This window comes from Streptacidiphilus sp. BW17 (genome assembly GCF_041262485.1).
GTDB lineage: Bacteria > Actinomycetota > Actinomycetes > Streptomycetales > Streptomycetaceae > Streptacidiphilus.
The window spans coordinates 1-56,744 of sequence record NZ_JBGCCR010000042.1; the positions used below are offsets into that span (position 1 = coordinate 1).

Annotated in this window: 52 protein-coding genes (1 of these 52 running past the window's edge); 29 read left to right on the forward strand and 23 right to left on the reverse strand. The window is 69.0% G+C overall.

From position 1 onward, the window contains the following. A partial coding sequence (locus ABH940_RS33095) for a polysaccharide lyase family 8 super-sandwich domain-containing protein (protein ID WP_370106960.1) occupies positions 1 to 1,505 on the reverse strand: 1,505 nt, incomplete at its 3' end. Positions 1,506 to 1,716: 211 nt separating this feature from the next. Between ABH940_RS33095 and ABH940_RS33100 the strand changes: the two genes are divergently transcribed. From ABH940_RS33100 to ABH940_RS33120, 5 genes are all read left to right on the forward strand, one after another. Further along, entirely contained in the window at positions 1,717 to 2,850 is a 1,134-nt protein-coding gene (locus tag ABH940_RS33100) for a substrate-binding domain-containing protein (protein ID WP_370072476.1), read from the forward strand. Between the two features lie 364 nt (positions 2,851 to 3,214). Further along, positions 3,215 to 4,069, forward strand: a complete 855-nt coding sequence (locus tag ABH940_RS33105) for an ABC transporter permease subunit (protein ID WP_370072482.1) — start codon at positions 3,215 to 3,217, stop codon at positions 4,067 to 4,069. A gap of 41 nt (positions 4,070 to 4,110) precedes the next feature. Next, a complete protein-coding gene (locus ABH940_RS33110) occupies positions 4,111 to 5,007 on the forward strand; it encodes a carbohydrate ABC transporter permease (RefSeq protein WP_370072481.1) in 897 nt (298 codons plus the stop codon). 37 nt (positions 5,008 to 5,044) lie between these two features. Continuing rightward, positions 5,045 to 6,706 carry a hypothetical protein gene (locus tag ABH940_RS33115; protein ID WP_370072475.1) on the forward strand — a complete coding sequence of 554 codons (1,662 nt, stop codon included), beginning with the start codon at positions 5,045 to 5,047 and terminating at the stop codon, positions 6,704 to 6,706. Positions 6,707 to 6,841: 135 nt separating this feature from the next. Further along, positions 6,842 to 7,984, forward strand: coding sequence for a hypothetical protein (locus tag ABH940_RS33120; RefSeq protein WP_370072473.1), 1,143 nt, complete (start codon positions 6,842 to 6,844; stop codon positions 7,982 to 7,984). A 104-nt stretch (positions 7,985 to 8,088) separates the two neighbouring features. On the opposite strand, the gene ABH940_RS33125 is transcribed toward ABH940_RS33120, so the two are convergent. Then, entirely contained in the window at positions 8,089 to 9,021 is a 933-nt protein-coding gene (locus ABH940_RS33125) for a LysR substrate-binding domain-containing protein (RefSeq protein ID WP_370072471.1), read from the reverse strand. A gap of 123 nt (positions 9,022 to 9,144) precedes the next feature. Next, a complete protein-coding gene (gene alc, locus ABH940_RS33130; RefSeq protein ID WP_370106961.1) occupies positions 9,145 to 10,269 on the reverse strand; it encodes an allantoicase in 1,125 nt (374 codons plus the stop codon). Positions 10,270 to 10,670: 401 nt separating this feature from the next. Between alc and ABH940_RS33135 the strand changes: the two genes are divergently transcribed. Then, positions 10,671 to 11,066: a nuclear transport factor 2 family protein gene (locus ABH940_RS33135; protein WP_370106962.1), complete on the forward strand. Its 396-nt coding sequence runs from the start codon at positions 10,671 to 10,673 to the stop codon at positions 11,064 to 11,066. Between the two features lie 196 nt (positions 11,067 to 11,262). On the opposite strand, the gene ABH940_RS33140 is transcribed toward ABH940_RS33135, so the two are convergent. From ABH940_RS33140 to ABH940_RS33150, 3 genes are all read right to left on the reverse strand, one after another. After that, positions 11,263 to 14,172 (reverse strand): SpoIIE family protein phosphatase, encoded by a 2,910-nt coding sequence (locus ABH940_RS33140; protein WP_370106963.1) that lies wholly within the window; start codon positions 14,170 to 14,172, stop codon positions 11,263 to 11,265. Positions 14,173 to 14,367: 195 nt separating this feature from the next. Further along, the gene (locus ABH940_RS33145) at positions 14,368 to 15,270 is read right to left on the reverse strand and encodes an NADP-dependent oxidoreductase (protein WP_370072467.1); all 903 of its coding nucleotides are present in this window, start codon (positions 15,268 to 15,270) and stop codon (positions 14,368 to 14,370) included. Positions 15,271 to 16,200: 930 nt separating this feature from the next. Beyond that, the gene (locus tag ABH940_RS33150; RefSeq protein WP_370072466.1) at positions 16,201 to 16,344 is read right to left on the reverse strand and encodes a hypothetical protein; all 144 of its coding nucleotides are present in this window, start codon (positions 16,342 to 16,344) and stop codon (positions 16,201 to 16,203) included. Positions 16,345 to 16,562: 218 nt separating this feature from the next. Here ABH940_RS33150 and ABH940_RS33155 point away from each other — a divergent pair, with 218 nt between their 5' ends. The 3 genes from ABH940_RS33155 to ABH940_RS33165 all read left to right on the forward strand — a co-directional run bounded on the left by ABH940_RS33155 (position 16,563) and on the right by ABH940_RS33165 (position 19,057). After that, on the forward strand, positions 16,563 to 16,853 hold the full coding sequence (locus ABH940_RS33155; protein WP_370106964.1) for a carbohydrate-binding protein: 291 nt from the start codon (positions 16,563 to 16,565) through the stop codon (positions 16,851 to 16,853). Positions 16,854 to 17,062: 209 nt separating this feature from the next. Next, positions 17,063 to 18,289 (forward strand): ROK family protein, encoded by a 1,227-nt coding sequence (locus tag ABH940_RS33160; RefSeq protein ID WP_370072464.1) that lies wholly within the window; start codon positions 17,063 to 17,065, stop codon positions 18,287 to 18,289. Positions 18,290 to 18,658: 369 nt separating this feature from the next. Then, positions 18,659 to 19,057 carry a hypothetical protein gene (locus tag ABH940_RS33165; protein ID WP_370106989.1) on the forward strand — a complete coding sequence of 133 codons (399 nt, stop codon included), beginning with the start codon at positions 18,659 to 18,661 and terminating at the stop codon, positions 19,055 to 19,057. Between the two features lie 100 nt (positions 19,058 to 19,157). On the opposite strand, the gene ABH940_RS33170 is transcribed toward ABH940_RS33165, so the two are convergent. Both ABH940_RS33170 and ABH940_RS33175 read right to left on the reverse strand, forming a co-directional pair. Further along, the gene (locus ABH940_RS33170) at positions 19,158 to 20,165 is read right to left on the reverse strand and encodes an amidohydrolase family protein (protein ID WP_370106965.1); all 1,008 of its coding nucleotides are present in this window, start codon (positions 20,163 to 20,165) and stop codon (positions 19,158 to 19,160) included. Positions 20,166 to 20,200: 35 nt separating this feature from the next. Beyond that, positions 20,201 to 21,400: an amidohydrolase family protein gene (locus ABH940_RS33175; protein WP_370106966.1), complete on the reverse strand. Its 1,200-nt coding sequence runs from the start codon at positions 21,398 to 21,400 to the stop codon at positions 20,201 to 20,203. An 80-nt stretch (positions 21,401 to 21,480) separates the two neighbouring features. On the opposite strand from ABH940_RS33175, the gene ABH940_RS33180 reads away from it, so the two are divergent. The 10 genes from ABH940_RS33180 (at position 21,481) to ABH940_RS33225 (ending at position 35,115) form a co-directional block, all read left to right on the forward strand. After that, positions 21,481 to 21,885, forward strand: coding sequence for a MarR family winged helix-turn-helix transcriptional regulator (locus tag ABH940_RS33180; protein ID WP_370072461.1), 405 nt, complete (start codon positions 21,481 to 21,483; stop codon positions 21,883 to 21,885). A 209-nt stretch (positions 21,886 to 22,094) separates the two neighbouring features. Beyond that, positions 22,095 to 22,217, forward strand: a complete 123-nt coding sequence (locus tag ABH940_RS33185) for a hypothetical protein (protein WP_370106967.1) — start codon at positions 22,095 to 22,097, stop codon at positions 22,215 to 22,217. Between the two features lie 130 nt (positions 22,218 to 22,347). Beyond that, positions 22,348 to 26,904, forward strand: coding sequence for an aminotransferase class I/II-fold pyridoxal phosphate-dependent enzyme (locus tag ABH940_RS33190; RefSeq protein ID WP_370106968.1), 4,557 nt, complete (start codon positions 22,348 to 22,350; stop codon positions 26,902 to 26,904). Beyond that, positions 26,905 to 29,010: an MFS transporter gene (locus tag ABH940_RS33195; RefSeq protein ID WP_370106969.1), complete on the forward strand. Its 2,106-nt coding sequence runs from the start codon at positions 26,905 to 26,907 to the stop codon at positions 29,008 to 29,010. A 378-nt stretch (positions 29,011 to 29,388) separates the two neighbouring features. Further along, positions 29,389 to 30,498, forward strand: coding sequence for an ice-binding family protein (locus ABH940_RS33200; RefSeq protein ID WP_370106990.1), 1,110 nt, complete (start codon positions 29,389 to 29,391; stop codon positions 30,496 to 30,498). Positions 30,499 to 30,641: 143 nt separating this feature from the next. Beyond that, positions 30,642 to 31,403 (forward strand): DUF5819 family protein, encoded by a 762-nt coding sequence (locus ABH940_RS33205; RefSeq protein WP_370106970.1) that lies wholly within the window; start codon positions 30,642 to 30,644, stop codon positions 31,401 to 31,403. Next, complete coding sequence (locus ABH940_RS33210) at positions 31,393 to 32,535, forward strand: HTTM domain-containing protein (protein WP_370072455.1); 1,143 nt, start codon at positions 31,393 to 31,395, stop codon at positions 32,533 to 32,535. The genes ABH940_RS33205 and ABH940_RS33210 overlap by 11 nt, the downstream gene beginning before the upstream one ends. A 231-nt stretch (positions 32,536 to 32,766) precedes the next feature. Continuing rightward, a complete protein-coding gene (locus ABH940_RS33215) occupies positions 32,767 to 33,585 on the forward strand; it encodes a phytanoyl-CoA dioxygenase family protein (protein ID WP_370106971.1) in 819 nt (272 codons plus the stop codon). Beyond that, positions 33,582 to 33,869: a hypothetical protein gene (locus tag ABH940_RS33220; protein WP_370072453.1), complete on the forward strand. Its 288-nt coding sequence runs from the start codon at positions 33,582 to 33,584 to the stop codon at positions 33,867 to 33,869. The genes ABH940_RS33215 and ABH940_RS33220 overlap by 4 nt, the downstream gene beginning before the upstream one ends. Positions 33,870 to 34,377: 508 nt before the next feature. Further along, entirely contained in the window at positions 34,378 to 35,115 is a 738-nt protein-coding gene (locus ABH940_RS33225) for a class I SAM-dependent methyltransferase (protein ID WP_370072452.1), read from the forward strand. A gap of 93 nt (positions 35,116 to 35,208) precedes the next feature. Here ABH940_RS33225 and ABH940_RS33230 read toward each other — a convergent pair whose 3' ends face one another. Then, positions 35,209 to 35,841 (reverse strand): TetR/AcrR family transcriptional regulator, encoded by a 633-nt coding sequence (locus ABH940_RS33230; RefSeq protein WP_370072451.1) that lies wholly within the window; start codon positions 35,839 to 35,841, stop codon positions 35,209 to 35,211. Between the two features lie 208 nt (positions 35,842 to 36,049). Between ABH940_RS33230 and ABH940_RS33235 the strand changes: the two genes are divergently transcribed. Next, positions 36,050 to 36,715, forward strand: coding sequence for a nuclear transport factor 2 family protein (locus ABH940_RS33235; RefSeq protein ID WP_370072450.1), 666 nt, complete (start codon positions 36,050 to 36,052; stop codon positions 36,713 to 36,715). 162 nt (positions 36,716 to 36,877) lie between these two features. On the opposite strand, the gene ABH940_RS33240 is transcribed toward ABH940_RS33235, so the two are convergent. Together ABH940_RS33240 and ABH940_RS33245 are read right to left on the reverse strand one after the other, a co-directional pair. Further along, on the reverse strand, positions 36,878 to 37,540 hold the full coding sequence (locus ABH940_RS33240; RefSeq protein WP_370106972.1) for an alpha/beta family hydrolase: 663 nt from the start codon (positions 37,538 to 37,540) through the stop codon (positions 36,878 to 36,880). Then, positions 37,537 to 38,121 carry a hypothetical protein gene (locus ABH940_RS33245; protein WP_370106973.1) on the reverse strand — a complete coding sequence of 195 codons (585 nt, stop codon included), beginning with the start codon at positions 38,119 to 38,121 and terminating at the stop codon, positions 37,537 to 37,539. Before ABH940_RS33245 ends, ABH940_RS33240 begins: the two co-directional genes overlap by 4 nt. 209 nt (positions 38,122 to 38,330) lie before the next feature. On the opposite strand from ABH940_RS33245, the gene ABH940_RS33250 reads away from it, so the two are divergent. Both ABH940_RS33250 and ABH940_RS33255 read left to right on the forward strand, forming a co-directional pair. Next, complete coding sequence (locus tag ABH940_RS33250; RefSeq protein WP_370072447.1) at positions 38,331 to 39,251, forward strand: LysR family transcriptional regulator; 921 nt, start codon at positions 38,331 to 38,333, stop codon at positions 39,249 to 39,251. 191 nt (positions 39,252 to 39,442) lie between these two features. Then, a complete protein-coding gene (locus tag ABH940_RS33255; protein WP_370106974.1) occupies positions 39,443 to 40,378 on the forward strand; it encodes a YbhB/YbcL family Raf kinase inhibitor-like protein in 936 nt (311 codons plus the stop codon). Here ABH940_RS33255 and ABH940_RS33260 read toward each other — a convergent pair. Next, a complete protein-coding gene (locus ABH940_RS33260) occupies positions 40,353 to 40,667 on the reverse strand; it encodes an antibiotic biosynthesis monooxygenase (RefSeq protein WP_370072444.1) in 315 nt (104 codons plus the stop codon). The two genes, ABH940_RS33255 and ABH940_RS33260, sit on opposite strands and share 26 nt — an antisense overlap. A gap of 151 nt (positions 40,668 to 40,818) precedes the next feature. Here ABH940_RS33260 and ABH940_RS33265 point away from each other — a divergent pair, with 151 nt between their 5' ends. Then, positions 40,819 to 40,962: a hypothetical protein gene (locus ABH940_RS33265; protein WP_370072443.1), complete on the forward strand. Its 144-nt coding sequence runs from the start codon at positions 40,819 to 40,821 to the stop codon at positions 40,960 to 40,962. Between the two features lie 57 nt (positions 40,963 to 41,019). Here ABH940_RS33265 and ABH940_RS33270 read toward each other — a convergent pair whose 3' ends face one another. Beyond that, the gene (locus ABH940_RS33270; protein WP_370072442.1) at positions 41,020 to 41,166 is read right to left on the reverse strand and encodes a hypothetical protein; all 147 of its coding nucleotides are present in this window, start codon (positions 41,164 to 41,166) and stop codon (positions 41,020 to 41,022) included. 154 nt (positions 41,167 to 41,320) lie between these two features. On the opposite strand from ABH940_RS33270, the gene ABH940_RS33275 reads away from it, so the two are divergent. Then, the gene (locus ABH940_RS33275; RefSeq protein ID WP_370072441.1) at positions 41,321 to 41,560 is read left to right on the forward strand and encodes a hypothetical protein; all 240 of its coding nucleotides are present in this window, start codon (positions 41,321 to 41,323) and stop codon (positions 41,558 to 41,560) included. A gap of 30 nt (positions 41,561 to 41,590) precedes the next feature. On the opposite strand, the gene ABH940_RS33280 is transcribed toward ABH940_RS33275, so the two are convergent. After that, positions 41,591 to 42,673, reverse strand: coding sequence for a phosphodiester glycosidase family protein (locus tag ABH940_RS33280; protein ID WP_370106975.1), 1,083 nt, complete (start codon positions 42,671 to 42,673; stop codon positions 41,591 to 41,593). Positions 42,674 to 43,462: 789 nt separating this feature from the next. Here ABH940_RS33280 and ABH940_RS33285 point away from each other — a divergent pair. After that, entirely contained in the window at positions 43,463 to 44,479 is a 1,017-nt protein-coding gene (locus ABH940_RS33285) for a rod shape-determining protein (protein ID WP_370072439.1), read from the forward strand. Between the two features lie 131 nt (positions 44,480 to 44,610). Here the strand turns inward: ABH940_RS33285 and ABH940_RS33290 are convergent, their stop codons facing one another. From ABH940_RS33290 to ABH940_RS33315, 6 genes are all read right to left on the reverse strand, one after another. Further along, a complete protein-coding gene (locus ABH940_RS33290) occupies positions 44,611 to 47,574 on the reverse strand; it encodes a PDZ domain-containing protein (protein ID WP_370106976.1) in 2,964 nt (987 codons plus the stop codon). Between the two features lie 297 nt (positions 47,575 to 47,871). Beyond that, positions 47,872 to 49,014, reverse strand: coding sequence for a hypothetical protein (locus ABH940_RS33295; RefSeq protein WP_370106977.1), 1,143 nt, complete (start codon positions 49,012 to 49,014; stop codon positions 47,872 to 47,874). 477 nt (positions 49,015 to 49,491) lie between these two features. After that, positions 49,492 to 49,659, reverse strand: a complete 168-nt coding sequence (locus ABH940_RS33300) for a hypothetical protein (protein ID WP_370106978.1) — start codon at positions 49,657 to 49,659, stop codon at positions 49,492 to 49,494. 80 nt (positions 49,660 to 49,739) lie between these two features. Beyond that, positions 49,740 to 50,285 carry a hypothetical protein gene (locus tag ABH940_RS33305; RefSeq protein WP_370106979.1) on the reverse strand — a complete coding sequence of 182 codons (546 nt, stop codon included), beginning with the start codon at positions 50,283 to 50,285 and terminating at the stop codon, positions 49,740 to 49,742. A gap of 84 nt (positions 50,286 to 50,369) precedes the next feature. Beyond that, positions 50,370 to 50,498 (reverse strand): hypothetical protein, encoded by a 129-nt coding sequence (locus ABH940_RS33310; RefSeq protein ID WP_370106980.1) that lies wholly within the window; start codon positions 50,496 to 50,498, stop codon positions 50,370 to 50,372. 66 nt (positions 50,499 to 50,564) lie between these two features. Beyond that, on the reverse strand, positions 50,565 to 51,152 hold the full coding sequence (locus ABH940_RS33315; protein WP_370106981.1) for a hypothetical protein: 588 nt from the start codon (positions 51,150 to 51,152) through the stop codon (positions 50,565 to 50,567). Positions 51,153 to 51,270: 118 nt separating this feature from the next. On the opposite strand from ABH940_RS33315, the gene ABH940_RS33320 reads away from it, so the two are divergent. Next, positions 51,271 to 51,969 (forward strand): DUF4236 domain-containing protein, encoded by a 699-nt coding sequence (locus tag ABH940_RS33320; protein WP_370106982.1) that lies wholly within the window; start codon positions 51,271 to 51,273, stop codon positions 51,967 to 51,969. A 154-nt stretch (positions 51,970 to 52,123) separates the two neighbouring features. Further along, a complete protein-coding gene (locus tag ABH940_RS33325) occupies positions 52,124 to 52,327 on the forward strand; it encodes a cold-shock protein (protein WP_370106983.1) in 204 nt (67 codons plus the stop codon). A 113-nt stretch (positions 52,328 to 52,440) separates the two neighbouring features. On the opposite strand, the gene ABH940_RS33330 is transcribed toward ABH940_RS33325, so the two are convergent. Then, complete coding sequence (locus ABH940_RS33330; RefSeq protein WP_370106984.1) at positions 52,441 to 52,887, reverse strand: hypothetical protein; 447 nt, start codon at positions 52,885 to 52,887, stop codon at positions 52,441 to 52,443. Between the two features lie 553 nt (positions 52,888 to 53,440). Between ABH940_RS33330 and cutA the strand changes: the two genes are divergently transcribed. Continuing rightward, positions 53,441 to 53,764 (forward strand): divalent-cation tolerance protein CutA, encoded by a 324-nt coding sequence (cutA, locus tag ABH940_RS33335; RefSeq protein WP_370072433.1) that lies wholly within the window; start codon positions 53,441 to 53,443, stop codon positions 53,762 to 53,764. Here the strand turns inward: cutA and ABH940_RS33340 are convergent. After that, positions 53,761 to 55,032 (reverse strand): helix-turn-helix domain-containing protein, encoded by a 1,272-nt coding sequence (locus tag ABH940_RS33340; protein WP_370072431.1) that lies wholly within the window; start codon positions 55,030 to 55,032, stop codon positions 53,761 to 53,763. The two genes, cutA and ABH940_RS33340, sit on opposite strands and share 4 nt — an antisense overlap. A 344-nt stretch (positions 55,033 to 55,376) precedes the next feature. On the opposite strand from ABH940_RS33340, the gene ABH940_RS33345 reads away from it, so the two are divergent. Further along, on the forward strand, positions 55,377 to 55,544 hold the full coding sequence (locus ABH940_RS33345; protein WP_370106985.1) for a hypothetical protein: 168 nt from the start codon (positions 55,377 to 55,379) through the stop codon (positions 55,542 to 55,544). A gap of 265 nt (positions 55,545 to 55,809) precedes the next feature. Here ABH940_RS33345 and ABH940_RS33350 read toward each other — a convergent pair whose 3' ends face one another. Then, positions 55,810 to 56,744: the 3' portion of an ATP-binding protein gene (locus ABH940_RS33350; RefSeq protein WP_370072428.1), read on the reverse strand. 508 nt of this gene lie beyond the right edge of the window; the window shows 935 of its 1,443 coding nt (coding positions 509-1,443); its start codon lies off the right edge, out of view; it ends in the stop codon at positions 55,810 to 55,812.

The following is a 56,744-nucleotide window of genomic DNA, read 5'->3' on the forward strand; positions in this document are numbered from 1 at the left end:
TGGCCGTCGGTGAGCGGGAGTAGGGAGGAGGTGGTGCCGGGCAGGCGGTAGGGGTCGACGGTGGGCCAGAAGTAGTCGTCGTACTGGGTGTTGTCGCCGTCGAGGTAGAGGTAGGTCATGCCGTCGCTGGTGTGCCAGCCGTGCAGGTTGGAGGCGCCGTCGGTCTCGTAGAAGGGGTTGCGGGCCGAGTTCATGGCGATGGCCGCGGCCCAGCCGGGTCGGCGGTGAACGGCACGGGCCATCACCGGAAACAGCGAGTGGCCGTTCGGCTCGGGCGCGGCCGGCACGGTGGCGTCGGTGAGCACCTGCTGCGCCAGGGCGATGGTGGCGATCGAGCTGCCGGTGATATCGGCGGGTGTGCGTTGCAGCCAGCCCTTGGCGATGCTCTTCAGGCGTGTCGCGGTGGCGGTGTCGGGGGCGCCGCCGGCCAGGGTAATCAGGTTCTGGGCCGCGCTGATCCCGTCCGCACTGTCCGGTTCGCCGGAGCGTGCGATGGCTCGCCCGCGGACCGAGTCGAGCATCAGGCCGTTGTAGACCACCGGGGCGAAGCAGTTGGTCGCGGCGAAGAACACGTTGCCGATATTGGGGTCGGTGACCGCCCAGGGCGTGCCGCTGAGTGCGGCCATCAGCTTGACCACGTCGCCGAGCCAGACACCGCCGTAGGTGCCGGTGTATCCAGTGCCACCGTGCTGCAGGAACGACCCGTCGGCGTACAGGCCGTCCGCGTAGGAGCCGGGAGGACCCGCGGTGAACGCGAGGGTGGGCGAGATCGCCGCGACGCCCTGGGCGATCTTCGACGCATCGTCACCGAGGGCGCCGCGGATGATCGCCACACGGCACAGGTCCAGGCGGTTCGCCCCTGTCGAGACAGTGGTGCCGCTCGCCTGGGGCAAGAGCGTCGGATCGGGGACGAAGTGGTCGGCGGCCGCGCAGTAGTTGGCGATCTGCGCCGGAGTCAGCGCGGAGTAGACGAGGTTCGCGGTGTCCAGCAGCGACTGCGGAGCGCCGATCTCCCAGTCCCACCAGTTCCCGTACCCGTAGGTGGGAAGGCCGCCGGAAGCCGAGTAGACGGAGGTGGTCATGTAGTCCAGGCCGCTGGTGACGGCGGCGAGCACCGAGGCGTTCCCGGTGTAGGCCGTTCCCGGGGTGACGTAGGCGCGGGCCAGGGTTCCCAGCCGGTAGAAGCTGTAGGCGACGTTGTCGGCGTTGGAGCCGAGGGGGAGGTCGGTGAACAGCTGCGTGGCGCCCGGCGAGGTCTCCATCAGGGGCAGGTAGTTCGCGGTACTCGTGTCGAGGGCGGCGATCGCGGGCGCGTACACCGGGTTGCCGGCGTCGATGGTTCCACCACTGGTCAGCGCGGCCCACCGGGACCGCACGATGGCGAACGCGTCTGCTGTCGTGTCAGCAGTGGCCGGTGTCCCGCCGATCGCGCCGGCGAGGGCGAAGCCGACAGTGCTGACGCCGGCAGCCTGGAGGAAGGTGCGTCGGGACCAGGTGAGCGACATGGCAGTGGGCCTCCTGAGACAGAACTGCCGCGCCCCGCTGGGGCACAGCAGTCGCGCGTAGCTGCCACTGGAGGCTAGAAAGCGCTTTCCTCGCCCGTCAAGAGCGATCCAACAAACCAACAAAAACCTGTCATGACTGGCGGGTTGAACCTATGCTGCGGGCAGAGCAGGCCGCATGCCGGAGACCGGCAAGAACCTTGAGGGTGGGCACGTGCGAACGAAGGTCGAGGAACGCCACGAACAGATCGTGCAGATCGTGCGTGATCGCGGAAGCATCCGATTGGCCGATCTGGGCGCGGAGTTGGGTGTGTCCACCGAGACGGCGCGCCGCGACGTCAGGGCGCTCGCTGCGATCGGCCGGGTCCGCTGGGTGCACGGGTCGGTGTCCTGGCCTTCGGGCCCGCTCAGCGCTCGCGACGCCCGGCTCAATCGCCCGGAATCGGTGCCGGCGGCGCCACCTGGCCTGTTGATCGGGATGATCGTGCCGATGGCGGACTACTTCTACCCGGAGATCATCCGGGGGGCTCGGGCCGCGGCAGCCGCCTCCGGCGCGCGACTGATGGTGGCGATGACGGACTACGACGCGGCGCAGAACGCGGAACACATCAAGGGCATGATCAACGCCGGCGCCGACGGCCTGCTGCTCACGCCCAGTTGGGGGATCGACGGGCCCAGCCCGAAGGACTGCGAGCAGATCGCCGACCTGGACATCCCCACGGTGCTGGTGGAGCGGCGGGTGCCTGCCGGCGTGCAGGCGGCGGCGCTGGACCGGGTCACCTCCGATCACGTCGGCGGAGCCGCTCTGGCCGTGCGCCATCTGGCCGGACTGGGCCACCGGCACATCGCCTTGGTCTCCAACACCACTCACACGGCAGGAGCGATCCGCGAAGGGTACCGATCCGCGATGGAAGTGCTCGGCCTCGACCTCGACGAGATGTCCATAGCGCAATCCGGTCCACCCAGCGACCTTCCCAGCTTCGAGGAGACCGTCACGGACCTGCTGCGGCGGGTGACCGCCAGGCAGGTGACCGCGGCACTGGTCCACCCGGACCACCTCGCGATCAACCTGATCCAACGACTGCTGGCCCAGGGCCTGCGCGTGCCCGAGGACCTCGCACTGGTCAGCTACGACGACGAGCTGGCAACCATTCCCTCGGTTCAGCTCAGCGCGATAGCACCACAGAAACGGGCCATCGGCGAAGCGGCCGCGGGCCTGCTGATCCGCAAGCTCACCGACCCGACGGTGCTCCCCACACGCATCGAGTTGCTGCCGCACCTGGTGGTTCGCGAGTCCTGCGGCGCAACTTCCGCTGCGGGAGCGGGGGATGTCGACCTGGAGGCCTGACCCCCTGCTATAGAGAAGACTGATACCCCATCCAGTTCTCAAAAGTGACGCCTTTTTGACAGTATGAACTTCCTGCCTTGACGCCCTCAAAACCGTATCCCACGATGATGCCGGTCAACGGGACGGATGCGGCAGGCGCCAATCACGCGCCACGAATTCCGCACGCCGCCAGGCCCACCGAAAGCACGGGCCGCGCCCTGCTGAGCGCACTGGAGAGGGGAGCGGGATGGGTGTTGCTGTGGAGGATCCCCCGGCGAGCGAGGACGTGGTCCCGCCCAGTCCGGCAGGATCCGGGAAAAGCCCGGTCCAGCGCAGAGTTGGCCTGTGGCGCCGCATCCGCCGAGACAGAGCACTGCTCGTGATGATGGTGCCGGGGGTCCTCTACTTCCTGGTCTTCCAGTACGGCGCGCTGTTCGGGAACATCGTCGCCTTCGAGAACTACGTCCCGTTCCTCGGCTTCGCACAGAGCCAGTGGGTGGGGTTGGCGAACTTCGCAACACTGTTCGGCGATCCCAGCTTCTGGCAGGCGCTGATCAACACGGTGGAGCTGGCAGGACTCCAGCTGGTCTTCTTCGTGCCGGTACCGCTGGCACTGGCCCTGCTGCTCCACAGCGTGCTGCGCGGATGGGTCCGCAAGGCTGTCACGAGTGTGGTGTTCCTGCCGCACTTTCTGTCGTGGGTCGTCGCGATCGCCCTGTTCCAACAGGTCCTCGGTCCCACCGGTCTGCTCGGAGGGGCCCTGTCCGGGGGCGGGTCGCACCTGGTCAACGTCTTCGCCGATCCCTCGTTGTTCAAGCCGCTGATGATCGGTGAGCTGATCTGGAAGGACTGCGGCTGGGCGACGGTCATCTTCACCGCCGCCCTGTTCCAGGTCAACGAGTCCCTCTACGAGTCCTCGGCGATCGACGGGGCGGGTCCCTGGCGCAGGTTCTGGCACATCACGCTGCCCGGCATCAGGCCGGTGTTGATCCTCGTGCTGGTGATGCGCGTCGGCGACATTCTCACCGTCGGTTTCGACCAGGTGATGATGCAGCGCGACGGATTCGGCTCCCAGGTGTCCGAGGTGCTCGACACCTACGTCTACTTCCACGCGACGGTGAACGGCGACTGGTCGGTCGCAGCCGCAGCCGGCCTGTTCAAAGGTGTGGTCGGTCTGGTGCTCGTGGTGTGCGCGAACAAGGTCGCACATCGGCTCGGCGAGGAAGGTGTGTACCGGTGAGTATCAGCAGTGCGATATCGGGCAGCAGGTGGCGCAGTTCACTGGCACCGGAGCCGCGCCCGGCCTGGCAGGAGAAGCCGAAGGCGGTCACCTCGCTGACCAAGGGGTCCGCGCTGATCCTGATCACGGCGATCGCCGTGGTGCCGTTCTGGGTGGAGCTGTCCACCAGCCTCTCCACCAACCACCAACTCCTGCACAACGGTGCGGGCTTCACCCTGTGGCCGCACCCGTTCTCCTTGCAGGCATACCGCGCCATCCTGCAAGGCGGCCTGATCACCAAGGCGGTCTGGGTCAGCCTCGGGCTGACGCTCATCGGGACCGCCGCATCCCTGGCCACCACGGTGCTGCTGGCCTACGCGCTGTCCCGGCCCGGCGTCGCCGGCGGCAAGCAGGTACTGATGATGTGCCTGTTCGCGTTCCTCTTCCCACCGGGGCTCATTCCCACCTACCTGGTGGTCGACAACCTGCACCTGCTGAACAACTACTCCTCGCTGGTCCTGCCGGTGCTGGTCAACGTGTTCAACCTGGTGGTGATGCGGGGCTTCTTCCAGGGGATCCCGTCCGAACTGTACGAGGCCGCACGCCTGGACGGCGCCGGCGAGTGGACCACGCTCCTACGCATCGTGCTGCCTCTGTCGAAACCCGTCATCGCGGTCGTCGGCTTCTTCTACGCCGTGACGTACTGGAACCAGTGGTTCCAGGGACTGTTCTACCTCAACGACGCGTCCCAGTGGCCCCTGGGGACCCTGCTGCGGCTGCTGGTGACGCAGGGCTCGAACGTGGACGCCAACGGCAGCACCGCCGCCGTCATCAACCAGAACCCCATCGCCGAACAGGCCGCGACCGTCGTGGTGGCAATCCTGCCCATCGTGCTGGTCTACCCGTTCGCGCAGCGCTTCTTCACCAAGGGTGTCCTCACCGGCGCCGTCAAGTCCTGAACCTCAGGCCCGCACCTACTCCCCCGAGGAATTCGCCATGTCCGGCACATTCTCGCGTCGTTCCTTCCTCAGAGCCACCGGTATCGGCGTGGCCGCCGCCGCGATCGCCCCCACTCTGGCCGCATGCGGCGCCGGGTCGACGGGCTCGACGTCCAACGTCGGAGTGAAACTGGCGCCGTGGCCCACCTACGTGCCCAACTCGACAGCCCACTACGACCTGCCCGCTCTGCCCAACAACGGGGCACCCGCGGCACTGAGATATCCCTCGCTGCCGCTGCCCTCGAGCATCACGACAAAGCCGGGCGACGGGTCCACCGTGACCGCCCTGGCCGTCAGCTACGGCAGCCCGGTCTCCACCGGTTCCTCCAACCAGCTGCTCGCAGCGGTCTCCCAGGCCCTGGGCGTGACCTTCCAGCCGCGGTTCGTGATCGACAGCGGGACCACGTTCAACCAGGCGTTCGCGCAGATGGAGGCGAGCGGGGACATCCCGGACCTGATCCAGGTCACGCCCGGTGTACCCGACGCCAGCCAGTTCGTCGAGGCCAAGTGCGCCGACCTGACCCCCTACCTCTCAGGTGACGCGATCAAGGAGTACCCCAACCTCGCCTCGATCCCGACCAGAGGCTGGGAGCTGATGGGCCGGATCGACGGGAAGATCTACGGAGTCCCCGTCTACCGGTACAACACGCCCAACATGGGACTCATCTCGAACAAGGAAAAGCTGGTCGCGGCCGGAATCTGGGGCAAGGGCATCTCGGTCGACCAGTTCGCCGCCGGAATGGCGAAGCTCAAATCCGCCGGCCACTACTCCATGGGCGAATCCCAGCCGAAGACGTTCGGAATGGGATTCCACGCGGGGGCCGCCGGCGCCCCCAACACCTGGCAGTTGCAGAACGGCAAGTTCACCCACGCCATGGAGTCACCCGCCTACGAGCAGGCCCTGGCGAACATGCGGAGCTTCTACGCGCAGGGGCTGTTCAATCCAGACGCGATGAGCCTTCCCTCCTCGGTCGCCACCCAGGCCAAGTTCGCCTCGGGCGAGTGGGTCACCACCGCCGACTCGCTCACCGGCGGCCTGCTGACCGTCTTCCAGCAGGTCGGGAACTCGTTCACCGTGGACGTGGCCTACCCCTACGGAACCGCCCCCAACGTCCCCGGCGGAGACTTCGCCTTCAGCTACACCGCCATCAAGGCCTCCTCCCCCGAACGCATCAAGATGCTGCTGCGGGTCCTGGACTACCTCGCCGCGCCATGGGGGACCAAGGAGTTCGAACTGGTCAACTACGGAGTCGAGGGCGTGCACTTCACCCGCGCCGCGGACGGGTCCCCGGCCAACCCGACCACGCTGGGCATGACGGAGAACTCGAGCAACCTGCCCATCAAGTACCTGGCACAGCAGCCGCAGCCGATGTTCTACCCCGGGGCCACCCAGGACACCCAGCGCCAGTACGACACCTGGAGCACTCTGCTTCCGATCACCGTGGGAGACCCCACCCGCCCCTACCTCTCGGGATCGGCAACCTACAACGCCAAGTACGCCACCCTGCCACCCCTGCTCGGTCCGGCCGTCGTCGACATCGTGACCGGCCGCCAGCCCCTCTCCTCGTGGAGCAGCACCGTCGCCCAGCTCAAGGCGCAGTGCAGCATCGACCAGATGGCGGCCGAGTTCAGCCAGGCCTACGCCGCAGCGAACAAGTAGCCACCCGCGCCCCGGTCCGGCGGGGCCGTGCCGGATCGCACCCACGCCTCGGCGCTCCCAGGCAATAGGACGCCCCGGCGCCACGTCTGAAGGAGGAATTCGGCAGTACCACCCCTGCACGGCAAAGGAGTCGAAATGCCAGCACAATTGGTCCGCAGATTCATTGCACCACTGGCCACCGTCCTGCTCGCCCTGGCCCCCTTGGTGATCGGGGCAGGCGCCACGAAGGCGCACGCAGCGTCGTTCACCATGTTCAACGACACCCACGAGGATGCACCGAACGCCAACGTCGAGCAGTTCGGCGTGACAGATTCGACAACGGTCTACGACGCGTGGAGCCTGTCCTGCTCCACCACCGGCTGCAGCAACGTGCCCACGCAGAGCACCTTCGACGCGAAGGTGCAGGCGGACGTCAGTGCCGACAAATCGGGGGCGACAGGACCGATAGCCCTCGACTTCGAGCAGATCGTTCCGGTCGACGCTTCATCAACTGCTCAGGCCCAACAGGAGGTCGACCTCTGGAAGCAGCTGATCACGTGGGCGCACGCTGCAGAGCCGTCCGCCCCGATCGGGATGTACTCGTACGACTGGGGTAACACGTACAGCTCCTACACCGCCCAACTCTATGCCAGCGGCTACTTCGACTTCTTCGCACCGTCGATGTACAACCGCTGGGCCACCACCTCGGACTGGTCCTCGGAGCTGAGTGCTGCTGTCTCCAACGACCGCGCGATCAGCTCCAGTCTGCCGATCTACCCATACGTCTGGGGACAGTGGGACACCAGCGGCACCTCCGGCAACGCCTGGCTGAGCGGCACGGACTGGGACAGCGAGTTCAAGACGCTCGAAGCGCAAACCCAGGGAGCCATCCTGTGGGGCAACATGCCCACCGACTCCAGCGGCTGCGGCTTCCTGGGAGCGTTCTCAGCCGAGATGGGCGCGCTCACCGGAACCTCGAGTCACGGCCCGCTGACGGTCAGCGCGAGTCCTCCGAACAGCTGCGTGATTCCCCGTGGCGCGATGACCACAGTGCCGTTCACCGTGAACAACAACGGCAGCTCGACCAGCACTGCGACGTCACTGGCCGACACCACCGCGACGCAGAGCATCACGGTCGGCAACTTTGAGTACTGGGATATCCCCGCGCTGGCGTCTGGCGCCTCGTGGGGGCCGGACACCCTGAACGTCACCGTCCCATCCAGCGCAACCGAGACCACCGCCCTGCTCTACATCAACTACGGAACGGGAGTGCAGCGCCTGGCCGTCATCATCCCGTGATCGCCTCGGGTCAACTGGTTGTGCGGCAGGCGGGATCGTCGCCGCACAACCAGTTGACCGGCCGGGCCGGTGGTACGTCCATCGAGCTTTTCGTAAGCGCAGTTTCAGTACGTCTGCACGGACGGGTTGTAGCGGCGACGGTCCTCAGCGACGCGCTGAAGACTCCGTACGACCACCTTCAGGCGCGGGGCGGTCTCGGACCCCTTGCGCACCGCCCCTATGACGTGGCGGCGGGGTTGATCCTCCGTCAGGACTCGGATCCGCACGCCAGGACGCCGGGCGTCCACCAGACGGGGCACCAGCGCCACGCCCATCCCCGCCTGCACGATCGCCAGGATCGCGCCCCAGTCCGAGGCGGTGTGCGCGGCGACGGGGGCGAAGCACACCTCGGCGCAGGCCGCCAGGGTGATGTCCCGCCACGGGCCCGACGCGCCGAAGACCCAGGCCTCCTCCGCCAGGTCGGCCAGATGCAGCCCGGCCTGCCCCGCGAGGTGGTGCCCCGCCGGCAGCGCGACGTCCATCGGGTCCGCCAGCAGCGGGAAGGTGACCAGCCGCCCGCTGGCCACGGCGCCGTCGGTGTGCGCGGCCAATGACAGCGCCACGTCTATCTCGCCGCGCTCCAGCAGTGTGTAGACCTCGGCCGCCTCGGCTTCGTGCACGGAGGCCTGGAAGGTGGGGCGGGACTGCCGGAGCAGGTCCAACGCCGGCATCACCAGTGCCTCCACGCCGGTGGCGAACGAGCCGATCCGGACCAGCCCCTCCTCACCGCCCAGGTACGCCTCGATCTCGGCTTCGGCGGCCTCCAACTGGGCGAACACGGCGTCACCGTGACGGAGCAGCAGATGGGCCACCTCGGTCAGGCGCACCCGCCGCCCGTCCGGCTCGACGATCGGCGCGCCGATCTGCCGACTCAGGCTGTTGAGGGTCTGCGACACCGCCGAGGGGGTGAGGGAGAGCGCCTGAGCCGTGGCGGTGACCGTGCCCTGGCGCTTCAGCTCGGTCAGCACACGGAACTTCCGTAGATCCCATTCGATCATTCAGCCGAGGCTACGGATGACTCGGTCGTACAGCAACAACCGTCCGACGGGCGGTCATTCGACCGGACGGACGGCCGGTCGAGAGCGGCGCGGACAAGTGAGCGCCGCCACCTTGACCGTCCGTCAGCCCGACAGTTCGGCGGTGCGCTCGGCGAGCGCCTTCGCGCCGTCCGCGGTCAGCGAGCCGAAGAGCCGCAGCCGCGATATGCCGCCGTCCGGGAAGATGTCGATCCGGACGTGGGTCGACGGCGGCGTGTCGACCAGGAACCGGTGCACCGTGTCGGGCAACAGCCGGGTACGGGGCAGGATCTGGGTCCACTCCCCACCCCCGGAGCTCTGGTCCTGGACGAACAGGGCGGCCCAGCCCGCCGCGTTGCCCTTCAGGTAGGTGGTGTCGATCTCGACGGCACGGATCGCCGCCTGGCTGGTGAGGCGGTAGCGGACCCAGTCGTTGCCCTTGTCACGACGGCGCCGCGTCTCCCAGCCGTCGTCCATCTTCCGGGAACGGCCCGGCAGGATGGTGTTGGTCGGCGGCGAGTAGAAGCGGTCGGAGGCGTCCTCGACCGCGCCGCCGTTCTCCAACGCGACCAGGTCGAAGGCGCCGAGCGCGTCCAGCCACTCCGGGTCGGGTGCCACCTCGCCGTAGACCCGCAGCCGGGCGACGCCGCCGTCGGGGTGCTGGTTGAGGCGCAGGTGGGTGAAGCGCCGCTCGGCGTCAACGCTGAAGGCGTTGGCCGCATGCCCGCCGATCTCGGTGCGCGGGACGATCTCGATCCACTCGACGTCGTCCGCGAGCAGTTCCTTCGCCGAGGCGAAGGCCGGGGCGGTGGTCGCCTGGACGCTGACCGCCTGGGGGTAGTTGCCGCGGAAGTGCGCGGTGTCCACGACCAGGCCCCGGACCAGGCCGGGCACGCCCAACCGGATCAGCGCCCAGTCGTGGTCGTCCGCCTCGGGGTGCGGGGTCTCCTCGTCCACCCCGCGGCGACGGCGGGTCTCCCAGCCGTCCATGATCTTGCCCTTGTGCCCGAACCGCTCCGGGGCGAACACGGCGGGCTCGGGGACCAGCAGGTTCTCGCGCTCGGCGAAGAACTCGTCGTTGGCCGCGACGACCGCACCGCCCAGGCGTCGGTCCGCGAGGTCGACCAGCTGGTCGAAGGGCAGCGTCTCGGCCCGCCGGTAGTCGGCGTACGGCTCGGCGCCCTCGCGGTACGGCTTGGCGTCGCCGGTGAAGGACGTGACGTGCGGCATGCGATCTCCTCAGGGGCTCGTGAAACAGGGCGGGCTCCCCCGCCGCCCCGTCCGGGCGGCAGTCCGCTGCCCGCACCCCAAGGCTCGAACCTGGGCACCGCCCAGGTCCATCGCGTAAATCCTTCGGCTATTTTCAGTCGGGCTACAAAGTCGCCGCCCGCAGGCGGCCGGGCGGCAGCACTCGACGCCCGCGACCGGACGGCTGACCAGAGGGAATACAAGATTCCGAGTGCCCGGCCGGACAGGCCCTGCACCGGGGCCTGTACTCGCTTATCAGTTCGGGTGTGCCACTACGGAGCCGACCGTAGTAGCCCAAGCGGCCCCTATGGCGGACACAGAATGCCGATGGCAGGCTGAGAAGCATCAGCCACCCCGGCAATGCATGGAAGGCGGCGAACGCCATGGCTGAGCATCCGCACGCCGCACTGGTCCGCCGCGGCTACGAGGCGTTCTCACGAGGCGACATGGACACGCTCGCAAGCCTGCTCACATCCGACGTCACTCACCACGTCCCCGGCACCCACCCGCTCTCCGGCGACCACAAGGGCATCACCGCGGTACTTCACTACTACGGACAACTGGCCGCCGAGACCAACGGCACACTGCGCGTAGAGCTCCAGAATCTCCTCGTCGACGGACGAGGACACGTGGTATCCGTGACACGAATCTCCGCCGAACGCGCGGGCCGGAAACTCGACCAGGCCGACGGGATCGTCTTCCGGATCGTAGGAGACAAGGTCACCGACCTTGACGAATGCGTCGAGGACCTCGACGCCACGAACGAGTTCTGGTCCTGAGCCACTGGGCCGGGCTGCTCCCGTGTGTCGGGGCCGACCCGGCCTGTCGCGCTGTGCTTGCCGGCTCAGCCGCTGATCTCCGAGGGGTCGGTGATGCCGCGGTCCGCCGCGGCAGCTGCCTGCTTCAGCGCATCTCTACGGCCGCCGGCACCAGGCCATCACGACCGCCGACGTCATCCCCGTTGCTGAAGGGTCGTCACATCTCGTTGGGAAGTGACTGTTCGCACCAGATGATCTTGCCGTTCACGGTCTGCCGGGTACCCCAGCGCTGGGTGAGCTGGGCGACGAGCAGAAGGCCACGGCCTCCCTCGTCGAACACGCGGGCCCGGCGCAGGTGGGGTGCGGTGCCGCTGCTGTCGGAGACCTCGCAGATCAGTGTGCGGACCGGGGCGCCCGCCGGTCCCCTGAGCGGCGGCGCGAGGATCAGCCGCAGCTGGATGGGCGCGCGGCCGTATTTGACGGCGTTGGTGACGAGCTCGCTGATGATCAGTTCGGTGACGAACGCGTCCTCCTCCACGCCCCACGCCGACAGGCGGCGCACGGCGTCCGCACGGACTCCGGCGACCGCCGCCGGGTCGGCGGGCACCTCCCAGGTCGCGATCCGGCGGGGGTCCAGGCGCCGGACCCGGGCCAGCAGCAGGGCGGCGTCGTCATCGGCGGGGCCGTCCGGCAGCAGCGTTTCCACGATCTGGTCGCACAGCGTTTCGAGCGGGCTGTCCGGGGTGGTCAGCGCACGCCGGAGTTCTTCGAGCCCGGTGTCCATCGGACGTCGGCGGGTCTCGACCAGGCCGTCGGTGTAGAGGGCGAGCAGGCTGCCCTCGGGCAGTTCCGTCTCGACCGCCTCGAAGGGAAACCCACCGACTCCGAGCGGCGGCGCGGCGGGCAGTTCCAGCAGGCCCGTGGTGCCGTCCGGGTGGACCACCACCGGGGCGGGGTGGCCGGCGCGGGCCAGACAGCAACGCCCCGAGACCGGGTCGTAGACGGCGTACAGGCAGGTGGCACCGACGTCTGCGACGGCAGGGGGATCCGCCGCATTCGTCCCCTCCGTCCCGCCTGCCCCGCTCGCCCCGTCCGTCCCGGAGTCAGCGGCCATCCCGAGGACGAGATCGTCGAGCTGGGTGAGGAGTTCGTCCGGCGCGAGGTCGGCGTCGGCGAGAGTCCGCACGGCGGAACGCAGTTGACCCATGGTCGCGGAGGCCTGGATACCGTGCCCGACCACGTCGCCGACGACGAGGGCCACGCGCGCGCCGGACAGCGGGATCACGTCGAACCAGTCGCCGCCCACGCCGAGCCGGGGATCGGCCGGCAAGTACCGGAAGGCCGCGTCCACCGCGGACTGCTCCGGCAGCCGCCGCGGCAGCAGGCTGTGCTGCAAGGCCATGGCTGTCGTGTGCTCACGGGTGAACCGACGGGCGTTGTCCAGACAGACCGCAGCCCTGGCGACGAGTTCCTCGGCCACGCGCAGGTCATCGGCCTGGAACGGTTCGGGGCGCCGGGAGCGGACGAAGTCGACCACGCCCAGGGTCGTGCCACGGGCGATCACCGGCACCTCCATCCACGAGTGGAGCCCGTACCTGCGGGACACGGCGGAACGGGCGGGGTCCTGCGCGAGCCACGCGCCGACGGACGGGTCCTCCGCCTGGTACAGCTCGGACCGGCCGGTCGCCAGGCAGCGGGCCTGGGGCGAGTCGTCGGTGTAGTTGGCGACCTCACCGACCTGGACCACGGCCTCCGGCGCTCCCTCGTGTACGGAGCGGTTGGCCATCCTTCGCAGCGCAGCACCGGCGAGCGGCCCCGGTGCGGGGTCGTTGCCGCTCAGCAGGTCCTCCAGCAGGTTGACGCTGACGAGGTCGGCGAGCCGGGGCACCGCCACGTCCGCCAGCTCCTGCGCGGTGGTGGTGACATCCAGCGTGGTGCCGATGCGTGTGGCCGCGTCGTACAGCAGGGTCAACCGCTCCCGGGCCTCGTCGGCCCGGTCGGCCACCGCGAGCAGCTCGGTGGTGTCCCGGAGCGTCGCCACGAAACCGGCGGGGCCGCTGTGGACGGCGGTGGGCCGGAGGTTGACGGCCAGGAGGCGTCCTCCGACGGGCTGCACCTCGTCGGTGACGGTCCGTCCGGAGGCCAGCAGCCCGGCGATGCCCGGCTCCAGGCCCAGTTGGTCCAGCGGAAGACCCTCCGCGTCGGGGCGGAGGCCGAGCAGGTGCTGGGCCTCGTCGTTGGCCAGCACCAGCCGCTGGTCGGCGTCGAGGATCAGCACACCCTCCCGGACCGAGTGCAGCACGGCATCGTGGTGCTCGTACATCCGGGTCATCTCGACCGGCCCCAGGCCGTGCGTCTGGCGGCGCAGGTGCCTGCTCACCAGCACCGCACCGCCCGCGGCGAGCACCACCGCGCCGGCCGCGGCACCGAAGAGGACCGGCAGCTGGCGGTTCACCGTGGCGGTGACATCCGTGGTCTGCACGCCGGTGGCGACCAGTCCGACCACCTTGCCGTGCGCGTCCTCGATCGGGACGAGCGCACGGACCGCGGTCTGCGGGAATCCCTTGAAGATCTCGGTGAACGACTGCCCGGCTGCCGCCCGGCCGATGTCACCCTGGGCGCGCTGGCCGATCAGGCTCGGGAGCGGGTCCGTGTACCGGATCCCGTCCACGCTGAGCACGTCGACGAAGTCCACGCCGGAGCCCTTCTGCGCCGCCAGGGTGAGCGGCTCCAGCACCGCCGTGGGATCGGGCGACTGCAGGGCCTGCACCAGGCCGGGTCCGTGCGCGAAGCCCGCCGCTACGGCGAGCGCCTTGTGGCGGGCGTCGTTCTGGGCGTCGTTCGTGGTCTTGAGCACCAGGGCGACGATCGCGATCGCCGCGAGGAGCAGCAGGACCACCAGTTGCCAGACGAACGCCTGACCGGCGACGCTGCGCAGGCCGAAGACCGAGGCCGGCGCAGACCTCGACGGCCGGGCATCGGTCCGACGCGAGTCACGGTCTCCGCCCGCTTGCCCCGAAGCAGGATCCGCGTGCTCCCGCCGCTCGCCCCGGCGCCGCCCGACCACCGGGCGCGTCGAGGGCCGGGAGAGACCACCGCGCGTCGCGAACAGGCCAAACCTGCACATAAGTCATTCTTACCCCTCCCCGCCCGAACACCACTCTGCGCCGGACACGTCGCCCGATACTGACGCTGTCACCGTCCCCTGCGGCCATCACCTCCTCCGCCGGCACCTGCTCCAGCGCGCCCGATTCGGCCCAGCCGTCGATCGCACCGCGCCACAGCGGCCGGAGCAGCACAAAGCGTGCCAACCACGGCCGCATCAGCCGACCAGCAGAACGAGCTTCCCTCGCAGGTGGCCGTCCTCGCTGACCCGGTGTGCCTGCGCGATCTCGGCGAGCGGGAAGGTGTGCGCGACCGGGAGCGCGAAGTGCCCGGCCTCGATCAACTCGCCGATCTCGGCGAGCGCATGGACGGCGCGGCCGTCGTCCCCGCGGCTGAACCTCACCCCGTGCTCCCGCGCGCCGGCGAAGTCGGCGACCGTCAGGACGTGCTCCGGGCCGCCGGTGAGCCCGACGAGCTCGGGCAGCACGCCGTTCCCGGCGACATCGAGCGCCAGATCCACGCCGCCCGGGGCGAGCGCGCGGACCCGCTCGACCAGGCCCTCGCCGTAGGCGACGGGTTCGGCTCCCAAGGAACTCAGGTAGGCGTGGTTCGCCGGACTGGCGGTACCGATGACGCGGGCGCCCCGCGCCACCGCAAACTGAACTGCGGCGCTGCCCACGCTCCCGGACGCGCCATTGACAAGCAGCGTGCTGCCGTCCTTGACGCCGAGCTGGTCGATCGCGCGCATGGCCGTCTCCACGGCGGCCGGCAGCGTGGCAGCGCCGGCGAAGTCGAGCGACGGCGGGATCGGCGCGTAGAAGGACAACACGGCCAGCTCGGCCTGTGCCGCTCCGTCAGGACAGAAGCCGAACAAGCGATCGCCGACGGCCACCGCCGAGGCGCCCTCACCCACCTCATCGACGACACCCGCCGCCTCATAGCCCAGCGTCTGCGGAAGCCCCGCGTCCATCAGGCCCCTGCGCTTCTTCCAGTCACTCGCATTGACGCCGGCCGCGCGTACCTCGATCCGGACCTGGCCGGGACCCGGACGCGGGTCGGGCAGATCCACGATCTCGAGGACCTCCGGGCCCCCGAACCGACTGAAGCGTGCGGCCTTCATCAACGGCTCCGATCCCGCCCTGGGCTGTCGCGCCCGCTACGCGCCAGACCCCGGGCGCTGTTCCCTCGAACACCGTACGTCCCGAACCCCGCCCCCTCACTCCGACACCCCGACCGCGCCACAGCACCCACACCCGCACCCACACCCACGCTGTACCGGCCCGGACACCGCCCCCGACCGGCCACTCCAGGAACGTTTCGAGAGCCACCGATGAGCGAGGTCTGCGGTTTCCTCGCCGTTGAAGGGTCCGTTTTCGGCCCGTTGGACAGGGTCTCGGATCTCTGCTGGATAACGGCCGCAGTTCTTTTCTTGACGCAAGAAAAGTTCCGGGAAGACACTCTGGTCACCGGAGCGCAACACGGCCGGGCTCTGTCGCCACTCCGGCAGGCCCGCGGCCCGTTCGCGCGCGGACTTGGGAGCAGGGACGGCTGGGTCGCGGACGACGGTGTGCGCGGCGGAGTACAGGGAGGCAGGGATGGGGATCTCGCGCAGGGGTCTGCTGCGGGGCTCGGACGCGACTCTGGTGGGCGGAGGGCTGGCCGTCGCCGGTCTGCGCGGCGCCGGGCGCGCGGCCGCGGCGCCGGTGTCGCTGCAGGCGGCGCTGGCCGCGTCGGCGTCGCCCACACTGCCGGTGACGAGCCGGAACAGCGTGTTCACCCGCTCCGGTCCGGGGCCGCTGTACTGGACCCCGTACAGCTGGACCCTGGCGCACGGAACCCTGACGGAGTCCGTGTGGCAGCAGAACATCGACTGGGTGGCGGGAAACTTCGCGTCCTACGGCTACACCATGTGCTGCACGGACGGCTGGGTGGACTACACCCAGAAGACGAACGGGAACGGCTACGTCCTCAGCTACTCCGACTCCTGGACGCACGACTGGGCCTACTGGGCCGACTACCTTTCCGGCAAGGGCCTGAAGCTCGGCGTCTACTACAACCCGCTGTGGGTGACCACATCCGCGGTGAACGACCCGACCAAGACGGTGGTGGGCACCGACATCCCGGTCTCGTCGATCGTGACCAGCGGTGACTGGTTCAACTCCAACCACCAGGAGTACTGGGTCGATGTGACCAAGCCCGGCGCCAAGGAGTTCGTCCAGGGCTATGTGAACTACTTCAAGAGCCTGGGCGTCGCCTACCTGCGCACCGACTTCTGGGCCTGGTACGAGTCCGGCTGGGACCAGAACGCCGGCACGGTCGGCGTCGCCCACGGCTCGACGAACTACGCGACCGCACTGCAGTGGATCTCCGGGCTTCGTCGACAAACTGGAAGCCGCCGAAGCCGGCGCGAAGGTGACCTTCGCCGTCCACGCCGCCACTGCGGGCAGCTACAGCATCGCCTACCGCTATGCGAACGCGACCGGCGCCGCCTCGACCCTGACCGTCGGAGCGCAGGACGCCGCCCGCACCACGATCAGCGCCCCCGCGACCGTCTCGTTCCCGAACCTGGGCAGCAGTTGGGCCACCTGGGGCACCGTCAACGCCTCCATCGGCCTGGTTGCGGGCACCAACCTGATCACCGTGGCCCGCACCGTGGCGGACAGCGGCGCCGTCAACCTTAACTACATCCAGCTCAACACCTGAAAGACTCCCGGCCGGGGCAGTGCCACCCCAGCCGGAGCCCGCCGCCTCCGGGCCCGAACCCTGACCGTCGGGCCCGGAGCAGTGGAACCAAGCGCAACCACGGGCCGCAGGCACCAGCCCGCGACGACAGTTCGGAGGAGAAGAATGGGATGGCGAGCGGACGCCCCGCTTGCGGGGGGCACGAACCCGTGCCGACGGGGAGGGCGTTCATGAGCTTCGCCCGTCGGCCCTCCGTGCCCGTGACCGCGCCTCGGGCCCGGGTCACCGACCTGACCGACACCCCCACGCGGGCCGAGATCTTCGCCCGCGTGCTGACCAGCGGGCCGATGTCGCGCACCGCTCTGGCCACGCAGTTGGAGCTGTCCCCCTCCACCGTCACCCGCGTGCTGACCCCACTGATCGAGGAGGGGTACCTGCGCGAGACACCACCCGAGGAGACCACGCTGGGCCGCCCCAAGCGCCTGCTGCACGTCAACACCGAGCGGCACCTGGCCATCGGCATCAAGATCGCGCCGACCCACGTGGCCGCTGTGCTCACCGACATGGCCGCCCAGGTGCTGGCCCGCGCGGTGCGCCCGATCGCCGACCACACGCCGCCCACCGCACTGGGTGCGGCAGCGGAGCTGGTGGCCGAACTGACCGGACAGGTGCCGGGCGCCGCGGAGCGGATGCTCGGACTCGGGGTGGGCGTCAGTGGCCACGTCGACTCCCGGGTCGGGCTGTGCCGCTACTCGGCGCTGCTGGACTGGCGACACGTCGACGTCGCGGGGCCCCTGGTGGCCGCGACCGGCCTGCCGGTGGCCGTCAACAACGACGTCAACGCGCTGGTGGTCGCCGAGCAGTGGTTCGGCGAGGGCCGGGACGTGAACGACTTCGCCGTCGTCACGGTCGGTCCCGGGGTCGGCTGCGGCCTGCTGCTGGGCGGCACGCTCTACGCCGGGGCCAACGGGATGGCCGGCGAGTTCGGCCACCTGCCGCTCGACCCCGACGGCCCGGTCTGCTCCTGCGGGGCGCGCGGGTGCCTGGAGTCGCTGGCCTCCTCCGGCGCGGTCCTGCGCCACCTGCGCGAGCACGGCGGCGGGCAGTGCGCCGACATCGACGCCGCGATGGAGTTGGCGCGGCGCGCCCCGGCCACCGGCGCGGACCCGGCAGAGGACGAGGCGGCACAGGCCGCCAGGGATGCCTTCGCGGCCGCCGGCGAGGCTCTCGGGAGGGGCCTGGCCGGGCTGCTGAACCTGCTCAACCTCGAAAAGGTCATCCTCGCGGGCGAGGGCGTGGCCGCCCACGACCTGTTCGGCCCGGCGATGACAGCCGCCTTGGAAAGGCACGCGTTCTCCAGCGCGGCGCGCGAGTGCATCCTCCAGGTCGACCCGGTCACCGACGACCTGTGGGCGCGCGGAGCGGCCTGCCTGGTCATCCAGGCCACGTTGACCTGACTTTGCGGGAAGGGGTCAGCCAACTCTTGCGCCACGCACCCCCGTCCCCCGGATTCGTTCGTCAGCTGACGTCCCTGCGGTCACTCCTGCGGTCACTACTTACCTGCGGTCCGGTGGCGGCCTGTAACCAACCCAGGATTCCGGCCGCAGGGGCCCGACATCACCGACGACGCTCCTGCGGCCGGCTCCTCGTCCACGCTCCACTTCTCCGTCCGGCAAGGCAGGTTCCCCTCCCGTGACCACCGATCAACTCCAGGCCCCGGGCCCACCCGGCCAGGCCGGCACCACCGTTGTCGCTCCACGCCGCGCACCCAGGGCGCGCGCCGGCAGGCGCGGCTCCATCCTGGAACGCCGCTACGCCCGCCTGGGCTGGGCCTTCACCACCCCGGCCCTGATCGTCGTGGCCGCGGTGACGCTCTTCCCGATCGTCTTCTCGGTGGTGATGAGCCTCAGCAACGTCAACGTGACGGCCGGCTCAAGCACGGTCTCGGCGAGGCGCTGCACACGGCCGCCGCGCAGGACGCGGTCAACGAGACCTACGCACCGGTGGTCTCCGCTGTTGAGCAACTCCTGCGCGCCTGCGGCGACTCCGCGAGCCTACGGCCCGACCTCGACGCCGCCGACGTCCTGCTCCTGATGGGCTTCATGTGGCGCGTCGCCCCGGACGCGGAAGGCCTCGCCCAGGCCGAGCGGCTGATCGAACTGGCGATCGCCGGCCTGCGACCCACGCCGGGCCCGGCCCCCTCGGCATCAGCGGCGGCCGGCTGAGCGCAGCGCGAGCAGTCTGCCGACGGCAGCCCCTCCGATTGCGCCACCGCACTCCCCCGGGAACACAAACCCAAGCACGTCCCGGCTCTCAGACTCTGCGTCATCGTTCCGGAACAGCGCTCGATTCCTTGGCATCACGTCGGTGCGTCCCCAGGAGGCGGTGTGCGTTGCGGGTGGTGCGGCGCCGCCAGGACTGTCCGAAAGGCGGCGCAACCGCGTCCAGTGCCTCGATTGCGCGAAGTACCTGTTCGTAACGGGTCCAGGCGTAGTCACTTCCGTAGAGCAGGTGGTCAGGCCCGGCGACGCTGGTCAAGGCGTTCAGCTGCCGGTCAGTGGGGGTGCCGGCGAGGTCGTAGTAGAAGCGGGCGAGCGCCGGAGCGACAGTTGGGCCGTCGGCGTCGCCGGCGATCGCGCGGAACAGCTCCAGGCGGTCGGCGAGCAGCGGGAGGACGCCTCCGGCGTGCGGGACGATGAAGCGGATGCGCGGGTAGCGCTGCGCTGCGCCGCTGAGGATGAGGTCGACCACGCTGCGGGCCGCGTCGAAGAGGAACTCGATCATCGGGCGTGGATAGCCCAGGGCCAGGGCCTCGTGTCCGGCGCAACTCGTGGGGTGCAGGAACGCTATGGAACCGCGTTGGTCCAGTTCACTGAGCACCGGGCGCATCCGCTTGTCGCCGAGGTAGAGCCCGGCACTGTTGGTCATCAGGATGACGCCGTCGGCGTGCAGGTCCTCGAAGGCGTGCAGGTCCTCGAAGGCGTGCGGGATCTCGGTGAGGGCGCCGTCGATGTCCGGGAGTGGCAGGGACGCGAAGTACCCGAAGCGACCTGGATGTTCCTGGGTGATTCGGGCGCCGGTCTCGTTGACCTCGTGGGCCAGCGCCCGGGCTTCCTTGTCATCGCCGAAGTGGACACCGGGCGAGGAGACCGACAGGATCGCGCGGGCGATGCCGGCTTCGTCCATCAGCGCCAGGTGGGTATTCGCGTCCCACTGCGGCCAGTAGGCCTCCGGCATGCCGTCAGGCTCCCGCCGGCCGCGGGCTTTCGCGGCGCGAATGTACCTGTCGGTGGTGAAGTGGGCGTGGACGTCGATCAGTTCGTCGCCGTGCATCTCGCACCTCCGTCGTTTCGGGTGGTGACAGCTGTTCAGGCCCGCGCGGACTCGACGGCCAGGGGGACGCCTTGGCGCCAGACGGCACGGACCGAGAGTGTGTCGCCCATGTCCGCGGTGGGATCCCCGTCGACGAGCAGCAGATCGGCGCGCTTTCCCGGTTCGATGCGGCCGCGGCCGGGCAGGTCGAAGTGCTCGGCGGCAAGGGCCGTCGCGGCGCGCAAGGTCTGGAGCGGGGTGAGGCCCGCGCGGACCAGGAGACGGAGTTCGCCGTGCAGGCTGGCGCCGTGCGCCGTGCCGGGGGCACCCAGGTGCGCCGCGTCGGTGCCGGCCAGGACGTCGACGCCCGCCGCGTGGAGCGCCGCCACGGAGGCGAGCGCGTACTGGAAGTTGTGCTGCGGGAGGGTGTGCCAGGTCTCGGCGAGGCTCTCCAGCCACACCTGGGGCACCTTCGGCCGCACGCGTGGATCTGCGGCCAGTTCGGCCGATGCGCCCTGCCCGGTGATCGAGGCCAGGACGCTGAGCGTCGGGATGACGAAGACACCGGCCTCGGCGATGCGCGCGATGATCTGCGGGGTGTACGGGGCGTCGACGAACAGGTGGGTGAGCCCGTCCACGCCCGCATCGACGGCCCGTCGGGTGGCGTCGAGGGTGAGCGCATGGGCGAGGACCTTGAGTCCGTTGGCGTGCGCCTCCCGGACGGCGGCGAGCAGGACGTCCTGCGCGAGGACCGGCACACGGGCCCCCAGGACGTGCCCGTCCTCGATCATGACCTTGAGGTAGTCGGCCCCCTCGGCGACCCGGTCCGCGACAAAGCCGGGTACCTCGGCGACGGACGAGGCAGTGGGCCAAACGCCGTCAAGCCCCTTGCGCAACTGGTGCGGATGGCCGCCTTCCGGCGTGAGACCGACGGACGCGCTGCGCACGTCGGCCAAGTCGAGTGAACCGGCCGTCGTGCGGCGCAGCGGGATCATTGTCTCGGGCATCGAGGTCAGGTCCAGCTCGGTCGTGACGCCGAACGTCAACGCCTGGCGCAGGGCGGCCTCGTCGCTGTGGGTGTGTGCGTCGATCAGGCCCGGCAGCAGCGTCGCCCCCCTCGCGTCCACCACCTCGGCGCCCGACCTGCCGGGTCCCCCGACGGCCGTGATCACCCCGTCCGCGACATGCACGTCCACCGGCCCCAGCCGCCGCTCACCGTTGAAGACCTGCGCGCCGGCGATGACGAACTCGCTCATGCTGACCACACCTTCATCCATGGGTTCGTATATACGAGTTAGGATATATGAGTTGGTGGATGCTGGATAGGATCGTGGACGTGGATGACGAAATGATCGAGATCGCGGTGCTGCTGCGGCGCGCCCAACTGCGCAAGCAGACCAGCTGTGAGGCGGAACTCGCCCAGTGGGAGATGACGCTGCCGCAGTGGGGCATGCTCAACGCGGTCGCCGCGCAACCCGACTCGTCCACCCATGCGCTCGCACTGCTGACCGGGCAGTCCGACCAGTCCGCAGGGGCCGCGGTTGCGCGACTGGAGCACCGGGGGCTGGTCGAGCGGCGCAGCGGCCATGGAAAGGCCATCCTGCACCGGACCACTGCGGAAGGCATGCAGATGTTGGGGCTGTGCGACCGCGCTGTGGCGCAGACCATGCGCACGGCCCTGTCCGGCTTCAACGGGGACGAGGTCCGCGAGCTGCGCGACCTGCTTGAGCGGCTGGCCTGACGAGCCGCCCGATGGGCGATACGGCCACCGCCGTGCGGGCAGGTCACCAGACGGTCCTTCAGCGTTCTGCCGAAGTGCTCTCGAGGACCTGACCGATCAGTGGGACGCCCAGGGCGGTGCTCGAAGTGGCGCCGGCGGTGGTTGGTTCTGGCGTGCCCTCCTGCTCAGGGTGTTGTCTACTGAAATGGAGGCTGCCTCTCATCCGATCAATGCAGGAGATCGCTGACGTGTGCGGTCGTGCCCTCGCCGGACGCCAGGACACGGTCGCCACAGCTGACTGGGCCGAGACACCCCCGGACGAGAGCCTTAGCGGCCCGATCGCCGCCTGCTGAGACACCGCTGCCTGCCACGGACTGCGAAAGCCCCCAGGGGCGCAGGCCCGGGTTCGCCGTTGCTGCACTTCCTACCACCGTGCTCCGCGCGCCGATGGTCCGCGCGTGGACGCGAAGGAGGACGGTTTGCATGGCACGACTGCGGCTCCTGGTAGCCGGTTACCTGGTCTGCGTCGCCGTGGCCACGGTCTGCTATCTGCTGGAACCAGGCTGGCACACGGTGACCTGGGCGGTCATCGGGTTCAGCGGCGTGGCCGCGATCCTGGTGGGGATTCGGCTTAATCGGCCCTCGCACCGACTGCCCTGGTTCCTGCTGGCCGGCGCGAACTTCGCCTTCACCGCCGGTGACACGACGTACAACGTCCTGCGGAGCGTGACCGGTGAGCCGAATCCGTTCCCTTCGCTCGCCGACGCGTTCTACCTCACCACGTATCCGCTGTTCGCCGCCGGGTTGTTCCTGTTCATCCGCTACCGCGCGGTCGATCAACGCGACTGGGGCAGCCTGCTGGACGCGCTGACCCTCACCTCCGGTCTGGCGCTGCTGTCGTGGATCTATCTGATCCAACCCAACACGCAGGCGTCCGGAACGACGTGGCTGGCCAAGGCGATCTCGATCGCCTACCCGCTGGGTGACGTGCTGATGCTGGCGATGCTCGCTCGGCTGCTCGTGGCCGGCAGTACCCGCACGCGTGCCGTCCAACTGCTCACCATCGGCACCGTCGGGATCCTGTTCTCCGATGTCCTGTACGGGTGGTACCAGGTCAACGGCGCCTGGCAGGTGGGCACGCCGATGGATCTGGGCTGGGTGGTGTTCTACACGGCTTGGGGACTCTCGGCGCTGGCCCCCTCCATGGTGGGTCTGACCGAACCGGTGCCTCACCGGGGAGCGGGGATCGCCGGTCGTCGGCTCGGCCTGCTCGCACTGGCCTCGCTGATCGCGCCCGGCATGCTGCTGTACGAGGCCGGCCGGGGGTCCGTCCGCGACGCGGGCGTCATCGCGGTCTTCTCCGCCGTCCTGTTCCTCCTGGTGCTCGCCCGGTTGTCGGGCATGGTCTCCTCCCATCGACGGGCGGTGCTGCGTGAGCGGGCGCTGCGCGTGTCGGCTGCCTCCCTGGTGGCGGCGGTCAGCGTGGAGGAGATCGCGGGCCTGGTCCGGGTTGCGGCAGGGACGTTGCTGTGGCCGGACTCACGGCACGAGGCCCTGTTGGCGCTCGGGGACGCCGCGGGGCTACGGCCGGTGCGCGGCACGCAGACCCCGCCCCCGCGGTGGCGGATCACGCGGGTGCAACTGCTGGCCGGCGACTGGCTGCGGTCGTTGCAGGACGGCAGGTCGCAGTTGGTGGGTGTGGACGAGTTGGCGAGTGGCGCGGGTGGCGTGGCCGGCGTCGGGGGCGATCCGCCGACCGCTTTGGTGTGCCCCTTGATCCTCGAGGAACGTCCCACGGGTGAAGCGCTCTTCGGCGCCCTGGTCGTTGCCGGCCCGCAGCGGCAACTCGAGGAGTTCCGAAGCATCCTGGAGACCCTCGCCTCGCAGGTCGCCCTGGCCGTGGAACGGATCCGTCTGTCCAAGGAGATCGTCCGCCGCGACAGCGAGGCGTACTTCCGGGCGCTGATCCACAATGCCTCCGACGTGATCCTGATCCTCGACGACGACAACACCGTGCGCTACGCCAGTCCGTCGGCCGAGGCGATGTTCGGCCCCGGGCCCTCGAACGAGGTCAGGAGGCTCGCCGACCTGGTCCACCCCGACGATGCCGCCCGCGCGGCCGGCGCACTGGCACGGATGAGGGAGAGCAACCGGGAGCAGGAGCTACGCGAGGACTGGCAGTTCCTGCGACAGGACCACAGCCGGGTCGAGATGGAGGTCAGGTGCAGCAACCTGCGGCACGACCGCACCGTGCGCGGACTGGTCCTGACCCTGCGGGACGTGACCGACCAACGGAAGCTCGAACGCGAACTGACCCACCGGGCCTTCCACGACTCGCTGACCGGCCTGCCCAACCGGATCCTGCTGCTGAACCGGATCGAGCACGCACTCGCACCCCGAGGCCGGGGGCGGGACCGCGGCCTGGTCAGCGCGCTGTTCATCGATCTGGACGACTTCAAGGTCGTCAACGACACGCTGGGCCACACCGTCGGCGACCAACTCCTCGCCGCCGCCGCGCGACGGCTCACCGGCACGTTGCGGGCAGGGGACATGGCGGCGCGGCTGGGCGGTGACGAGTTCGCGGTGCTCATCGAGGGCGTCGACGCGCCCGCGGACGTGGACGAGGTCGCCGACCACATCGTGGCCGCCCTCGCCCAGCCGTTCCGGATCCACGGCGAGACCATCAGCGTGTCGGCGAGCGTGGGAATCGCCACAGCACTGGACAGCTCCGACGGGGAGGAACTGCTGGGCCACGCGGACCTGGCCCTCTACGCCGCCAAGGCGGGCGGCAAACGGCAGTGGCGGCGTTACCAGCCGACCCTCCACAGCGGCATGGTCGAGCGTCAGGAACTGCGGGCCAGTCTCGACAACGCGATCGCCGAAGAGGAGTTCACGCTGCTCCACCAGCCCATCGTGGAGATGGCCAGCGGCGCGATCACCGGCTTCGAGGCGCTGGCCAGGTGGCCCCACGCGAGGCTGGGCCTGGTGCTGCCCGAGCACTTCATCGCGCTGGCCGAGGAGACCGGACAGATCATGCCGCTCGGCGCCTGGATCCTGGAGCGAGCCACCGCCGATGCAGCGCACTGGCAGCACGCGGTGCCCCGGCCGGTCCCGCTGGACATCAACGTGAACGTGTCGGCGCGACAGTTCCGCGACCCCCGGTTCGTGGGCGAGGTACGCCACGCCCTGGACCGGTCGGGCCTGGCTCCCGGCTCCCTGGTGCTGGAACTGACCGAGACGGTGCTGATGCGTCAGAGCGACCAGGTCCGGGCCGACATGAGGACACTGAAGGGCCTGGGCGTGCGGATCGCCATCGATGACTTCGGTACCGGCTTCTCGTCGCTCGGCTACCTGCGGGACTACCCCATCGACCTCCTCAAGGTCGACAAGTCGTTCGTCGACGGTTTGCTCGTCGACGAGCAGCAGGTCGCGCTGGTGGAGGGCATCATCCGGATCGCCAGGACGCTGGGTATGAAGGTGATCGCCGAAGGCATCGAGGACGCCAGGCAGCAGGCCAGGCTGGCAGACATGGGCTGCGAGTTCGGACAGGGCTTCCTGTTCTCGCCACCAGTGAGTGCGGAGGTCGGCGAGCACCTGCTACGGCAGCAGAGCGAGAGCCGCCCCATGGCGACCGCCGCAGCATCGGGAGACCGCTCGGCCGGCCCGAAAGCGACGGGGGGACCGCGGGACGCGCACCCGGCAGGTCGAGGGCCGGCCCGTCCAGACCCGATCTCAGGTCGCCCGCCCAGTGCGGTCGTCAGGCCCTCTCACGCGAAGAAGGAACAGGACATGTCCGATCTGCCGAAGCCGGTGGGCCTGCTGCGCCGTGACACACGCTGGGGCGACCTGGAACGTCTGCGCCAGAGCAGCCCCATGTGCGACGCCGTCATCGACGAGGTACGCGGCCGCCAGATCAGGGTCGGCGACCACTGGCTCACCGACTTCGCCTCGTGCAACTACCTCGGCTTCGACCTGGACCCCGAGATCATGGACTCGATCGATCCCTTGGTCCGACGCTGGGGCACCCACCCGAGCTGGTCCCGACTGCTCGGCAGCCCCCGGCTCTACCCGCAGATCGAGGAAAGGCTGACCGACCTGCTCGGCGCGCCGGACACCCTGGTACTCCCGACCATCACCCTGATCCACGCGTCCGTGATTCCCGCGATCGCCGGCGTCGGCAGCATCTTCGTCGACTCGGCCGCCCACCGGACCGTCTACGACGGCTGCATGATCGCCCGCGGTCAGGGCGCGACGGTACACCGGTGCCACGTGGACGACCTGGACGACCTCGAATCACGGCTGCGCTCGGCTCCGGCCGCACACAGCCGCCTGGTGTGCATCGACGGAGCCAACAGCATGTCAGGCAACCTCCCCGACCTGCCCCTACTCGCCCGTCTGTGCCGCCTCAACGACGCGCTGCTCTACGTCGACGACGCGCACGGCTTCGGCATCATCGGCGAACGCACCCCCGACGAGCCGTGCCCGTACGGCAGCCGGGGCAACAGCATCGTCCGTTACTTCGACGAAGCCTACGACGGCATCATCCTGGTGGGCGGGTTCTCCAAGGCCTACTCGTCGCTGCTCGCCTTCATCGCTCTGCCCACCTGGCTCAAGGACCATCTCAAGGTCGCCGCCGCCCCCTACCTGTACTCAGGTCCCTCGCCCACGGCCTCACTCGCCACCACCCTCGCGGGTTTCGACGTCAACGCCGACCGGGGCGATGCACTGCGCGCCGACATCTGGCGCATGTCCGCCTCCGTTCTGGACCACCTGGCCGCGCTCGGTGTCCGCACCCCGAACACCAGCGGACTGCCCATCATCGAGATCCCCCTGCGTGACAGCGCCGATCTGGAGGCGGTCGCCTCCTTCCTGTGGGACCGGGGCGCCTACGTGACCCTCGCGGCCTACCCACTGGTTCCGCACGACCGGGTCGGGTTCCGGATACAGATCACAGCCGCCAACACCGACGAGGAGGTCGAGCGTCTCAACGCGACCCTGACAGCGCTGGTCGAGCGGTTCGAGCTGCAGCCGCGGGTCTGAGTGCGCACCGTCGACGAGACCGGCCGCATCCGACGGGTGCAGCTCCTGGCACCGCTGGCCCATCGCGACTTCCGGATCCTGTGGCTCGGCATGAGCACCTCGCTGCTCGGCGACGGCGTGCTCCTGGTCGCGCTCGCCTGGCAGGCGTACACGTTGACCGGTTCGCCGAGCGGGATGTCGGCGGTGGGTGTGGCCCTGGCCGTCCCTCAACTCGCCCTTGTGCTCCTGGGCGGTGTCGCCAGCGACCGGCTGGACCGGCGGGCGGTCATGGTCGCCAGCGACCTGGTTCGCGGTGCGTGCCTGACCGTGCTGGCCGCGCTCGCGGTCAGCGGAGAACTGCGCCTGTGGCAGCTGATCGCGGTGGCCGCGGTGTACGGGGGCGCCAGCGGGTTCTTCCCGCCCGCCTTCGAGGCGATCGTGCCCAGCCTGGTGCCTGCAGACCAGTTGGTCGAGGCCAATGCTCTCGACCAGTTCGTGCGCACCGCGACGCTGCAGATTGGCGGGACGGCTGTCGGAGGCCTGCTCATCGCCGTCGCGGGTACCGGCGGCGCCTTCGCTTTCGACGCACTGACCTTCGCCGTCTCGATCGGTTGCGTGCTGCGGATCCGGCCGTTGCCGCCTCCCGCGTCGGAACGGAAGCCGTCGATGTGGGCGGACTTCCGCGCCGGCGTCGGCTACGTCCGCTCCCAGACCTGGCTCTGGGGGACCCTGGTCTCCGCGGCGCTGGCGTACCTGCTCTTCTTCGGCCCCACCGAAGTCCTGCTGCCGTACGTGGTCAAGCAGTTGCTGCACGGCTCCGCGACGGAGCTCGGAGTGGTGCTGGCCTGCGGCGGCGCGACCGCTGTCCTGACCGCCCTGCTCATCGGGCAGACCGGCCTGCCCCGCCGCTTCATCACCTTCATGTACGGCACCTGGACCATAGCCACCCTCGCGGTGGCCGGTTACGGCCTGGCCACCGACACCTGGCAACTCGCCCTGGCCTGCGCGGTCGTCAACGGCTTCGAGACCGCCGGGATCATCGCCTGGGGCACCGCCAAGCAGCGACTGGTACCGGCCCGGCTCCTGGGCCGGGTCTCCGGCGTCGACTGGTTCGTCTCGATCTCCCTCGTGCCACTGTCCTACGCGCTCACCGCGCCTGTCGCCGAAGCCATCGGCGCCCGCCGGACGCTCGTCGGCGCGGGCGCCATCGGCTCCGCGCTCACCCTGGCCTTCCTCTTCCTGCCAGGCATGCGCGCCGTGGAACGCGACCCGAACCCGCACAACCCGCACGCCCCGGGCTGCCCGCAGGCGGACCCCACAACAACGGCAGGAGGCACACCCGTGAACCCGACCCTGAACCACCCGCGCGGGCCGCTACGCAACGACGACGTGGACTGGGACCTGTGGCCGGTGCAGGACTACCTCGCCGAGAACTACCGCGAGCTGCACGCCTGCGACGCCCAGGTCATACGGCACCACTCGGCCTTCTACCGGCGGCTGGCCCCCGGCTCCGTCAGCCGGTCCCTGGAGTTCGGAGCCGGCCCCAACCTCTACCCCCTGATGCTCGCCGCCGGAGCCAGCCGCCGCATCAACGCCGTCGAGTCGAGCGCTGCAGGCGTGGACTACCTGACCCGGCAGCTCATCGGCGGCCCCGACCCGAGCTGGCAGACGTTCTACACCCTGTGCCGCGAGCTGCAACCAGCCCTGCCCACCACCCTGGTTGAGGCACTGTCACGGGTCCACAGCCTGCACGGCGACATCCGGGACGTCCCCGAGGGAACCTACGACCTCGCCTCCATGAACTTCGTGGCCGAGAGCGTCACCGAGGACATCGAGGAGTTCACCACGCTCTGCCGCACCTTCATCCGCGCCGTGCGGCCTGGCGGCCTCCTGGTCGCCGCGTTCATGGAGAACATGCCGCGTTACCGCATCGGTTCGGGGCCGGCCTGGCCGGGTTGCCCCATCGACGCGGACGCCGTCCGCAGCGTGTTCCAACCGCACACCGACCAGCTCCACGTCACCCGCATCGACACCGACCCCACACTGCCGGACTACGGCGACACCGGCATGGTGCTGCTCCATGCGACCCGCGCTGCACACCGCCCGGAACCATGCCGATCTGCCTGATGCGGACGCCGCGTCAGGAAGATCATTTCGGTGGGCGACCTTCAATCACATCACTGTGATTTTATGGTAATTCTTTTTCGCATGTGCCAATTCTTTACCCAACTTCACCGGGATGACTCGTGTCCTAACGTCGCGTGCCGGACTCCGGCAGTCCACTCTCTTGCTAAGCGATCGCCGAACAGGGCCTCAGGACCTGTTGGTTCCTACCGACGGCTCCGCATCGGAAGCCTTCTCGGCTCGATTGTGTAGAGCACCAACTGCCCGTCATGTGTTTCTACGAGAGATTGGGCTTAGATGACACTGAACATCTCTGGTTCGCCTTACTGGCGGACATTGTCCGGTTGGATCGCGGCGGTGGTACTGACCGCCGGCGCCGCCGTGGCATTGACGCCGGCGCGGGCACACGCCCTCGCGTCACCTGTTCCCCTGGGCACGGCGAGCAGTTTCGCGGTACTGGGCGGCCAGTCGGTCAGCAATACCGGCTCTTCCGTGATCACCGGAGATCTCGGGGTGAGTCCCGGCACTGCAATCAGCGGATTCCCTCCCGGTACGGTGAACGGAACCATCCACCCCGCGGACGCGGTCGCCCTTCAGGCCCAGACTGACCTGACCACGGCCTACAACGATGCCGCCAGCCAGGCCAAGGACGCCACCCTCACCTCGCCTGGAGACCTCGGCGGTCTGACGCTGGACCCGGGCGTCTACAACGCCTCCTCCTCGATCGGACTCACCGGAACGCTCACTCTGGACGCACATGGAAACTCCAACGCCGTCTGGGTGTTCCAAGTCGGATCGACCTTGACGACGGCGTCCGCCAGCCACGTGCGCCTGATCGACGGCGCTTCACCCTGCAACGTCTTCTGGCAGATCGGAAGTTCGGCCACTCTCGGCACCAACTCCACCTTCGTGGGCAACATCCTGGCCCTCACGTCGATCACCGTGACCACGGGGACGAGCATCGACGGTCGGGCTCTGGCCCAGAACGGGTCCGTGACGCTGGACACCAACCACATCACCCGCGAGACCTGTGCCGGCGGCACCACGGGCGGCACGACTGGCGGGACCACCGGTGGAACCACCGGCGGAACCACCGGCGGAACCACGGGCGGGACCACCGGTGGTACGACGGGCGGCACGACCGGTGGGAACACCGGCGGCACCACGGGCGGCAACACCGGTGGGAACACCGGCGGCACCACGGGCGGCAACACCGGTGGAACGACCGGCGGGAACACCGGCGGCAACACCGGTGGAACGACCGGCGGGAACACCGGCGGCAACACCGGTGGTACGACCGGCGGGAACACGGGTGGCAACACCGGTGGAACGACCGGCGGCAACACCGGCGGCACAACCGGCGGAACCACCGGCGGCACGACAGGTGGCACGACCGGTGGGGGCGGCTGCCCGCCCGTTCCGTGCCCGCCGGTCCCGTGTCCGCCGGTCCCGTGCCCGCCGGTCCCGTGCCCGCCGCCTCCGTGCCCGTGACCATGACCATCACCGCCGGGTGGTCGCCCGCTCGGTGAAGTGACCTCAAGCGGCACACGGCGATCTGCGTGTGCCGCTTGAGGCCCGGTACCCAACAGGCATTCGAAGTTCGCAGCGGTCTGTCTGCGAGGGGAGCAACGAGGATGGGAACGACTGGGCGCGGTACTGCGTCTGGCGCCGTTGGGCCGCAGGATGCGGAAGACCCGTGCTGCGGGCCGGTCCACGACGCGGTCACTGAAAGCACCGGGCCGCAGATGCGGCCCTCTCCTGGGGAATCCAGCGTGCCCCCGGGATTTTCCGACCTGCCGCGCCCGATGCGGACAGGCCTGGGTATCGCTGCGGTTGTTTGTCTGGTGGTGGCTTTCGTCCACGTGCTGATGGTGTTTCTGTACGTCGCCCCTTCGAACGAGGTGTCGCAGCGCTACAGTCCGCAGATCAACGCCTGGATCTATCCGCTGTTCGAGCAGAACTGGCGGCTCTTCGCCCCGGATCCGCAATCGGTCACCGAGCAGATCTCCGCGAGAACCTTCCACGTTTCCACCAGCGGAACCCGCCAGGTCAGTGACTGGTTCGACCTGACCGCCGTCGACGATTCCGCCATCACCCACAACGTCTTCCCGAGCCACACCTCCCAGAACATGCTGCGCCGCGCCTGGGACGCCTATGTGGCCTCGCACGGAAACGATGACCAGCCCAACTCGGAACGCGCCCTGATGCTGCAGAAATACCTGCGCAACATCGCGGTGGATCGCGTTTCCGCCCACCGGAACGGCACATTCGAGCAGATCGAGTTGCGGGTGATCACACGGCCGATCTCCGCCGCCACATCCGGCGGCCCCGGTCCGAACACAGCGGCTCAGATCAGGTACCTGCCCTGGTGGAAGGTGACATCCGATGGAAACTGAGCAGGCACCACGCCTGGCCCCCACATCACGCCACACGACCCCGCGAGCCGCGGGCGCACCGGCTCAGCGGCTGCTCGATCGCCTCGGATCGCTGCGCACCCTCGTGACCGAGAAGCCGGTCTCCCTCTACGCGGCGGCCGTGCTCCGCATCGGGTACGGGATGCTCTACCTCGCGCTCCTGCTGCGGGAGTTCCCGCACCGCAACGAAATCTGGGGGCCCGGTTCGCCCTGGACGCCCGCGCTGGCCACCGAGCTGTTTCACCAGACCGGCTGGGCCAGCATCCTGACCCTGTCCGACAGTCGGGCGTACTTCGAGGCCTGCTACGCGCTGGCTCTGGTCACCTCCGCTCTGTTCATGCTCGGCTGGCGCACCCGGGCGGTGTCCGTCCTGTTCGCGGTCGTGGTCGCCTCCTTCCACGCGCGGGCCATCTTCATGACGGACGGAGGAGACAACCTCATCGTGCTGATGGCCCTGTATTTGCCGTTCACCGCGTGTGGCCGACGCTGGTCCCTCGACGCGCGCAGGACCCGGAACCGAGCCGCCACGGGCAGGACCCTGCGATCGGCAGGAAACCTCGCAGGGCACGACGTGCTGAGCCAACTCCGGTACTCACGGCAGTTCTTGACCACGGTGCTGCACAACTGCGGCATGTTCGTCATCGCGGCCCAAGTCTGCTTCCTCTACGGATCCGCAGGGCTGTACAAGGTACAGGGCGGCCTCTGGGGGAACGGAACCGCCCTCCACTACGTCCTGAACCTGGATCTGTTCCGGCCATGGCCCGCGCTGTCGCTCCTGGTGGACAGCCATCCGATGATGATCGCCGTCGCGAGCTACATGACCGTGCTGCTGCAAGTAGCGTTCCCGTTCGTCCTGTTCGGCAGGCTCAAGTACCCCGTGCTCGCCTTGCTCTTGTGTATGCACGTGGGCATCGCGGTGCTCCTGGGACTCCCGATCTTCTCCGGAGCAATGATCATCGCGGATGCCGTGTTCCTACCCGACCGCTTCTGGACGCGCTTGGGAGAGGCGTGTCGGCGCATCCTGCCGCGAACAACCGGCAACGGCAACAGACCAGGGACGATGCCCAGGGCAGAGGTTTCACTCGTGCCGCCGCAGACCGGATCGGCCGGCTGAAGGATCAGCCCACTGGACGACCGTCCGCTTCCTGACCGCGGCGGTGGCCTCGCTGGGCGCACCTCGCGAGGCCACCAGTGCCCGGCGCAGCAGGGCGGAGAGCATGGGTGTCTCGATGGCTGCGTCCTAGAATCGTCCAGCTGGATCGCCGCATGCTCCATGGTGAAAAACTACCAGTACGTGGTGACTACATCCCACGACATCGGAGTTTGTCGCACCTACGGTTGCCGCATGACAACCAGTCAACACCTGCTGACCTCTGTCCAGGTGGCACGTTTCGCAGCGCAGGGATATCTGCGCATGGACGCGGTCGTGCCGCCGGAGATGAACGCTCGGGCGATCGAGGTCCTGAATGCCGGGATCCCCGGTGTGCCCTACGGCACCCCGCTGTCAACGGCGTTCCCCGAAGGGTCATTCGCCCGCAGCCTGGTCGAACTGCCCCCGGTTGCTGGGGCCTTGCGCAGCCTGGTCGGCCCTGAGCCGACCGTCGACCACCACGCCGTCCACGTCCGCGAGCCGCAGGGGGGCGAAGCCCAACCGCTGCACGGCGACGCCATCATCGACGTGCGTCCCGACGCCTTCGACGTCCAACTCATGTACTACCCCCATGAGGTGACCGCCGACATGGGCGGAACCCTGACCGTGCCGGGCAGTCATCTGCGCCGCACCAACGAGAGCGACACCGGGCGCTACCAGAACCTGCGCGGCCAGACCCGGCTGACCTGTCCCGCAGGCACAGTGGTCCTGCTGCACCACGGCCTGTGGCACGGAGGACGCCGCAACGACAGCGACACCCGCCGGTACATGTTCAAGATCCGGTTCAATCCGACCGTGCCACAGGTTCGGCTGTGGAACACCGACGACCTCGCCGACCCGGCCGTCGCAGCTGAACTCAGCGCCTTGTTCCCCTGGTACGAGGGGGCCGCCGGACGCCTGGAAATCTACAACCGGGTCCGCCTGTGGCGCGCCCTGACCGGCGACGCAACCTTCGACATCGACCACTGGGTCACCCGCGTGACCAACCGTCCGTCACTCGGGAGCAACGCATGAGACAGCAGGTCCTGGCCCTCTACCTGGGCACCTCCGCGCTGGACGCACGGGTCGTCGGCTGGTCGCTCTACGACGGCACCGGACGGACCCGGCCCACGACCGGGGACAGCGACGAACCGCCGTACGAGACCGGACTCGACGCTCTGCTGGACGGCTGGCGACTCCTCCAGGCAGCTCAACTCATCCCCCCGTACCCCGGGCACGAGTACGACACCTCGTTCCTCAAGCACGAGTTCCTCTTCGAGAAGCTCGACGACGACTCACAGGCCCGTACGGCCCGCTGAGCCACGCCGAGACGGCAGGACTGCTCGACCCGCTCAACTGAGCGTCCGACAGGTCCTGGCGGCCGATCCTGACAGCCGGGACCGTGCGGTCGGTCCGGGCGTCAGGGGTCGGTCCGCGCGTCAGTAGGGAAGCGGACGGCCCGACGGGGTCCGCAGATCGAGCGGGGGCTGCGGGCGCTTCGGCGCAGGTCGTCTGACCACTCGGATACCCGTCATCTCCCTCACCTCCCAGGTCACCTGAGGTCGTGCAGGGCTTGTGCCCAGATCGCCGCGCTTCAACCGTCGACCGAACCGCGCACCGTCGTCCCACCGACACTCCGGACGCTTCCGACGCTTCCGACGATCTCACCAGCCATCAGCAGCGAACCCGACGACCGCACCACCCAGCGGCCACGGCATGTTTGTGGCTTCCGCCGATGCGACGCTCCGCTGACGAACGGAAGACTTCCCGCCAAACGTCTCGGCCTGCCCCGAAGGCCGAGGCCATGGACGAGGGGGAACAAGAAGAATGAGCAGTCAGCTGTACGACGGGATCGGCGAGGCGTTCGAGGGCTTCAAGACGCTCCCCCTCACCCGCTACGGGGAGGTGCCGGGCTTCCTGGCTCTCGTCGGCGACGTGACGGGCAGGTCGATCCTCGATCTGGCCTCGGGAACCGGCTTCTACAGCCGGGAGTTCAAGCGACGCGGCGCATCCCGGGTGCTCGGCGTGGACATCTCCGGCGAGATGGTCTCCGCTGCCCGGAAGTTCGAGGAGAGCGAGCCGCTGGGCGTGCAGTACGAGGTCGGCGACGTGGGCGAGTTGCGCGCCTTCGAGAAGCCCTTCGACATCGCGGTGGCGGTCCAGCTGTTCAACTACGCCGAGGACGTAGCGACCATCGAGCGCATGTGTCGCAACATCCGCCGCAGCCTGGTGGACGGAGCCGAGTTCTTCATCTTCACCCAGGCCCCGGACTACCGCTTCGGGTCGTCCCTGGCCAAGTACGGCTTCCTCTGCGAACGGGACGGGGAGGAGAGCGAGATCGGCCCGCGCGTGAAGATCACCGCACTGCTCGACCCGCCGATCTCGTTCCTCGCGAACCCGCCCTCCCGCGAGGTCTTCGAAACGTGCCTGCAGGCAGCCGGATTCAGCAACCTCACCTGGGTCCCGCTGGAGATCACCGCGGCCGGGGTACGCGAGTTCGGCGAGGAGTTCTGGGAGGAGTACACCGCCAACCCCCCGCTGACGATGCTGCGTTGCCGCGCCTGAGGTCCTGACGTCCTGACCGAGATGATCGAGCAAGCCGGAGCGGCACGGGCCAGGAGTCAGGGCTCGCCGCGCCGGCTTTCTCCTGGGCGGGGGTCAGCCGGCGTTCGGGGAACCGCGGAACGCCCCGGCCAACATGGAGACCAGCCACTGCTCGGTCTGCTCCGCGGGCTCGGCGGCCAGTTCGGCGCCGACGGGCGCCAGCGCGAGCCAGTTCAGCAGGCCTGCCGCGCATCGGATGCGGAAGTCCAACTCCTGTGCGCCGACGCCAGGCAGGGTCGCTGAGAGCTGCCGGGCGATGTCCCGCCGGGACTGCTGGAACTTCGCAGTGAGCCGATCCCAGCTCTCAGGGGGATCGATCCCGACGCGCGCCACCGTCCGCATGACCGCCAGGTCCCGCCCCCCGGCCGCCAGCGCGCGCATCATCGGCCCGGCGAACGCCGCGGCCAGCTCCTCGACGCCCGACGCGCTGTCGAGCGAGGCGACCGCGTCGATCTGCGCGTCCAGATACTGCTCCAGCGCGTGCTCTATCGCCGCATCGCACAGCGCCTTCAGCGACCCGAAGTGGTAGCTCACCGCAGCGACGTTGGCTCCGGCGTGGTCGGTGATCTCGCGGAGGGTCACCCCCTCCTGTCCGCGCTGCGCGAGCAACTCCACCGCAGCGGCCAGCAGGCGATCCCGCGTCCGCTGGCCGGCCTCACGGCGTTGATCTGTCCGTTCTGTCGCCATGGACAGAATTCAAACAGTTGCTTGATTTTGAGTCAAGCAGCGTCAGGCGGCACCCCCGGCCCAGCGCATCCCAGAGCACGGCGCCCGCAAGTCACTTAATCAAGCATTGGATTGACAACTCTGGTCGCCCTCCATACAGTTCAAGCAATCGATTGATTTGTAGAGCGCGCGATCCCGCATCCCGGGATCCCACCTGGAGGAGTACGACATGAAGTCGCTGGGATGGAAGACGATCATCGCCACCACCGCGGTCGCGAGCCTGGGCAGCCTCGCCATCGCCGTCGCGCCTTCGCAGGCCGCGAGCCCCGTCGGCGGAAGCAGCACGCACGCCGGCACCACCAGCAGCAGCTCGCAGGCATCCGCGGCCCTGAGCCCGAGCCGGCTGGCGGCGCTGCCGCTGACGAACCGCCACCTGACGGGGCATGAGGTAGCCAATCTCGCCGTCGTGCTGGGCGCGTACCACGACGCGGAGGGCAAGAGCCTGGACGTCAACGCGTTCATCAACAGCTTCACCAAGGACGGCGTCTTCAACGACGTGGTCGCCGGCAAGACCTACCAGGGCCAGGCGCTCGGTGACGTGCTGACCGGCATGGCCGCGATCTTCCCCGACGTCCACCGTGACCTGAAGAGCATCACCGTGAGCGGCGACGTGGTCAGCCTCGAACTCGCCATCCAGGGCACGTTCGAGGGGCCGCTGCAGACCCCGGCGGGCACCCTCAAGCCGAACGGCGCGCGGATCGACGCGCCGACGGCCGACTTCTGGTACCTGCACGACGGCAAGATCACGAAGTTCGACTGCTTCGTCGGCTACTCGGACATGTACAACCAGATGGGCGTGAACTTCGACTGGGCCGGGGCGGTCGCCAAGGGCTGAGTCGGCGCTGAGTCAGGAACGTCCGGCCGTGGGCCTGGAAGGCACGGCGACCCCGCTCCGGACGAGTCCGAGCGGGGTCGCCGCCGTGCGGGTTGCGCGGGCGTACGTCGGCCTGGCCGTCGCGAAAGTCGACGCCTTCTTCACGAAGCACCTGTGACCTGCTCAGGTCCGGGCCAGCTGCCGCTCGATCCAGCGCAGTGTCTCGTCGGTGATCAGGCGCATCGTGGCCGGTCGCGAACTGCTGCCGGGTACGTCAAAGGTGTGGTTCGCGGCGGGGATCTCGACGAGTTCGAGGTCGGACGGCAGGGCCGGGAACTGGTCGGGGCGACCGAAGGGGTCGCGCTCGCCCTGGAGGATGAGGGTGGGTCGGCCGGTGGCGAGCAGTTCCGCGGGGCTGCCGGGTCCCAGCAGCGGGTAGGCGAGGGCGAGTACGGCGTGTGCGCCGAACTGTTCGGCGGTGCGGCACGCCACTTGTGATCCGGCGCTGCGGCCGCCGGAGATCACCGGGACGCCCAGGTCCGCCGCCATCGGCCACACGGCCTTCCACGCGGCGTCGGGCGAGGCCTCGTCAGAACCGGTGCGCGTGCGGTTCATCCGGTACGGCTGGGTGATCAGGGCGACGCTGATCCCGTGGCCAGGCAGGACGGCGGCGAGTGCCTGCAGGTCTGCTGCCTCCACTCCGGTGGCCGTGCCGTGCCCGAGCAGAGCCACGGCGCGCACCGGGCGCGGTGCGCGGTGCCAGGTGATTCCCGCCGTGCCGACGGGGGTGGGCACGAGGTCCATCGCCGGTCCGGTTGCGGCCCGGCGGTTCGCTGGGTTGTTCATGGCGCCACCTGCTTCTGGGCCGCGATGAAATCGGCGATGGATCGGGCCACCGCGTGGTGGCCCGGGACGATGTGGCCGCCGGGGTGTTCGACGATCAGCGGGTCGGCGAACCGGTCGGCCAGGCGCAGCGAGTCCTTGCGGGGCACGATCACGTCACCGCGACCGATCACGTGTGCGGAGGGGGTGGTGAGCTTGTGCCGTAGCAGGTCCGCGTGTTGCGGCCGGTCGCTGGTGAATCCGCCGACCATGACGGCGAAATCGAAGCGGAATTCGGGCGGGGCGCTCCCGCTCTCCTGGACCGCGGTGAGCAGTCCGGCCAGGGCAGCGCCTTGGCTGAAGCCGAAGATCCCGTCGAACCCGGGTCCGGCGCAGACCAGGTCGACGACCCAGTCACGGGTGCGCTCCCAGCCGTCGAAGCCCTCATGCCACCAACCGAAGTCCCCGGTGGCCAGGGAGGGTGCGTTCACGTGGACGAACTCGATGCTTGCGGGCAGCGAGCGGGTGAGCGGTTCCATCTGGTCGCGCAGGATCGCTCCGCTGCCGTGGTAACCGTGCAAGCACAGGACGCGCGAGTCGGACATGGTTCACCGCCGATTGATCGCAGTGGGCAAAGTGGGTGAGGTGGGTGAAGTGCGCGAAGTGGAGTCGCGCCGTTCGGAGCCGGCCCAGCGCGAGGAGGGGTCGGAGTAGAGCTCGCCCGCCACCGCTCCGGTGGCGTGGCTTTTATCCTCCTGCGACCCCGATCCATATGTCCAACAAATAGAAGTTCTCAGAGTGATAGATTTTGTGCATGGCAATTTCCCTGCGCCAACTCGAGTACTTCGTCACCGTCGTCGACGAGGGCTCCTTCACCCGCGCGGCCGAACTGCTCTGCGTGAGCCAGCCGGGCCTGTCCCACCAGATCCAAGCCCTGGAGCGTGAACTCGGCGGCCCGCTGCTCGAACGCCTGCCGCGCAAGGTCCGCCTCACCCCGGCCGGCCGCACCGCCCTGCCGCACGCCCGGGCCAGCCTGGCTCACGCGCAGCGCGCCTCCAGCGCCGCGCGCCGGGCCTCCGGAGTGGAGACCGGCGAACTGCACGTAGGCACCCTCTACTCGATCAGCACCGGAGTCCTGCCCGGCGCACTGCGCACCTGGCGGCGCAGCTACCCCGAACTCCAGGTCCACCTCGTCGAGTTCCCCCACGCCGACGAACTGGTCGCGGCCATGGAGGCGGGCCAGGCCGATGTCGCGGTCGGCCCCACCCCGCCCGGCTGGGAGGGACCCTGCCGGATAATCGGCGACGAGGAGTTCGTCGTCGCCGCCGCCCCCGGCCAGCTCCCCTACCCCGACGGCGCACGCGTCCCGTTCTCCGACCTCGCCGAAGAGGAATGGGTGCACTACACCGCGCGCAGCGGCCTGTCCGACATCCTCAACCGGGCCTGCGAACAGGCCGGCTTCACCCCCAAGCTCTCCGTGCGCACCGAACAGAGCCCGTCCGCACTCAGCCTGGCCCACGCCGGAATCGGCCTCGCCCTGCTGCCCGGCAACATCGTCCCCCCGCACTTCGACGGCATCCTCCTGCGCCCCGACCCGCCCGTGCTGCGCCCGCTCGCGGTCTACACCCGGGTACGCCCGGACCCGATCACCGCGGCGTTCGTCTCCGCGATCTCCGTCGAGACCCTGGTCACCCCGACCCACATCACCGAACGACTCGGAGCGCTGCCGGCGTAGCGGTCCTGCACCGGGCGTCACCTTGTCCATGTATTCAAGTTATGGAGAGCATTCAATCCACTTGTTGGACATATGACATGGAGTCAGGAACGATCCTTCTCAAGCCGCAGACGCGGGCAAAGTCGACCAAGTTGATGGCGTTGGCCCCGTCAGCTGACGGCCCTTGCGCATCCTTGGGAAGGAACACACCAATGAAGGTCAGCAAGCTGAGGGTGGCTCTCATCACCGCGGCACTCGGGATCGGCGCGGGCACCGCCTACTACGCCAGTGCGGGCAGCGCCGCGGCCAGCAGCACCTCCGCCTCGGCCCAGGCCGAGACGCAGGCTCAGGCTCAGACCCAGGAGCACTCGCACCACCACAGCCTTCCGAACCCGTACGAGTTCCTGCCGAAGGTGCCGTCCTTCAAGGTGGTCAGCGCCACTGTGCGCAACAGGCATCCGCTCCCGCTCGCGCAGCTCTCGGGGGTATTCGGAGTGCCCGGCGGAAAGGACGTCTCCCCGGAACTGTCCTGGTCCGGCTTCCCCAAGACCACCAAGAGCTTCGTGGTCTCGATGTACGACCCGGAGGCGCCGACCGGAAGCGGCTTCTGGCACTGGATCGTGGAGGACATCCCGGCCACCGCCACCTCCCTGCCGCAGAATGCGGGCGCACTGGCCTCCACCACCCTGCCGGCCGGAGCGATCCAGCTCGACGGGGACGCGGGCATGGCCCGCTACATCGGCGGCGCCCCGCCCGCAGGCTCCGGCATCCACGACTACTACATCACCGTCACCGCCCTGAACGAGTCCAGCACCGGACTCGGCGCAACCACCAGCGGTGCCCTGTTCACCTTCGAGATCGACAGCCACACCGTCGCCCGCGCCACGATCGTGTGCCCCACCGCCATCAAGGGACATACCGTCAAGTCGCCACTCGGGGGGCCGGACTTACCGGCCCTCCCCTCTAGGCCCGCCGCAGTTCGAGCACGGGAATGGTGCGGACCCCCGCCGCCTGGCGCGCGTACTCCGCGAAGCCCGGGTAACGCCGGGCCTGCTCGATCCAACCCGCCCGCTCTTGCGGAGCTCGTCCGCGAGGGCGCCCCCTCTGTCGCGCATGTCGTTACTACTGGCCCTCCGGCTCTGCGGTGATCCACTCAGCCACCACTTCGAAGACCGCGAACTCGGGTGCGGCGTCGATCTCGTGGAAGAGGCGAGGCGCCGCCGTCCCTTCGGACGACGCTCGCTCAGCGTCCATAGCGGCCCTGTCCCGCCAGAGGGTCTGCACACGCCAGGATCCATCCGGGCCGCGCAGTAGCTCGGTCTGGATCAGGCCGTCGGGTAGCGGCCGGGCGAGCACCCGGCGGTAGGCGGCGATCAGGCGATCTTCGTGTTCAGCGGCGACCTTCGCGTTGACCTCGGCCAGTACCCACCCGGTCATGATCAACCCCTTGCCGACGATTCCGCGATGAGCGCTTCTCTGTCGTCACGCTAAGCCCCGCGCGCCCAACCTGCCCGACGCGCGCGGCGCTGTGCCGCAGCACCCGGCAACGACATCCCGGCGCAACACGGACGGCGTACCGTCCGCCGGCATGGACGACACCGAGCCCGAAGCCCTCGCGGATCTCGATGCGGAGATCGTCAGCGAGCACGTCGCCGAAACCGAGACCAGCCGTGGGGAGCCCGCGTCGGTGTGGGACGAAGCCGCCATCGCCCGCCGCACTCAGGGCGTGTGACCGCCCCCGATGCACATGGGGTCTGCATCGGGGGCGTCTTCTCGTCCTGGTCGCGGCCTACGGCCACTCGTCGGTGAGCGCGTCGAGATCGCCGAACTCGTCGTCGAAGACAGGCTGCGTTCCGTCCGGGCCGTCCAGATCATCGAACAGGTCGAGATCGTCGTCAGCCTCGGGGTTCGGCGGGGTGGTCCCGTTCTGCTTCATGGCGCACTCCTTCGCTCGGTGGATCGGGTGCGTGCTCAGCTCAACAGCAGCGGAAGCCCGTGGCGCTCTGTCGCGTCCGTTCGGGTGGGCACGGACCGTGACCAGCGTGCGCAGCGCGGATGCCGCCGGTCCCCGGCTGGGGCAGGTTGGGGCCATGACCGATGAAACGCCCTTCACCGAGCACCATCACGCGCACGTCGTCGTGCACCCGCTCGTCACGCAGGGTGCTCCGCGTCCGTTCCGCCGCGTCGACATCCTCGGGACCCACGTCGGCGACGCGTACAGCCTCGGCGATGTGGCGGAGTTCTGTCGCCGCGCCGGCCTGTACGAGCTCGATCTCGAGTCGAGGAGCATGGTCGAGTGGCAGGGTGGCGGCCCCGACGTCTGGGAGTAGGGCCGCCACGGACCGACCTGCGCGCGCGGCCTACGGCTTCCGGCTTTGGGCACGGGCGTAGACAGCAACGAAGTCGCGGCTCGAGGGCTGGTAGTAACGGTCGGCCGGGCGGACGAAGTTGACCAGATTGTGCGGGGTCGGGTCCGCGGTGTCGTGGGTTCCGTCGTAGGAGATGAAGGAGGGCCAGCTGAGGTTGATGTCGAGCATCATGGCCGTGACGGCTCCCGCGCGCTGGAGCAGCACCGCGAGTGTCTGCACGGACAGGACCCTGCCGCCGACGTAGACGATGTCGCCGTTCTTGTCGATTCCCACTCCGGAGCGTGGCACGAACGGCATGCCCTGGTCGGTGAACCCCCACGTCGCCGTGCCGCCGTCGTAGACCTGCTGCGTGACCTGTCCGTGGGCGACCAGTGGCACCAGGCACTGCCGGACTCCGACCACGTCGGGCGTCATCCGCACGTCCTGCCCCCACACTCCGACCCGCAGTGAGCCGTCCTTGTAGAAGACCTCGGACGCGGCGCCGTCGCGCAGGGACCCCACGGTCTGGCCGTTGAGGAGGAACCCGCCGTGCGAGTCGCCGTTGGACACCTTGAAGCCGCCGTTGAACGTGGCGACCAGGCCGCTGCGCTGCCCGGGCGGCACTGTGTCGGGTACGGCCCATTGTCCGCCCGGTTCCTGGAAACCGGGGTGGAGCGCGAAGGAGAGGGCGCTCTGCTTCATCCACACCACGCCCACGGGGAACGAGGTGTACTGGGTGTCCGGTCGCATCGTGGCGCTCTGCACCACGCTTCGGCCGTTGACCTCGACCAGTGTGCTGAAGTCCCCCTCGCCCAGCAACGGTGGGTCGACAAGCGGTCGGACCGGTGGGTGCAGGGCGATCGCCGACTTGCCTGCCAGCGCCTGCTGCTGTTGCGCGGCGCGCATCCGTGCCAGCGCGTCCGGTGGAACGGTTCCGCCGACCTTCGGCGGCGTGTACGTCTGCACTTCGAGCCAGTCGATCGCCCAGTTCAACCCGTGTCCCCTGCCCCACTCGGCCAGGCGGGCCGCCGTGCTGTCCGTGCCCGGCGCGGCGAGCGCGCCGTACACGGAGTAGCCGACCCACAGGGCGCACACCAGGACCACCGCGAGCGCTGACCGCCAGACGCGCCGCCATATCCGCCTTCTGCGGGTGAGCGGACGGCGCGATATGGAGCGGCCGGGTATCCACCGGGACCATGGCGAACGTCGTGGCGGAGGCAGCGGGCCGCGGCTCACCCCCTCGTCGTCGAGGTTGGACACGCTCGTACCGTCTTGCTCCTGCATGGCGCTTCGACTCCCCTGCCTCGAACGATGTCCCTTCGGACGCCCGGTCGCCGGCCACCGGCACCTCCGCCGAACCCATGCAACCTGCCCCTGCACCGCCACGCCACTCGGGCTGCACGGGCGCGGGCGGACAGTGGCCGGGGCTGCGAATTGATCGCGGTCGGCTCCCGAACCCGGCGCCCGCCCGGCAAGTGACGCCTCGACGGCGCGAGGGTGCGCCGCCGGTAGGAGCGCGCCCGTGGGAACCCGCCGCGCAAGGGGGCGCACAGCTCCCCCTACTGTCAGCGTCCGGTGGGCGCGGCCCCGGGTGAGGACGGGACCGTCGCGGGCTCAGCAAGGCAGGGCCGAGCCGGCAGGGGCCGCAGCGGCCCGATTTCGCCCGCATCCCCACGGAGGACCCGCGCACCGCCCAGGCCTGACGGCGGTCGGATGCGGCCGGCCCGGCCCCGGACGACGGTTGCTCCGATCGGCGTTCCTGCTTGGCGCGCGCACGTGAAGGCAGGGCAGGCTGGTGCCTGGCCCTGACCGGGCCGGACGCGCGCCCGCGACGGTTGCGGCCCGGCTCGAAGCGGCGGCTGTGCGCTGAGGAGAGGAAGGCTCGTGCAACGTGGCTGGACGACCCCGCTGGCTGCCATCGACCTGGGAACGTCGCGGATCCGCGCCTGGCATCCGAAGCGCGGAGTAGTGCTGGACGAACCCTCTCTCGTCGCCCTCGATGAGTTCGAGGGCCGCGCATGCGCGGTGGGGACCAGGGCGAAGAACATGATCGGGCGCGCCCCGCAGGGCTTCGCCGTCCGGCGCGCGGTGGAGGCAGGGCGGGTAACCGATTTCGAGGCCGCCCGGATGCTGGCCCGGCATGCGCTCGACCACGCCCGGTCGTCGCGGTGGGCGCGGCGTCCGCTCGTGGTGACCTCCGCTCCGGCCGACTGCTCCACGATGCAGGTCCGGGCCCTGGAACAGGCGATCGTGCAGGTGGGAGCCGCCCGTGCCGTGGTCGTCCCCTCCCCCGTCGCTGCGGCGCTGGGCGGTGCGCTGCCGTTCCTGGACGGGAGCGACGGGATGCTCGTCGATGTCGGCGCGGGGACCAGCGAACTCGCCGTGTTCGCGCGCGGTCGCATGGTCGACGCCATGTCACTGCCGGTCGGCGGGGACCTCCTCGACCAGGCCGTGGCAGGCTGGGTCCGGCGAGAACACCAGGTGGCTCTCGTGCTGGTCGCGGCCGAGCAGCTGCGGATCGGCGCAGACGCCCGTGACGAGGCCCCCTCCCCAGCGCCGTTGAAGGCCCGGGGGCGGAACGTGGGCGACAACACCAACCAGGTCGTGCACGTGCACCGGGAGGAGATCCATCACGTGTGCTTGCCCGTCCTGGCCGAGCTGACGGATGCCGTCCGAAGGATGCTCACCCGCTGCCCGACCGAGCTGCGATCGCACATCGCCGAGGAGGGACTGGTCCTGACCGGCGGCCTGGCGCGCGGCCACTGGCTGCACCGCTGCTTGCAGACGGCACTCGGCGTGCCAGTCCGGGTCGCGGACGAGCCGGGCTCCCGCACCGCCGCAGGGCTCGGGCTGCTGGCCCAGTCCCCCGAACGCGCCTTCGAACTCGCACTCCGGTCCTGAAGCCCGGCTCGAACCCGGGCTTCCGGACCCACGTCCTGCGATCGGCCCAACTCATCCGGACGGGCACCCGCCCTCATTTTCCCGTCCGCGGGGTGAGGCCGACAGGCCTCGGGACAACTGGATAGGAACGGTCACGGATGGGTGAGGAAGGCGTCCACGATCATGTAGTTGCCGTTGACCATGGTGCCGGTGATGGTGTGCACGCCGGGCTGAAGACCGGAGATGGAGACGACGGTCCCCTGGTACACCCGAGACGGCGTGACGAAGCTGACCGTCTTGTAGGGTGCGCCGTCGATCGCCAGATTGACGTCTCCTTCGTCGGTGTTCGTCTCGGAGATGATGTCGAGGCCGGTGCCGTTGAAGGTGAGGCTCCAGGAGTCGCCGGCGTTCTGCGTGGCCCAGATGTCGTTGAGGTAGGACTGGGCCCCTCCCGTGGCGCTGCCGCGCCAGACCCAGCCGCTTCCGGAGGGGCCGGTGTTGGTGTAGACCACTCCGGAGGTGTCGTTCAGCTCCTCGGGCTGGGTGGTCTTGGCCAGTTGGACCGTGACGTCGCTCTGCCCGCGTCGCACTGTCAGCGTGATCGGAGCGCCCGCCGCCAGCTTGTTGTAGGGCTGCCAGAACGTGTTGCGGTCATCGGTGACCTGGTTGCCGTTGATGGCTGTGATGTCGTCGCCGGTCTGCAGGCTCTTCTGGGCGGCGTAGGAGCCGGCCGGAACATCTGCCAGGTAGAGCCCGTAGTCGTTGGTGAGCCCGAGGGAGGACTGCACGGCGAGCGAGGGGATGTTGGTGGCTGTGGCTCCCATCAGCATCTCGGGCTGCGTGATCAGGCTTGGCGGGGGCGGAGTCCCGCCGCCGGAGCCGGGTCCGTACGGGAGGACGGCCTTGGGCGGCAGAGGTGCGCCCGTGGCACCGAAGCCGGTCATCGGGAAGTTGTTGTAGCCGATGCCGAGCGCGGGCGAGTCGGCTGCCACGGTGAAGTCATAGGTGGCCGCGGGGTCGGCGGCGGTGAACTTCGGGTCGGCGACGAGGGAGTGGACGTCCATGCCGTCCTGCACCCAGGACGACTGGGCGTTGATGGTCGTGCCGTCCGCGGACAGCAACTGGTTGCCGTGGCCGTCCGGGTTGACGTTGACCACGTTCCCGTCGTTCCAGAACACGTTGTCGTCGACCGTGTACTTGGCGGTCACGGGGTTGTTCAGGACGTTGCTGTAGGCCTGGCCGCCGAGCGTGATGTTGTGCTGGATGACGTCGCCGTCGTTGCTGTGGCTGACCTGTTCGAAGATGCTCCCGTTGACGAGCAGGTTGTTCTGCACGGTTCGGTCGAAGCCGTCGCGGAGCTTGATGCCGCCCTTGAGAAGCAGGTTGTCCGTGATGTTGAAGTTCGAGGAGCCGTCGTCCAGGTCGATCGCCCAGTCGCCGTCGTGCCAGAAGCGGTTGTGCGCGATGGTGATCGGCTTGACGACGTCGACTTTCATCAGGTCCTTGGCCTGGCTGTCGGTCAGTTGAGTACCGGTGCTTCCTTCGAAGGAGGTGCCCGCGGCGAGGGTGTTGTTGCCGGAGCTCGCCCAGAACCGAGAACGGCCCCAGACGTTGATCGATCCGTTGTCGCCGGTCTGCTGGACGCAGTTGAAGAGGTCGTTGTTCTCGATGCTGTCCCCGCCCCAGGTGCCGTCCTCGATGTTGAGGCAAGCGCGCGGGCTCCCGTCGATGGTGTTTGCGTCGACGGTGACGTCCATGCTCATGGAGATGTTCACTCCGGACGACTGCAGCTCGAACTGCCCCATGTTCTCCATGAGGTTGTTCTTCACGACGATGTCGCGAGGGTAGTTCTCGCTCTTCGGCCCAGCGCCGGTGTCATCGACGGGGACCGAGTCGTGGTAGTTGTCCGAGTAGTCGCGCACCGCGTCCGGAGAGCCGACGATCTGCACGTCCGTGGCGCCGTCGGACTCGAACGTGTTGTTGCTGATCACGTCGCCGCTGTTGTAGCCGTCCATGAAGACGCCGTTGCCGCCGAGTTGGTCGAAGAACGAGTTGGTCACCGTGATGTCGGCGGCGTTCTTCATGTAGACGGCGCCCTTGCGCACGATCGCCCAGTCACCCTTGGCGTCGCTTTGGAAGGTGCTGTCGAACAGCGTCCGGTGCGTGTCGGTGAAGTGCAGTCCGTTGAAGGTGATGTTCTGTACCGGGTGCTTGACGGACGTGCCGGTCAGCGTGATCAGCTGATCCTGTTCCGCGGTTTCCACGGTCGCGGTGGTCAGGTCGGTGCCGGCTGGCGGGTAGTACAGCAACTGGCCGCTGGTGCCGTCGTAGTACCACTCGCCGGGTGAGTCCAGTTCTTCCTTGACGTTCTCGACCATGACCGGGCCCACGCTGCCAGGTCCGTTGCCGACGCTCAGGCCGCAGTCCTGGCCCCGGTTGTTGTCCCCGACGTAGTGCAGGTCGAGGGCGTTGTTGCTGCGTCCGCTGACGGTGAACGAGACGCTGCCCCAGTCGCCGCAGTGCATGCCGCGCACCAGCGCGGTCGACGGGTCCGCCCACTTGGCCGACTCCTGGTTGAGGTCTGCGAGCGTCGTCGATCCTCCGAGGCGAGAAGCCGTGGGGTCGTAGTTCGGATAGCGTGCCAGGATCTGACGCCGCCCGTTGACGAAGAGGCCATCGACGCTCAGGCCCCTCGCAACGGTCGCCTCCATGATCTTGCTTCCGGTGTCGACGGGCTGCCAGTCCGGGTGCAGCAGGCGGCCCCCACTGATCGTCACCTCCGCCCCGGGGGCTGCGGTCCAGGTCACGGTGTGACCGTTCTGGCCGGAATCCTGCGGGCCGAACTGCAGCGGCGACGCGAGATAGTAGGTGCCGCCGGAGAGCTCGACGACGACGTCCTTGTGCTTGCCCTCGCCGCTGGCGAGAACCTGACGCTCGCGCTTCTGAGCGCCTGCCAGCGAGCACGGCAGGCGCTGGCTGCACGCCTGACCTGTGCCGCCCTCCGCCGCGTAGATGACCTTCGGCGATGGGCTCGCAGAGGCAACCGTCGGTGTCACGATCCCGGTGGCGACCACCGCTGCCGCGACGAACGCTTTCGCCCACATGGGCCTGAACATCGGATCTCCCTAGTGCTTGAACGAGCACTGCGATGGCGATACATCCGATGTGTATAACGGTTCAAAGCATTTGGTCTACGGTCCGCGCAAGAATCAGCCCGATTCATCGGGTGACTTGGCTCCTTCGGCGACTGTGACTGGTCGACGATCCACCGGCAACATCCGATGTATGCGCTGGAGCACAGGGCACCCACGCGCCTCCTGGCCGCCGCCGTCCGATGCGGCGACGCCGACGTCACGGCGGAGGCGGAGCGGGGCATGTCACGCAGGCACCTCGATCCTCGTGGTGGACATCGCTCACTGCGGCTGACAGGGCGTCAGGTCACCGATCACTCCGATCCGGATGCCCAGCCACGGGTAGGCGTGGTTGAAGAAGACGTTGTCCTGTGGTTGCAGTCCGACCGCGGAGGGCCACATCTGGTACGCCGACGAGTTGGAGATCCCGCCGTGCAGCCTCCGCCACACCCGCACCGAGCTCCCCCCGGACGGGGGCGGCGTGATCGTGTCGGTCCATTCGACGGCGTTACCGCCCTGGTCGAACGTGCCCCACGGTGAGGGCGTGAGCGCCTGGCCGACCGAGCTGAGGCTTCCTTGGTAGAGCGCTGCATACGCGATCGGGTCCAGCCCCAGCGGGTTGACCGTTGCGCACGCCTGGCGCGACACCTGCCCGGGGCACCAGCTCGGCGCGGGCTTGCCATCGGCGTGGTAGGAAGCCAGCGGCTGGGTCGACGCGTTGGTGACGTCGCCTGTCGTCGGGTTGAGGACGGTGGTTTGAGGGGCGGTTGCGTCCCCGTCACCGAAGACGCCCGGGTTCGTCGGATACTTCCAGTAGCTGAAGGTGCCGCCACCGCGGGGATCGTAGTAGGCCGCCTTGATCCACTCGTCCTGACTCGGCACGACGAACCCGGTGTTGTGAGTCCGGACCGCGTTCGGATCGGACAGGTCGTACATTCCGTTCTCCGTGCGCCCAGACAGCTGGACACGGTAGCTGACGTACCGGAAGTCGCCGCTCTGAGCGGTCGTCTTGGAGATCACCCGCCCGTTGTAGAGCGAATTGACGAAGCGTGCCGCCCGCAGGAAGTTCGCGAACCCGTATGGCTTGTCGGCCCACTGCGGATAGGCCACCGAGTAGTGCCGGCCAGGCTGGGCGCTCCCGGAGAAGTTGATCTGCCCGTACTTCGGCCACGCGGACGAACTTTCCGTCTCGTCGTAGAGCCCATGCGGATCGCTGCCGCTCGGGTCGGCCGTGTTCAGGAAGGCCACCCACTGCTCGACGGTGACCTCGAACTTGCCGATCTCGTAGGGTCGGGCGACGCCCCCGACCGTCACGCAGTCGGCCGAACCCGGGGGCGCGTCAGCGCACGATCGGTAGACCGCGTCCGTGAACGGGACAACGCCGACCGCCCGATTCCCTGGCGCGCCGACCTCCGCGGTCGTCACGTTGATGACCATGCCTCCGCGGCCCGCAGCGTCCGCGGGGGAGGCAACGGCGGCGGCGAGAGGGCCGGTCGCGACGGAGGGAGCGAGCACGGCCGCTGTGCCGCACACCGCCATCAAGGCCCTGGCGGGAAGGAGACGACTGGCAACGAACCGCATGAGCACACCCTTGGGATTGAGCACCACACTTCGTGCGCACACCGTAGTCAGGGACAACCCATCAGCGATCACCGGCACGCGGAAGGATCAGCCGGGTGGCGGCAGGGTGGACACGCCCGCGAGCAAGTCTGGCGGGGGTGCCCACCTGCCGATGATGACGAGCAGGATGACCAGTTCGAGCGCGCGGTTCGCAAACGCGATGCCCCCAATGCCTGTGTGGTGCGCGCATCCTACGGTCGTAGCAGCATTACGGGGAGCGCGTCGGCCGGGCCGATCACGTGCGTCGGAGCCGACCCGGCCTGTCGCGCTGTGCTTGCTGGTTCAGCCGCTGATCTCCGAGGGGTCGGTGATGCCGCGGTCTGCTGCCGGCTCTCCCACGGCTGGCTGCACCTCCGCAGTCGGCTGTTCCTGGGCCTCGTCGGCGTCGGGCCCCGGGTTGCTGTTCGCGTCGTCGCCGCTGCTTGCACCGCCGCCTACGTAGTTAGACATGTTCGCTACCCCGTTCGAATGACTGCTGGTCCCGCCATCGTGGCAGCCGGCAGGTGTCCGGGATGCGGGGCTGCGTGAAGTCAGGCCGAGCGCTCCGCTTGTGCATTGGGAGCAGCCGGCCTGTCGCGCGTTGTGGGGCCCGCACGGGCGTGGTGCGCTGAAACGACGCTACGGGGCAGCTCCGAGAGGAAGGTCGGACGCTCAGCTGAGCGCGCCTCCCGGGAACGGGCCGCAGAGCTCTGCTGGGATGCTCCTGAGCGGTAGTCAACGCGCATCACCCGGACCATCGTCACATATCCTTCACAAATGCGGGACACTGCCGAGGTGAATAGGATCATCACCCTCATCGCGACTGTGTGCGTGTTCACCCTCGCCGGATGCGCCAGCACCACCGCGACACCTTCTAGCGACTCCCGGCCCTCGGCCAGCATCACCATCCACGGCACGATCACGGCCACGGCCACGCCGTCGACGCCCAAGCCCAGCCCTAGCACGCCGAAGGCGAGCGCGGCCTCCTGGTAAAAGGCGAACGGCGGCGTGATCAGTACGCTGCAGGGCGACGTCAGCAGTGTCACCGCTGACCAGAGCAACAGCGACAACTTGAACGCGGACTGCCTGTCGCTCACGGCCGACGGGACCGTCGCGCAAGGCCTTCCGCCGATCCCGAACCCTGCAGCGCAGAACGCCTGGAGTTCGGCACTCCAGACGCTTCAGCAGGGCTGGCGGGACTGCAACGGCGGGATCAGCGACAGCAACTCATCGGAGATCAGCAACGCCGTGGCGGAAATCCAGTCGGCCGGAGCGCTACTGACGCAGACGAAGCGCCTGATCACCGGCACCTGACAAGGATAGGCAGATGGCCCCGCTGCCCATCATGGGCAGCGGGGCCAAGTCGTCTCCGCCGCCTAGCGTCGCGCCCTGCCGTCGTACGCGCGGGCTGCGTCGCCGACCTTGCCCAACGCTTCCCCTACACGCCGCTCCGCGTTGCGGCGCTCCGGCGACTTCGGCTTGCTTCCATAGGCAGTCATCAACTCAGCCAAGGCCATTACCACGCCATTTGACGCCTCTCGCAAAGGCGCGTCCTGGAGCATCGAGATGTGGGCGGTCGCTGCCGTCATGCGAGACATCGGACCCAGCACGATGGTCTCTTGGGCGCCGTCGGCAGCCCCACGCCATTCGGCTGCCGTACCAAGCCCTGTCGCCATGCCGTGGAATAGGTGACCTTCCTGGTTCCCGGCGATCACCTGCGTCACGGCTCGCGCGATGGTGCCGGTCACCACGCTCCTATCCCGCCAGCGTGTTTCCCAAGCGACCAGTGCCAGCTGCAGATCGAGGGCCGCCTGTATGAGCTCTTGCACCGCTGACCGCGCTTGCTGCTGTGCTGCTGATTTGGCAGCTCCTCGGTTGGAGATGGAGTTGGTCGCGATACCGCCAATGAAGATGGCCAGCGACCCACCCGCGCCGATCAGGGCTCCGGTGATAGTTGGATCCATAGCCGCCTACTGTGCCGCACTGGGTCTGGAAACAGGCAGTCAAGGCCATTGCCTCCAACACACTGACGCCACAAGCGGAATCGTTCTACGCTGCCCTACACACTGCCAAGGGGGGCACATGGGCTTCAACTACCGCAAGTCATTCAAGGCCGGACCGTTCCGCGTGACCGCGTCCAAGTCCGGGATCAGCTACAGCGCCGGCGTGAAGGGGATGCGGGTCACCAAACGCGCCAACGGCCGCGTCCAGACCACGCTCTCAGCCCCGGGCACCGGGCTGCGCCCCACGTCGACCAGCGGCAAGAAGACAACCACGCGTAAGGCCACAGCCAAACCCGCCGCTGCGCCGCGCACGAGCGCCCCGAGGCCGTCCGCGCCGCCGCAGCCAAAGTTGCCGACGGTCGAGCAGGTTCGCGCGTCGTGGCGCGCCACCGGCCGCATCCTCCCGACCCGGGATCCACGGATCAGCCCGGCCACAGCCGAGACCGTCGCCGGCCTCATGCTGATCATCGCCAAGCCCGGCGAGCAGATGCTGCTGATGGTGCGGATCAACAACCTGAGCCCGCTCCGAGACACGCTCATCCTCACCAACCAGCGGATCCTGCTGCTCCACTCGAAGCAGGCCCTGCGCGGTGCCCTGGCGAACGGCAGTGACCGCAGCCCCTCGGTGGTGATCCGGCTGCGCAGCAGCGCCTTCTCGAACAAGCTGATCATCGAGGACGCCTCGGACGGCGAGACGCTCTTTGCAGGCAGCCTGAACTTGAAGACGTTGAAGTGGCTGCGCGAGATCACAGCCCACGACCCGCTGTTCCAGCTGTAGCACAGTGGGCTGGGCAGGTTCGTGACGGCGCGGTCCTGGGTACGGTCGCTCCCGTAGTTCGCTGTCCGCCGTACCGCTTCACCTGCTGTTCGAGGACGCGACCAACTCAGGGATGGGGGACAGCTCCCACCCTCGTCCCGAATGGGAGATCAGCATGGCTCAGGGCACCGTGAAGTGGTTCAACTCGGAGAAAGGCTTCGGCTTCATCGAGCAGGCCGGCGGCGGCCCGGACGTCTTCGCGCACTACTCCGCGATCAGCGGCAACGGCTACCGCGAGCTCGTCGAGGGCGAGACCGTCACCTTCGACGTCGAGCAGGGCCAGAAGGGCCCTCAGGCCGCGAACATCGTCCGAGGCTGACCCCAGCCGCGGAGAGGCCCCGGCCGCCGATCAAGGGCGCCGGGGCTCTTGCCCTGCTCGGGAACCGGGACGTGCCGTCGGTGGCCTTTCCGGTCCGCTACATCGCTAGCAGGTCAAGTGTGGAGCGCCGGCGATTCTATGGGGCCGTACCAGTTTCCACCGATGCTGGTGAACATCTCCACGTAGTACGTGTGGCCCGTGGGCTCCCATCCGAACGACATGTTGTCCGCGACCGTGCAGTCCTGCGCGGAGTCCTCGGAACAGGACTCCTGCCACGTCTGCACGATCGAGCCGGTCTCGTTGATGAGTCGAAGTTGGACGGCGTCCACGATCCCGAGACCGTTGAGGTAGCCGCTGCCATTGATGGTGTTGCCGCTGGCGCTGATGCAAGGCCGCACCTGCACATCCTGGCCGTAGGGGTTGTAGTCGAACCATGCACGGCAGCCTCCCCCGCTTGCCGCGCTCGCGCTCCCCGTGGCCGTGATGGTTGCGCCGCCGGCGATTGCCAGGGTGGCTGCGGCCATGGCGATGGCGCGCTTGGTCTTCCCGAGCTTGAGCATTCGTTCCCCCTCATGTGGTCGCGGCCAGTCGTGGCCGCTCGACTTCCCCGTTGTTGCCGCTTGGGCCAGCCTTACGCGAAGCGGCCTGTCCAGGCTGCCTCGGGTGACTGCGTGGAGTCTCGTTTCCCGTACGAATCCGTACACCCCGCGCGTCTCAGAAGCTATGACGGCGGGTCACCGCGGGGAAGGATCAACTTGCACTGTGAACGGGCGCTTCCGGTGTCGGACTGCACAGCGAACCCACGGCCCATGTACAGGGATTGGGCACTCGTTGGACGAGGTCGACGCGAAGGAACCGGAGGCTGTCGGCTCGTTAACCGGTCATGACCGTTGCACCTGCCCGCCGCCCGACCGTGACATCTGTGCCCACTGCCGCGGCTGGGGGTTCGAGCCCGGCACCAGCGGTGACGACCGGCCAGCGTGTACGGCGTGCGCGGGTCATGGGGGCCAGAACCCACCCGAACTCGACTGCCCTGCGTGGGATCTGCACCCGGCACGGTAGGCGTCCAGCCTTGGATAGCCTCGGGCCGTCACCAATCTCGGGAGGGAACCCATGGCCGACCACATGACCGTGCTGACCACGACCGACAGTGCCGAGCGAGCGGCCGAGCTCGCCAAGGCAGCTGTCGAGGCCCGCGCCGCAGCGTGCGCGCAGATCGACGGCCCGGTCCGCTCCGTGTACTGGTGGGACGGTGCAGTGCAGGACGACGAGGAGTGGCGGATCCTGTTCAAGCTTCCCGCGGCGAAGTACGACGAGCTCGAAGCGCTGATCAAGCGGGTGCACACCTATGACACCCCGGAGATCATCTCCGCGACGATCGAGAAGGGCAGCGCCGAGTACCTCGCCTGGCTCGACACGGAGACCGCCCCGCGCTAGCCCAGGAGCGCCCGCAGTTCGTCCCGCAGCCGCCCACCGGAACCCCGGTCGGGCAGCTGCTGCGCGACCACCGAAAGGCGCTGCTTTCCGAGAGTCGCTTCCGAGCGCATCGTCACCTCGAACGCCTGGCGGGCGATCTGACTGCCCCGGTCCAGATCGCCGCGCTGAACATAGGAGAGGGCGACGTCGCCGAGGATGACCGCCCGTACCTTCGCGTCCTCGGGGCGCAGTGCCTGCAGCACGGCCTCACTGACCTCCCCAAGGTCCGGGTGGTCCAGGCGGGCATACGCGGCGACGGTCATGGAGTCCAGGCGGGCTCGGGAGAAGAACCGCACCCACGGCTGCTCCACCGTCGGGTGAGCGTAGTCGTACACAGCCTGGGCGCGCTCCAGAGCACGCAACGCCCCTTCGCGGTCGCCTATGGCCGCGGACTCTTCGGCTTCCCGCGCGGACACCCAGGCGCGTGCCGTGGCGCAGCCGGGCTGCCGTACGTGCTGCTGCGCGGCACGGAGCATGTCCCGGGCCCGGACCGGGTCGTCGACGGCGTAGCTGCCGTACGCGAGGACCAGGGCGAGGAGCGGCGAGTGGTCGGCTTCGTGGCCGGCCTGCGCTGCTGCCCCGTAGTAGTGCTGCGCGGCAGTCAAGTCGCCCATGTCGAAGGCCAGCCAACCGGCCAGCGCCGCCGTCTCCCCGGCGGTGACGAGCAGCTCGCGCCGATGTCGTCCGCCCGCGCCCAGGAGAACGGTCAGCTGGTCGAGGTGCTCGGCCAGGCCCCGGTACAACTCCCGGGCGGGCATGCGTTCCTCGGCCGCGAACAGGGCAGCGGTCCGCTCGGTCATCGCCGCGGAGACCGTTGAATCGGCTGGCCCGCTGCGACCAAGGGCGAAGGAAAGGCGGCTCCAGGGCTCGGCGGCGAGGCCGACACCAACGACGGCGGCGCCCATGAACTCGCGGCGTCTCACTGGATCCTCCGGTACGGCGTCCACGCTCGGGACGTCTTCCCCCAGCGTAGAAGCGCAACGCGCTGTTCGTGCAATCGCGGCGGCGCGCAGAAGTTCGCCTTCGGGGACGCCGTATGACTGGGCGTAGAGACGGACCATGCGGGGGCGGGGAACGCGCTTGCCGCGTTCGTAGCGGGACACCTCGGAGCGGGTGACGCTCTTGAGCGGGTCACCCATGAGCTTGCACAGTTCGTCGGCCTGTTCGGTCTGGGACCGTCCGGTGCGTACCCGCAGCCGACGTAACAGGTCGCCGAATGTCTCCGCCATGGCTCCCATATTGGCCCCCTGTTGGCCCCCTGTTGGCCCCCCGTCAGCGATTGGCCACCTTCCGTGGCCCTGACTGTCCGTCACCGCTGGTCGCGAAGCTGAACGGTGTAGGGGTGTGGCCGGAACGGATGCTGGGAGCAGCGAGTGAGTGCGAAGTTGACGGAGCAGGCGGAGGTACCGGCCGGGCCTCTACCGCGTGGCTATCTGACGCCTGCCTGTAAGGTTGGCGCCGACCGCTGGCCTGACCTGCACCAGCAGTGCCGGGCGCCTGGCTACCGGCATCACAGTCTGGGTTGGGTGCCGGTCGCCTGCGGCTGCACCTGCCACACCGAGGGAGCGGCGTCGTGAGCGGCGGCAGCGTGGAGTTCGAGCCGCGTGACGGCATGTACCGGCTGATCGTCGACGGGAAGCCGCTCGAAGGCGAGCCGGGGCAGCCACTGCGGTTCGAGACCGCCGCCGAGGCCGAGCGGGTCCGGTACAGCCGCGAGCAGCTGTTCGGGGGCCGACGGTGAGCGGGCCGCGTCCGGCGTACCCGGAGTACCCAGTGCCGTTCGACCGGCCTATGCCGGGCGCGCGCACGTGGACGCCGCCCGCACGGTCGCACTTCGGTACGTGCAACGCCGCGACTGCCGACGACCACGTCTGCCCGGTCGATGTGTACCGGATCAACGGCCGAGTGATGGGCTGCGACTGCTCCTGCCATGACGAGCGCCGGGTCCGGCTGCGGGGCGCGAAGCGGTAGGTCTCCCGCCCGAACTACCACGGAAGGTTGCCGGATCAGCCGGCGAGGCCGGTCAGGCGGAAGCAGGCGCCGCCGCCGGCCGCACCGGGGAGGGACTCGGCCGTGAGGTCCGCACCGTGGGCGCGGGCGATCTGACGGGCCATGGCGAGGCCGAGACCGGAGCCAGGGAGGGAGCGGGCGGCTCCCGCGCGATAGAAGCGGTCGAAGAGGTACGGCAGGTCGTCGTCGGAAATGCCCGGGCCGTGGTCGCGGACGGAGAGCTCCAGCGTGTCGCCGGCGTTGCCGCGTGCGACACGGACCTCGACCGGGCCACGTCCGGCGCCGAATTTCGCCGCGTTGTCGAGCAGGTTCGCCAGCAGTCGGGACAGCCGCGCGGGGACGCCCGAGACCAGCGCGTCGGCGACGTCCGGACTGTGGGTGAGGGTGAACTCCTGCCCGGGCCAGTGCTCGCGCGCGGCGGCGACGGCGTGCTCGACCAGGGGCAGCACCCGGACGGGTTCCAGCAGCGCCTGCGGCTCTTCGTCGCGGGCGAGTTCGACGAGGTCGTTGACCATACCGGTGAGCTCACGCAGTTGACGACCGAGTGCACCGGCCGCGCGGTCGCGCTGGGCGTCGGTCAGGCGGTCGGCGCGGGCGAGAAGTTCGGCGTTGGTGCGCAGCGCCGTGAGCGGGGTGCGCAGTTCGTGGGAGGCGTCGGCGACCAGGCGGCGCTGCGCGGTGACCGAGTTTTCGAGGGCGTCGAGCATGGTGTTGAAGCTGTCGCCGAGGCGGGAGATCTCGTCCGGGCGCTGCCGGGGAGCGGCGTGGGAGGCGATGCGGTGGTGCGGGTCGCGGGTGGTGGTGATGCGTTCGACCGTGGCGGTCAGCCGGGTGACCGGGCGCAGTCCGGTCCGGGAGACCCACCAGCCGAGGAGCCCGGCGACCAGCACGCCCGCGGCGCCGGTCGCGGCCAGTACGGCGGCTGACTGAC

What these genes read in the sequence shown, in the direction of transcription:
- ABH940_RS33325 (WP_370106983.1), top strand. Translation starts at nt 52,124, where the DNA reads ATGGCTCAGGGCACCGTGAAGTGGTTCAACTCGGAGAAAGGCTTCGGC.
- ABH940_RS33170 (WP_370106965.1), bottom strand. Translation starts at nt 20,165, where the DNA reads ATGCACGGCGACGAACTGATCGACGTCCACGCCCACTTCACCACCGAC.
- ABH940_RS33125 (WP_370072471.1), bottom strand. Translation starts at nt 9,021, where the DNA reads ATGATCGAATGGGATCTACGGAAGTTCCGTGTGCTGACCGAGCTGAAG.
- ABH940_RS33105 (WP_370072482.1), top strand. Translation starts at nt 3,215, where the DNA reads ATGGTGCCGGGGGTCCTCTACTTCCTGGTCTTCCAGTACGGCGCGCTG.
- alc (WP_370106961.1), bottom strand. Translation starts at nt 10,269, where the DNA reads ATGCCGCACGTCACGTCCTTCACCGGCGACGCCAAGCCGTACCGCGAG.
- ABH940_RS33160 (WP_370072464.1), top strand. Translation starts at nt 17,063, where the DNA reads ATGAGCTTCGCCCGTCGGCCCTCCGTGCCCGTGACCGCGCCTCGGGCC.
- ABH940_RS33215 (WP_370106971.1), top strand. Translation starts at nt 32,767, where the DNA reads ATGACAACCAGTCAACACCTGCTGACCTCTGTCCAGGTGGCACGTTTC.
- ABH940_RS33340 (WP_370072431.1), bottom strand. Translation starts at nt 55,032, where the DNA reads ATGGCGGAGACATTCGGCGACCTGTTACGTCGGCTGCGGGTACGCACC.
- ABH940_RS33235 (WP_370072450.1), top strand. Translation starts at nt 36,050, where the DNA reads ATGAAGTCGCTGGGATGGAAGACGATCATCGCCACCACCGCGGTCGCG.
- ABH940_RS33145 (WP_370072467.1), bottom strand. Translation starts at nt 15,270, where the DNA reads ATGAAGGCCGCACGCTTCAGTCGGTTCGGGGGCCCGGAGGTCCTCGAG.
- ABH940_RS33185 (WP_370106967.1), top strand. Translation starts at nt 22,095, where the DNA reads ATGCAGGAGATCGCTGACGTGTGCGGTCGTGCCCTCGCCGGACGCCAG.
- ABH940_RS33250 (WP_370072447.1), top strand. Translation starts at nt 38,331, where the DNA reads ATGGCAATTTCCCTGCGCCAACTCGAGTACTTCGTCACCGTCGTCGAC.
- ABH940_RS33330 (WP_370106984.1), bottom strand. Translation starts at nt 52,887, where the DNA reads ATGCTCAAGCTCGGGAAGACCAAGCGCGCCATCGCCATGGCCGCAGCC.
- ABH940_RS33300 (WP_370106978.1), bottom strand. Translation starts at nt 49,659, where the DNA reads ATGTCTAACTACGTAGGCGGCGGTGCAAGCAGCGGCGACGACGCGAAC.
- ABH940_RS33225 (WP_370072452.1), top strand. Translation starts at nt 34,378, where the DNA reads ATGAGCAGTCAGCTGTACGACGGGATCGGCGAGGCGTTCGAGGGCTTC.
- ABH940_RS33230 (WP_370072451.1), bottom strand. Translation starts at nt 35,841, where the DNA reads ATGGCGACAGAACGGACAGATCAACGCCGTGAGGCCGGCCAGCGGACG.
- ABH940_RS33245 (WP_370106973.1), bottom strand. Translation starts at nt 38,121, where the DNA reads ATGTCCGACTCGCGCGTCCTGTGCTTGCACGGTTACCACGGCAGCGGA.
- ABH940_RS33315 (WP_370106981.1), bottom strand. Translation starts at nt 51,152, where the DNA reads ATGGATCCAACTATCACCGGAGCCCTGATCGGCGCGGGTGGGTCGCTG.
- ABH940_RS33265 (WP_370072443.1), top strand. Translation starts at nt 40,819, where the DNA reads ATGGACGACACCGAGCCCGAAGCCCTCGCGGATCTCGATGCGGAGATC.
- ABH940_RS33270 (WP_370072442.1), bottom strand. Translation starts at nt 41,166, where the DNA reads ATGAAGCAGAACGGGACCACCCCGCCGAACCCCGAGGCTGACGACGAT.
- ABH940_RS33275 (WP_370072441.1), top strand. Translation starts at nt 41,321, where the DNA reads ATGACCGATGAAACGCCCTTCACCGAGCACCATCACGCGCACGTCGTC.
- ABH940_RS33220 (WP_370072453.1), top strand. Translation starts at nt 33,582, where the DNA reads ATGAGACAGCAGGTCCTGGCCCTCTACCTGGGCACCTCCGCGCTGGAC.
- cutA (WP_370072433.1), top strand. Translation starts at nt 53,441, where the DNA reads ATGGCCGACCACATGACCGTGCTGACCACGACCGACAGTGCCGAGCGA.
- ABH940_RS33135 (WP_370106962.1), top strand. Translation starts at nt 10,671, where the DNA reads ATGGCTGAGCATCCGCACGCCGCACTGGTCCGCCGCGGCTACGAGGCG.
- ABH940_RS33175 (WP_370106966.1), bottom strand. Translation starts at nt 21,400, where the DNA reads ATGAGCGAGTTCGTCATCGCCGGCGCGCAGGTCTTCAACGGTGAGCGG.
- ABH940_RS33210 (WP_370072455.1), top strand. Translation starts at nt 31,393, where the DNA reads ATGGAAACTGAGCAGGCACCACGCCTGGCCCCCACATCACGCCACACG.
- ABH940_RS33140 (WP_370106963.1), bottom strand. Translation starts at nt 14,172, where the DNA reads ATGTGCAGGTTTGGCCTGTTCGCGACGCGCGGTGGTCTCTCCCGGCCC.
- ABH940_RS33205 (WP_370106970.1), top strand. Translation starts at nt 30,642, where the DNA reads ATGGGAACGACTGGGCGCGGTACTGCGTCTGGCGCCGTTGGGCCGCAG.
- ABH940_RS33115 (WP_370072475.1), top strand. Translation starts at nt 5,045, where the DNA reads ATGTCCGGCACATTCTCGCGTCGTTCCTTCCTCAGAGCCACCGGTATC.
- ABH940_RS33320 (WP_370106982.1), top strand. Translation starts at nt 51,271, where the DNA reads ATGGGCTTCAACTACCGCAAGTCATTCAAGGCCGGACCGTTCCGCGTG.
- ABH940_RS33255 (WP_370106974.1), top strand. Translation starts at nt 39,443, where the DNA reads ATGAAGGTCAGCAAGCTGAGGGTGGCTCTCATCACCGCGGCACTCGGG.
- ABH940_RS33260 (WP_370072444.1), bottom strand. Translation starts at nt 40,667, where the DNA reads ATGACCGGGTGGGTACTGGCCGAGGTCAACGCGAAGGTCGCCGCTGAA.
- ABH940_RS33190 (WP_370106968.1), top strand. Translation starts at nt 22,348, where the DNA reads ATGGCACGACTGCGGCTCCTGGTAGCCGGTTACCTGGTCTGCGTCGCC.
- ABH940_RS33240 (WP_370106972.1), bottom strand. Translation starts at nt 37,540, where the DNA reads ATGAACAACCCAGCGAACCGCCGGGCCGCAACCGGACCGGCGATGGAC.
- ABH940_RS33120 (WP_370072473.1), top strand. Translation starts at nt 6,842, where the DNA reads ATGCCAGCACAATTGGTCCGCAGATTCATTGCACCACTGGCCACCGTC.
- ABH940_RS33290 (WP_370106976.1), bottom strand. Translation starts at nt 47,574, where the DNA reads ATGTTCAGGCCCATGTGGGCGAAAGCGTTCGTCGCGGCAGCGGTGGTC.